The 56,819-nt window shown below is 72.6% G+C and carries 52 protein-coding genes (1 of these 52 running past the window's edge); 27 read left to right on the forward strand and 25 right to left on the reverse strand.

The genetic code is table 11. The features are described from left to right. Positions 1-313: 313 nt before the first annotated feature. Positions 314-1,636, reverse strand: a complete 1,323-nt coding sequence (locus ACWCPW_RS20635) for a nitrate/nitrite transporter (protein ID WP_449763029.1) — start codon at positions 1,634-1,636, stop codon at positions 314-316. Between the two features lie 299 nt (positions 1,637-1,935). Between ACWCPW_RS20635 and ACWCPW_RS20640 the strand changes: the two genes are divergently transcribed. Next, the gene (locus ACWCPW_RS20640) at positions 1,936-3,375 is read left to right on the forward strand and encodes an FAD-binding oxidoreductase (protein WP_449763030.1); all 1,440 of its coding nucleotides are present in this window, start codon (positions 1,936-1,938) and stop codon (positions 3,373-3,375) included. A gap of 58 nt (positions 3,376-3,433) precedes the next feature. On the opposite strand, the gene nirD is transcribed toward ACWCPW_RS20640, so the two are convergent. Further along, complete coding sequence (gene nirD / locus ACWCPW_RS20645; protein WP_449763031.1) at positions 3,434-3,853, reverse strand: nitrite reductase small subunit NirD; 420 nt, start codon at positions 3,851-3,853, stop codon at positions 3,434-3,436. Continuing rightward, on the reverse strand, positions 3,850-6,405 hold the full coding sequence (gene nirB, locus ACWCPW_RS20650; RefSeq protein WP_449763032.1) for a nitrite reductase large subunit NirB: 2,556 nt from the start codon (positions 6,403-6,405) through the stop codon (positions 3,850-3,852). The genes nirD and nirB overlap by 4 nt, the downstream gene beginning before the upstream one ends. 271 nt (positions 6,406-6,676) lie before the next feature. On the opposite strand from nirB, the gene ACWCPW_RS20655 reads away from it, so the two are divergent. The 3 genes from ACWCPW_RS20655 (at position 6,677) to ACWCPW_RS20665 (ending at position 9,242) form a co-directional block, all read left to right on the forward strand. Next, on the forward strand, positions 6,677-7,804 hold the full coding sequence (locus ACWCPW_RS20655; RefSeq protein WP_449763033.1) for a uroporphyrinogen-III synthase: 1,128 nt from the start codon (positions 6,677-6,679) through the stop codon (positions 7,802-7,804). 246 nt (positions 7,805-8,050) lie between these two features. Continuing rightward, positions 8,051-8,599: a hypothetical protein gene (locus ACWCPW_RS20660; protein ID WP_449763034.1), complete on the forward strand. Its 549-nt coding sequence runs from the start codon at positions 8,051-8,053 to the stop codon at positions 8,597-8,599. A 418-nt stretch (positions 8,600-9,017) separates the two neighbouring features. After that, positions 9,018-9,242, forward strand: a complete 225-nt coding sequence (locus ACWCPW_RS20665) for a hypothetical protein (RefSeq protein ID WP_078974137.1) — start codon at positions 9,018-9,020, stop codon at positions 9,240-9,242. Positions 9,243-9,482: 240 nt separating this feature from the next. Here the strand turns inward: ACWCPW_RS20665 and ACWCPW_RS20670 are convergent, their stop codons facing one another. From ACWCPW_RS20670 to murJ, 3 genes are all read right to left on the reverse strand, one after another. After that, positions 9,483-11,033 (reverse strand): PucR family transcriptional regulator, encoded by a 1,551-nt coding sequence (locus tag ACWCPW_RS20670; protein ID WP_449763035.1) that lies wholly within the window; start codon positions 11,031-11,033, stop codon positions 9,483-9,485. 231 nt (positions 11,034-11,264) lie between these two features. Then, a complete protein-coding gene (locus ACWCPW_RS20675; protein WP_449763036.1) occupies positions 11,265-12,218 on the reverse strand; it encodes a helix-turn-helix transcriptional regulator in 954 nt (317 codons plus the stop codon). Between the two features lie 312 nt (positions 12,219-12,530). After that, complete coding sequence (murJ, locus tag ACWCPW_RS20680) at positions 12,531-13,862, reverse strand: murein biosynthesis integral membrane protein MurJ (RefSeq protein ID WP_449763037.1); 1,332 nt, start codon at positions 13,860-13,862, stop codon at positions 12,531-12,533. A gap of 12 nt (positions 13,863-13,874) precedes the next feature. Between murJ and ACWCPW_RS20685 the strand changes: the two genes are divergently transcribed. Beyond that, a complete protein-coding gene (locus tag ACWCPW_RS20685; RefSeq protein ID WP_449763038.1) occupies positions 13,875-14,723 on the forward strand; it encodes a helix-turn-helix domain-containing protein in 849 nt (282 codons plus the stop codon). A 71-nt stretch (positions 14,724-14,794) separates the two neighbouring features. Here the strand turns inward: ACWCPW_RS20685 and ACWCPW_RS20690 are convergent, their stop codons facing one another. The 3 genes from ACWCPW_RS20690 to ACWCPW_RS20700 all read right to left on the reverse strand — a co-directional run bounded on the left by ACWCPW_RS20690 (position 14,795) and on the right by ACWCPW_RS20700 (position 17,855). Further along, complete coding sequence (locus tag ACWCPW_RS20690) at positions 14,795-15,478, reverse strand: L,D-transpeptidase (protein ID WP_449763039.1); 684 nt, start codon at positions 15,476-15,478, stop codon at positions 14,795-14,797. Between the two features lie 533 nt (positions 15,479-16,011). Next, positions 16,012-17,460 (reverse strand): MFS transporter, encoded by a 1,449-nt coding sequence (locus ACWCPW_RS20695; RefSeq protein WP_449763040.1) that lies wholly within the window; start codon positions 17,458-17,460, stop codon positions 16,012-16,014. Beyond that, positions 17,457-17,855 carry a cupin domain-containing protein gene (locus ACWCPW_RS20700; protein WP_449763041.1) on the reverse strand — a complete coding sequence of 133 codons (399 nt, stop codon included), beginning with the start codon at positions 17,853-17,855 and terminating at the stop codon, positions 17,457-17,459. The genes ACWCPW_RS20695 and ACWCPW_RS20700 overlap by 4 nt, the downstream gene beginning before the upstream one ends. A gap of 147 nt (positions 17,856-18,002) precedes the next feature. Here ACWCPW_RS20700 and ACWCPW_RS20705 point away from each other — a divergent pair, with 147 nt between their 5' ends. From ACWCPW_RS20705 to ACWCPW_RS20715, 3 genes are all read left to right on the forward strand, one after another. Further along, positions 18,003-18,695 (forward strand): TetR/AcrR family transcriptional regulator C-terminal domain-containing protein, encoded by a 693-nt coding sequence (locus ACWCPW_RS20705; protein WP_449763042.1) that lies wholly within the window; start codon positions 18,003-18,005, stop codon positions 18,693-18,695. Positions 18,696-19,191: 496 nt separating this feature from the next. After that, on the forward strand, positions 19,192-20,973 hold the full coding sequence (locus tag ACWCPW_RS20710) for an LCP family protein (protein ID WP_449763043.1): 1,782 nt from the start codon (positions 19,192-19,194) through the stop codon (positions 20,971-20,973). A gap of 616 nt (positions 20,974-21,589) precedes the next feature. Then, complete coding sequence (locus tag ACWCPW_RS20715; protein ID WP_449763044.1) at positions 21,590-22,027, forward strand: CBS domain-containing protein; 438 nt, start codon at positions 21,590-21,592, stop codon at positions 22,025-22,027. 11 nt (positions 22,028-22,038) lie between these two features. Here the strand turns inward: ACWCPW_RS20715 and ACWCPW_RS20720 are convergent, their stop codons facing one another. Together ACWCPW_RS20720 and ACWCPW_RS20725 are read right to left on the reverse strand one after the other, a co-directional pair. After that, on the reverse strand, positions 22,039-23,139 hold the full coding sequence (locus ACWCPW_RS20720) for an alkene reductase (RefSeq protein WP_449763045.1): 1,101 nt from the start codon (positions 23,137-23,139) through the stop codon (positions 22,039-22,041). A gap of 64 nt (positions 23,140-23,203) precedes the next feature. Further along, positions 23,204-23,620, reverse strand: coding sequence for a RidA family protein (locus ACWCPW_RS20725; RefSeq protein ID WP_449763046.1), 417 nt, complete (start codon positions 23,618-23,620; stop codon positions 23,204-23,206). Between the two features lie 205 nt (positions 23,621-23,825). On the opposite strand from ACWCPW_RS20725, the gene ACWCPW_RS20730 reads away from it, so the two are divergent. The 3 genes from ACWCPW_RS20730 to ACWCPW_RS20740 all read left to right on the forward strand — a co-directional run bounded on the left by ACWCPW_RS20730 (position 23,826) and on the right by ACWCPW_RS20740 (position 26,054). Next, on the forward strand, positions 23,826-24,248 hold the full coding sequence (locus ACWCPW_RS20730; protein WP_449763047.1) for a MarR family winged helix-turn-helix transcriptional regulator: 423 nt from the start codon (positions 23,826-23,828) through the stop codon (positions 24,246-24,248). A 232-nt stretch (positions 24,249-24,480) separates the two neighbouring features. Next, a complete protein-coding gene (locus ACWCPW_RS20735; protein WP_449763048.1) occupies positions 24,481-25,143 on the forward strand; it encodes a GNAT family N-acetyltransferase in 663 nt (220 codons plus the stop codon). A gap of 38 nt (positions 25,144-25,181) precedes the next feature. After that, positions 25,182-26,054 carry a PaaX family transcriptional regulator C-terminal domain-containing protein gene (locus ACWCPW_RS20740; protein ID WP_449763049.1) on the forward strand — a complete coding sequence of 291 codons (873 nt, stop codon included), beginning with the start codon at positions 25,182-25,184 and terminating at the stop codon, positions 26,052-26,054. Positions 26,055-26,244: 190 nt separating this feature from the next. On the opposite strand, the gene ACWCPW_RS20745 is transcribed toward ACWCPW_RS20740, so the two are convergent. Continuing rightward, positions 26,245-27,117, reverse strand: coding sequence for a LysR family transcriptional regulator (locus tag ACWCPW_RS20745; protein ID WP_449763050.1), 873 nt, complete (start codon positions 27,115-27,117; stop codon positions 26,245-26,247). A gap of 105 nt (positions 27,118-27,222) precedes the next feature. Here ACWCPW_RS20745 and ACWCPW_RS20750 point away from each other — a divergent pair, with 105 nt between their 5' ends. From ACWCPW_RS20750 to ACWCPW_RS20780, 7 genes are all read left to right on the forward strand, one after another. Next, entirely contained in the window at positions 27,223-28,242 is a 1,020-nt protein-coding gene (locus ACWCPW_RS20750) for an aldo/keto reductase (RefSeq protein ID WP_449763051.1), read from the forward strand. A 4-nt stretch (positions 28,243-28,246) separates the two neighbouring features. Continuing rightward, the gene (locus ACWCPW_RS20755) at positions 28,247-28,987 is read left to right on the forward strand and encodes an SDR family oxidoreductase (protein WP_449763052.1); all 741 of its coding nucleotides are present in this window, start codon (positions 28,247-28,249) and stop codon (positions 28,985-28,987) included. Positions 28,988-29,033: 46 nt separating this feature from the next. Further along, positions 29,034-30,452: an aminotransferase-like domain-containing protein gene (locus ACWCPW_RS20760; protein ID WP_449763053.1), complete on the forward strand. Its 1,419-nt coding sequence runs from the start codon at positions 29,034-29,036 to the stop codon at positions 30,450-30,452. Positions 30,453-30,756: 304 nt separating this feature from the next. Continuing rightward, the gene (locus tag ACWCPW_RS20765; protein WP_449763054.1) at positions 30,757-31,674 is read left to right on the forward strand and encodes a branched-chain amino acid transaminase; all 918 of its coding nucleotides are present in this window, start codon (positions 30,757-30,759) and stop codon (positions 31,672-31,674) included. A 126-nt stretch (positions 31,675-31,800) separates the two neighbouring features. Further along, positions 31,801-32,010 carry a hypothetical protein gene (locus tag ACWCPW_RS20770; RefSeq protein ID WP_449763055.1) on the forward strand — a complete coding sequence of 70 codons (210 nt, stop codon included), beginning with the start codon at positions 31,801-31,803 and terminating at the stop codon, positions 32,008-32,010. A 457-nt stretch (positions 32,011-32,467) separates the two neighbouring features. Next, complete coding sequence (locus tag ACWCPW_RS20775; protein ID WP_449763056.1) at positions 32,468-34,201, forward strand: ABC transporter ATP-binding protein; 1,734 nt, start codon at positions 32,468-32,470, stop codon at positions 34,199-34,201. Further along, entirely contained in the window at positions 34,198-36,093 is a 1,896-nt protein-coding gene (locus ACWCPW_RS20780) for an ABC transporter ATP-binding protein (protein ID WP_449763057.1), read from the forward strand. The genes ACWCPW_RS20775 and ACWCPW_RS20780 overlap by 4 nt, the downstream gene beginning before the upstream one ends. A 77-nt stretch (positions 36,094-36,170) precedes the next feature. On the opposite strand, the gene ACWCPW_RS20785 is transcribed toward ACWCPW_RS20780, so the two are convergent. After that, positions 36,171-37,439, reverse strand: coding sequence for an MFS transporter (locus ACWCPW_RS20785; protein WP_449763058.1), 1,269 nt, complete (start codon positions 37,437-37,439; stop codon positions 36,171-36,173). A 145-nt stretch (positions 37,440-37,584) separates the two neighbouring features. Between ACWCPW_RS20785 and ACWCPW_RS20790 the strand changes: the two genes are divergently transcribed. After that, the gene (locus ACWCPW_RS20790) at positions 37,585-38,292 is read left to right on the forward strand and encodes a FadR/GntR family transcriptional regulator (RefSeq protein WP_449763059.1); all 708 of its coding nucleotides are present in this window, start codon (positions 37,585-37,587) and stop codon (positions 38,290-38,292) included. A 619-nt stretch (positions 38,293-38,911) separates the two neighbouring features. Here the strand turns inward: ACWCPW_RS20790 and ACWCPW_RS20795 are convergent. The 5 genes from ACWCPW_RS20795 to ACWCPW_RS20815 form a co-directional block, all read right to left on the reverse strand. Continuing rightward, the gene (locus ACWCPW_RS20795; protein ID WP_449763199.1) at positions 38,912-40,132 is read right to left on the reverse strand and encodes an adenosylmethionine--8-amino-7-oxononanoate transaminase; all 1,221 of its coding nucleotides are present in this window, start codon (positions 40,130-40,132) and stop codon (positions 38,912-38,914) included. Positions 40,133-40,299: 167 nt separating this feature from the next. Next, the gene (gene bioB, locus ACWCPW_RS20800; protein WP_449763060.1) at positions 40,300-41,361 is read right to left on the reverse strand and encodes a biotin synthase BioB; all 1,062 of its coding nucleotides are present in this window, start codon (positions 41,359-41,361) and stop codon (positions 40,300-40,302) included. Between the two features lie 508 nt (positions 41,362-41,869). Then, complete coding sequence (locus ACWCPW_RS20805; RefSeq protein ID WP_449763061.1) at positions 41,870-42,484, reverse strand: DJ-1/PfpI family protein; 615 nt, start codon at positions 42,482-42,484, stop codon at positions 41,870-41,872. Positions 42,485-42,566: 82 nt separating this feature from the next. Further along, a complete protein-coding gene (locus ACWCPW_RS20810) occupies positions 42,567-42,968 on the reverse strand; it encodes a pyridoxamine 5'-phosphate oxidase family protein (RefSeq protein ID WP_449763200.1) in 402 nt (133 codons plus the stop codon). Positions 42,969-43,098: 130 nt separating this feature from the next. Next, positions 43,099-43,926 carry an isocitrate lyase/PEP mutase family protein gene (locus tag ACWCPW_RS20815; protein ID WP_449763062.1) on the reverse strand — a complete coding sequence of 276 codons (828 nt, stop codon included), beginning with the start codon at positions 43,924-43,926 and terminating at the stop codon, positions 43,099-43,101. Between the two features lie 182 nt (positions 43,927-44,108). Between ACWCPW_RS20815 and ACWCPW_RS20820 the strand changes: the two genes are divergently transcribed. Continuing rightward, positions 44,109-45,659: a class I adenylate-forming enzyme family protein gene (locus ACWCPW_RS20820; RefSeq protein WP_449763063.1), complete on the forward strand. Its 1,551-nt coding sequence runs from the start codon at positions 44,109-44,111 to the stop codon at positions 45,657-45,659. A 19-nt stretch (positions 45,660-45,678) separates the two neighbouring features. On the opposite strand, the gene ACWCPW_RS20825 is transcribed toward ACWCPW_RS20820, so the two are convergent. The 3 genes from ACWCPW_RS20825 to ACWCPW_RS20835 all read right to left on the reverse strand — a co-directional run bounded on the left by ACWCPW_RS20825 (position 45,679) and on the right by ACWCPW_RS20835 (position 48,280). After that, positions 45,679-46,647 (reverse strand): NADP-dependent oxidoreductase, encoded by a 969-nt coding sequence (locus ACWCPW_RS20825; RefSeq protein WP_449763064.1) that lies wholly within the window; start codon positions 46,645-46,647, stop codon positions 45,679-45,681. A 243-nt stretch (positions 46,648-46,890) separates the two neighbouring features. Continuing rightward, positions 46,891-47,538: a helix-turn-helix transcriptional regulator gene (locus tag ACWCPW_RS20830; RefSeq protein WP_449763065.1), complete on the reverse strand. Its 648-nt coding sequence runs from the start codon at positions 47,536-47,538 to the stop codon at positions 46,891-46,893. A gap of 133 nt (positions 47,539-47,671) precedes the next feature. Next, entirely contained in the window at positions 47,672-48,280 is a 609-nt protein-coding gene (locus ACWCPW_RS20835; protein ID WP_020549884.1) for a superoxide dismutase, read from the reverse strand. Positions 48,281-48,419: 139 nt separating this feature from the next. Between ACWCPW_RS20835 and ACWCPW_RS20840 the strand changes: the two genes are divergently transcribed. The 4 genes from ACWCPW_RS20840 (at position 48,420) to ACWCPW_RS20855 (ending at position 51,106) form a co-directional block, all read left to right on the forward strand. Then, the gene (locus tag ACWCPW_RS20840; RefSeq protein ID WP_449763066.1) at positions 48,420-49,472 is read left to right on the forward strand and encodes a questin oxidase family protein; all 1,053 of its coding nucleotides are present in this window, start codon (positions 48,420-48,422) and stop codon (positions 49,470-49,472) included. Positions 49,473-49,596: 124 nt separating this feature from the next. Next, positions 49,597-49,887, forward strand: coding sequence for a hypothetical protein (locus ACWCPW_RS20845; RefSeq protein ID WP_449763067.1), 291 nt, complete (start codon positions 49,597-49,599; stop codon positions 49,885-49,887). A gap of 53 nt (positions 49,888-49,940) precedes the next feature. After that, positions 49,941-50,396, forward strand: coding sequence for a nuclear transport factor 2 family protein (locus ACWCPW_RS20850; protein ID WP_449763068.1), 456 nt, complete (start codon positions 49,941-49,943; stop codon positions 50,394-50,396). Between the two features lie 68 nt (positions 50,397-50,464). Further along, positions 50,465-51,106, forward strand: a complete 642-nt coding sequence (locus ACWCPW_RS20855; protein WP_449763069.1) for a uridine kinase — start codon at positions 50,465-50,467, stop codon at positions 51,104-51,106. A gap of 8 nt (positions 51,107-51,114) precedes the next feature. Here the strand turns inward: ACWCPW_RS20855 and ACWCPW_RS20860 are convergent, their stop codons facing one another. After that, positions 51,115-51,948 carry an aldo/keto reductase gene (locus ACWCPW_RS20860; RefSeq protein WP_449763070.1) on the reverse strand — a complete coding sequence of 278 codons (834 nt, stop codon included), beginning with the start codon at positions 51,946-51,948 and terminating at the stop codon, positions 51,115-51,117. Between the two features lie 94 nt (positions 51,949-52,042). After that, on the reverse strand, positions 52,043-53,314 hold the full coding sequence (locus ACWCPW_RS20865) for an MFS transporter (RefSeq protein ID WP_449763071.1): 1,272 nt from the start codon (positions 53,312-53,314) through the stop codon (positions 52,043-52,045). 159 nt (positions 53,315-53,473) lie between these two features. Between ACWCPW_RS20865 and ACWCPW_RS20870 the strand changes: the two genes are divergently transcribed. Next, complete coding sequence (locus ACWCPW_RS20870) at positions 53,474-53,920, forward strand: MarR family winged helix-turn-helix transcriptional regulator (protein ID WP_449763072.1); 447 nt, start codon at positions 53,474-53,476, stop codon at positions 53,918-53,920. 66 nt (positions 53,921-53,986) lie between these two features. On the opposite strand, the gene ACWCPW_RS20875 is transcribed toward ACWCPW_RS20870, so the two are convergent. Both ACWCPW_RS20875 and ACWCPW_RS20880 read right to left on the reverse strand, forming a co-directional pair. Continuing rightward, positions 53,987-55,147, reverse strand: coding sequence for a lactonase family protein (locus ACWCPW_RS20875; protein ID WP_449763073.1), 1,161 nt, complete (start codon positions 55,145-55,147; stop codon positions 53,987-53,989). Next, positions 55,110-55,856: a TetR/AcrR family transcriptional regulator gene (locus tag ACWCPW_RS20880; RefSeq protein ID WP_449763074.1), complete on the reverse strand. Its 747-nt coding sequence runs from the start codon at positions 55,854-55,856 to the stop codon at positions 55,110-55,112. Before ACWCPW_RS20880 ends, ACWCPW_RS20875 begins: the two co-directional genes overlap by 38 nt. Positions 55,857-55,935: 79 nt before the next feature. Here ACWCPW_RS20880 and ACWCPW_RS20885 point away from each other — a divergent pair, with 79 nt between their 5' ends. Continuing rightward, positions 55,936-56,721, forward strand: coding sequence for an ABC transporter ATP-binding protein (locus ACWCPW_RS20885; RefSeq protein ID WP_449763075.1), 786 nt, complete (start codon positions 55,936-55,938; stop codon positions 56,719-56,721). Between the two features lie 16 nt (positions 56,722-56,737). After that, a protein-coding gene (locus ACWCPW_RS20890; RefSeq protein WP_449763076.1) for an ABC transporter permease crosses the window boundary here: on the forward strand, positions 56,738-56,819 show its 5' end (the start). Its footprint extends 761 nt past the window's final position; the window shows 82 of its 843 coding nt (coding positions 1-82); it begins with the start codon at positions 56,738-56,740; the stop codon falls past the right edge of the window.

Consider the following 56,819-nt stretch of genomic DNA (forward strand, 5'->3'; position numbering starts at 1 on the left):
CCGCTTTTTCTTTCCCCCGCAAGCTCCTCCAAGAAAAAGCGGCGCCTCGCTCGGGGCTTCGTGTCCCTCCGCTTCGCTCCGGGCCACGAAGCCCAAGTTCTGCGGCTCCGCCGCTCTCCGCGCTTCGCGCGTCGATCACTGGGGTGGGCCGGGTCGGGGGCGCTGACGCGCCGGGGGGTGGCCCGGGACGCGCTGCTGATGAGTCGGGGTGGGCAAGGAGGTGGGTCGGGAGAGCCCCGCCCGGCTCAGGGCTGATGCCAGGGCCGAGCGGGGCTTGGGGCAAGTGTGGGAGGAGGTGGCGTGGGCGGGCGCGTTACACCCCGGTCAGGCGCCGGGGCGACGGGCGCAGGTAGACCGCCCAGGTGACCACCAGGCACAGGCCGTAGAAGGCGAGGAAGGCGAGGTAGGCGGCGTCTCCGCGGCCCGAGTTCAGGAAGGACTCGCGGAACGCGATGTTGACCAGGACTCCGCCCAGCGCGCCGATCGCGCCCGCGATGCCCATCAGCGCGCCGGACTTGCGCCGCGCGGCCGGGCCCGGGCCGAGTTTGGCCGCGAAGATCGCCGGGATCATCTTGTACGCCGAGCCGTTGCCCACGCCGCTGAACACGAACAGCAGCACGAAGCCGGTCAGGAACAGGCCGAGCGACTCCTGCCGCGACGCCAGGTAGACCACGAGCGCGGCGCCCGCCATCGCGACGAAGTTCCAGAAGGTGACCCGCGCGCCGCCCCAGCGGTCCGCGAGCAGGCCGCCGATCGGGCGTACCAGCGAGCCGAGCAGCGGTCCCAGGAAGGTCAGATAGGCGGCCTTGACCGGCGTGGCGAACTCCGCGTGGAACTGCACCTGGAGCACCTGACCGAAGGCGAACCCGAAGCCGATGAACGACCCGAACGTGCCGATGTACAGCAGCGACATCACCCACGTGTGCGGCTCCCGGGAGACCTCGCGCATCGCGCCCTTGTCGTTGCGCAACCCGGGGAGGTTGTCCATGTACCGCGCGGACAGCAGCGCGGCGATCACGATCAGCGGGATGTACACCGCGATCAGCAGCCGAGGATGCGCCGCGCCGGCGGTCGCGAGCACCGCGAGGCCGACCAGTTGCACGGCCGGTACGCCCAGGTTTCCGCCGCCCGCGTTGATGCCCAGCGCCCAGCCCTTGAGCCGCTGCGGGTAGAAGGCGTTGATGTTGGCCATCGACGAGGCGAAGTTCCCGCCGCCGACGCCTGCGACCGCCGCGACGATCAGCAGCGTGTTGTAGGAGACGCCCGGCTCCAGCACGATCGCGATCAGCGCCGTGGGCAGCAGGAGCAGCAGCGCGCTGACCACGGTCCAGTTCCGGCCGCCGAAGCGGGCCACGGCGAACGTGTAGGGGATCCGCATCGCGGCGCCGACCAGGGTCGGCACGGCGGTCAGGGTGAACTTCTGCGCCGGGTCGAACCCGTACGCCGGGCCGAGGAAGAGCACGATGACCGACCACAGGCTCCATACCGAGAAGCCGATGTGCTCGGAGAGCACGGAGAAGATCAGATTGCGTCGGGCGATCCTGGCGCCCGCCTGCTCCCAGAAGATCTCGTCCTCGGGCTGCCAGTCGTCGAGGGGGCGCGTGGCCTGGGTCGGTGCGCTGACGGTTGTCGTCACGGGGACCTGCCTGTCCGGGAGGGCGTGCTTGCTGACGTTCCGTCACGCTAGGAAGGCCAGATTTCCGCCCGGTGCGTCGTCCCGGTCGGTCGGGCTACATCTCGCTCAATCCGGCGATCGGGTGCTGTGAGGAATCCGGCGTCAGGTGCCCGCCGGGCGGCCCGAGGCCCTCGCGAACCGGCCGGAAAACTTGACGGCGGATGTCAAGTTATCGAGCGAGAGTGGGTCCCGCGGAACACGGAAGACGAAAGAGCGAACACGGGACGCACACGTGGCGTCCCCGAGGATGGGAGACACCGATGACCGCGAACAACGCCGCCGGGAAGCCGGAAGACGGCCACGCGTCCCGGGCCGACGCGATCGCCGAGCTGGGCACGCGGGTGCGGGGGGTCGTGTACGTGCCGGGCGACCCCGGCTACGACGACGAGCGGTCCGGGTTCCAGACCGCGTTTCGACCGAGTCCGGACGTGATCGTGGGCGCGGCGGACGCCGAGGACGTCCGGCTCGCGGTCGGGTTCGCCCGCGCGCACGGCCTGTCGGTGTCGGTCCGGGCCACCGGACACGCCCCGGCGGACGCCTCCCCCGGCGGCGTGCTGATCTCCACCCGGCGGATGGCCGAGGTCCGGGTCGACCCCACGGCGCGCACCGCGTGGGCCCAGGCCGGTGCCCGCTGGGAGCGGGTGGTCGCCGAGAGCACGCCGCACGGCCTGGCCCCGCTCAACGGCTCGGCTCCGCACGTGGGCGTGGTCGCGTACACGCTCGGTGGCGGACTGGGGCTGCTGGCCCGTGAGTTCGGCTACGCGGCCGACCACGTCCGGGCCATCGAGGTGGTCACCGCCGACGCGACCCTGCGGCGGGTCACCGCAGACGATGACGCCGACCTGTTCTGGGCGTTGCGCGGCGGCCGGGACAACTTCGGCATCGTCACCTCGATCGAGTTCGACCTGATGCCGGTGGCCCGGGTCTACGGCGGCTCACTGGTCTTCGACACCGACCTGGCCGAGGCCGCCGGCGCCGCCTACCTGGCCTGGACCGAGACGGTGCCGGAGCAGGTCACCTCGTCGATCTCGTTCATCGGCCTGCCCGACATCGAGCAGGTGCCGGCGCCGCTGCGCGGGCGGTACACCGCGAGCATCAAGATCGTGTACACCGGCGATGCCGCCGACGGCGAGCGCCTGGTGGCCCCGCTGCGCGCGGTCGGACCGCGCCTGGTCGACGACCTGACCGATCTGCCGTACGCCCGCTCGCACACCATCCACAACGACCCGGCCCACCCGCACGCCTACCTCGGCGACAACGTCCTGGTCCGCGACCTGGATCCGGAGGCGTTGCGCGCGGTGTACGAACTCGCCGGTCCGAGCGCGCCGATGACGGTCATGCACGAGGTGCGCCACCTCGGCGGCGCGCTGTCCCGGCAGCCGGCGGTGCCCAACGCGGTCGGCGGGCGCGACGCGCGCTACATCGTCCGGGTCGTGGCGATGATCGACGGCGCCGACCTCGACGCGGCCCGCGCGCTCCAGGCCGACGTCCAGGCCGTCCTGAAGCCGCTGTCCGTCGGCCGCAACCTCAACTTCGTCTACGGCGACGGCGTCGCGCCCACCCCGGACCGGGTCGCCGAGGTGTACGACCCGCCGACCCGGGCGCGCCTGACCGAACTCAAGGCGGCGCACGACCCGGGCAACCTGTTCGCCGGCAACCACAACCTCGGCGGCGTCGACCCCGGCCCCGCCTCGCGCTGAACCTCCGACGCCGGTCGGATCGCGGCCGATGCCCGGCCCCGATCCGACCGGCCGTCGGTCACGCGTGTGCGCGGACGGGCCACGTGCGCAGCGCCGCGGGGGTGCCGTCCGGAGCGGTGCTCTCGTCCAGGCACTCCCCCGTGCGCAGGTCGAAGACCTGCTTGTACATCGGCGACGCCACGGTCGGCACCTCGCCCCGACGGCCGACGATGCCGCGCGACATCACGTACGCGCCGCTGAAGGGGTCCCGGTTGGCGAGCGCGTACAGCGTGCCGGTGCGGTCCCGGAAGATCGCCACCTGCTCGCCGTCGATCAGCGCCGCGACGCCCCGGCCCGGGATCAGCCGGTCGTACGGGCAGACCGCGACCCAGCCGGTGCCGCCGGCGATCTCCACCATGGTCCGCGTGCCCGTTCGGGTGGTGCCGGGCTCGATGCCGGGCTCGGTGATGGTCTCGGTGATGGTCTCGGTGATGGTCATCGGCCGCGTACCTCCAAGGGCCCGAGCAGCACGGGCTTGATCTGGTCCCGCTCGGCGGTGAACCGCACGGTCGGGTCTGGGGTGCCGGGCGCGTTGGCGAACGACACGAAGCGGCGCACCCGGTCGGGATCGGCCAGCGTCGCGGCCCACTCGTCCGCGTAGGTCTCCACATGCCGACCCATCAACTCGTCCAGCTCGGCGCAGATCCCCAGCGAGTCGTCCATGATCACCGCGCGCACGTGGTCCAGTCCGCCCTCGATCCGCTCCAGCCAGGGCGCGGTGCGCTCCAGGCGGTCGGCGGTGCGGATGTAGAACATCAGGAAGCGGTCGATCGTGCGGATCAGCGTGTCGTGGTCCAGGTCGCTCGCGAGCAGGTCCGCGTGCCGCGGGGTCATCCCACCGTTGCCGCCGACGTACAGGTTCCAGCCCTCGGAGGTGGCGATCACCCCGAAGTCCTTGCTCTGCGCCTCGGCGCATTCGCGGGCGCAGCCGCTCACCGCGGACTTGAGCTTGTGCGGCGAACGCAGGCCCCGGTAGCGCAGTTCGAGCTCGATCGCCAGGGCGACCGAGTCCTGCACGCCGTAGCGGCACCAGGTCTGCCCGACACACGACTTCACGGTGCGCAGCGCCTTGCCGTACGCGTGCCCGGACTCGAAGCCGGCCGCCACCAACCGCTGCCAGATGAGCGGGAGTTGGTCGACGGTGGCGCCGAACATGTCGATCCGCTGGCCACCGGTGATCTTGGTGTAGAGGCCGAAGTCGCGGGCGATCTCGCCGATGGTGATCAGGCCGTCCGGGGTGATCTCGCCGCCCGGGACGCGCGGGACCACCGAATACGAGCCGTTGCGCTGGATGTTGGCCAGGAAGTGGTCGTTGGTGTCCTGGAGCGCGGCCTGTTCGCCGTCCAGGATGTGGCCGCCGGACAGGCTCGCCAGGATCGAGCCGACGGTGGGCTTGCACACGTCGCAGCCGTCCGCGTCCGGCCCTCGGCTGCTGCCGTGTTCGTCGATCAGGCGGGCGAACGTGGTGATGCCCTTGACCCGGACGATCTCGTACAACTCGGCGCGGGTGTACCGGTCGAAGTGCTCGCACAGGCCGCGCGCGGTCTCGATGCCGGCGGCGGCCAGTTCCTCGGTGACGATCGCGCCCACCAGCTTGACGCAACTGCCGCAGCCGGTACCGGCCTTGGTGTGTCGGCGCACGGCGGCCGGGTCGAGCCGGTCCGGCGCGCACACCGCGGCCCGGATGGTGCCCTTGGTGACCGCGTGGCACGAGCACACCACGGCCGTGTCCGGCAGCGCGAACTTCACCGGTGCGCCGACCGCGGCGGGCATCAGCAGTTGCTCGGGCGGTACCGGCAGCGGGGCGCCGGTGAGCGGGCGCAGCACGCCGTACGCGTCCGGGTCGCCGACCAGGACGCCGCCCAGCAGGCTGCCGTCGGCGCCGATCACCAGCTTCTTGTACACGCCCGCCCGCGCGTCGGAGTAGAGCACCTCCACGCAGTCCTCGGCGGTGCCGTGCGCGTCGCCGAAGCCGGCCACGTCCACGCCGAGCAGTTTGAGGCTGGTGGACAGGTCGGCGCCGGTGAAGCACACGGTCGGGTCGGGCACCTCGTCCAGGATCCCGCGCGCGGCCACCTCGGCCATCGCGTAGCCGGGCGCGACCAGCCCGTACACCCGGCCGTCCACCGTGCGCGCGCATTCGCCGATGGCCAGCACGTGCGGGTCGCCGGTGCGGCAGTACTCGTCCACCACGATCCCGCCGCGCTCGCCGATCTCCAGCCCGGCCGCGCGGGCGAGTTCGTCGCGCGGGCGCACCCCCGCGGAGAAGACCACCAGGTCGGCGGCCAGCTCGGTGCCGTCCGACAGCACCATGCCCGCGACCCGGCCGTCCCGGTCGAGGATCTCCCGGGTGCCCGCGCCGGTGTGCACCGTCACGCCCAGGTCCTGGATCTTGCGGCGGAGCACCTTGCCGCCGCCCTCGTCGATCTGCAGCGCCATCAGGCGCGGCGCGAACTCGACCACGTGGGTGTCCAGACCCATCGCGACGAGCGCGCCGGCGGCCTCCAGGCCGAGCAGCCCGCCGCCGACCACCACACCGATCCGGGCGGTCTCGGCGGCGGCCTTGATCGCCTCCAGGTCCTCGATCGTGCGGTACACGAAACAGCCCGGCGTGTCGTGGCCCGGCACCGGCGGCACGAACGGATAGGACCCGGTGGCGAGCACGAGTGTGTCGTAGTCGACGGTGTTGCCGGCCCGGGTGGTCACGGTGCGCGCGGCGCGGTCGAGGGTCTCCACCGGGTCGCCGAGCCGGATGTCGATCCCGTGCTCGGCGGCGAACTCCGCACTGCACATGGACAGGTCCTCCGCGCTGGTCCCGGAGAACCACGAGGTCAGGTGCACCCGGTCGTAGGCCCGCCGCGGTTCCTCCGCCAGCACCGTGATCCGCGGTCCCGGTGGTCCGGATCCGGTCGTGGTGAGCGCCTCCAGGAAGCGCTGCCCGACCATCCCGTGGCCGACCAGGACCACGTGCGTCTGCTTGGCGTCGGTCACGAGGGACTCCTTCGGGGTGGGGCGAGAGTGCGGGCACGGTCGGCGGGCCGCCGTGCCCGACGCGCCGGCCGGCGACCGCGTCACCGAAGCCTCCCGAGCCGCTGTTACGCAGCCTGGTCCCCGATGTTGCGCGAGCGGTACGGCCGGCTCACTCGGCGCCGCGGGCGCGGTGAGCAATGCGACACGATCGGGCCCCATCCGGGTTCGAGGCCTTACCCCGAGGTGATCGCCCGGCAACATCGCCGTAACGCCGACCCGGCAACCTCACGACATGGTTACTCGTACAGGCGCGGCCGAACCCCTCGTCGGGCTCACGGTCGGCGTCACGGCCGCCCGGCGTCGCGACGAACTCGTCGCGCTGCTGGAACGTCGGGGCGCGAAGGTCGTGGGCACTCCGACGATGAGCATCGTCCCGTTGCGCGAGGACCAGGCGTTGCGCCGGGCCACCGAGCGCTGTCTGGTCGAGCCGCTGGACTATGTGGTGGCCACCACCGGCCTGGGCTGGCGCGGTTGGATGAACGCGGCCGAGGGGTGGGGGCGGGCGGACGCGGTGGGGCGGGCGTGCGCGGCGGCGACGGTGATCAGCCGGGGGCCCAAGGCCACCGGGGCGGTCCGCGCGTCCGGACTGCGCGAGATGTACTCGCCGGGTTCGGAGGCCAACGACGAGCTGCTGCACTGGCTGCTGGCCCGGGACCTGCGCGGGCGGCGGATCGCGATCCAGGAGCACGGCGCGCCGCTGGAGGGTTTCGCCTCGGCGCTGCGCGAGCGCGGCGCCGAGGTGATCGAGTTGCCGGTGTACCGGTGGGGTCCGCCGGAGGACCCGGCCGCGGTCCGGCGCCTGGTCGAGCAGGTGATCCGCGGCGATCTGCACGCGCTGACCTTCACCAGCGCGCCGGCGATCGGCGCGTTCCTGGAGACGGCCGGCGAACTCGGGCGGCGTGAGGAGGTGTTGGCGGCGCTGCAGACCGACGTGTTGCCGGTGTGCATCGGTTCGATCTGCGCGAAGCCGCTGCTGGACGAGGGTGTGTCCGCGGTCTGGCCGGAACGCGGGCGGCTGGGCTCGCTGGTGCGCACGGTCACCGAGACGCTGCCCGCGCGGGTCCGGTGCGAGTTGGACACCGGCACCGAGCGGCTGATCATCCAGGGCAACGCGGTGCTGGTGCGCGGCGGCGTGATCTCGCTGTCCCCGGTTCCCGCCGCGGTGCTGCGCGCGCTGGCCGAGAAGCCCGGCTGGGTGTTGAGCCGCGCGGAGCTGCTGCGTCGCGTCTGGCGCGGGGCCGGCGCCGACGAGCACGCGGTCGAGGCCGCCGTGGCCCGCCTGCGTACCGCACTGGGCCCGCACAAGGGCCTGATCAAGACGGTCACCAAGCGCGGCTACCGGCTCAGCGTCGCCGGCTGAGCGCCTCGCACCCGGGTCGGCGCGCCGCAACGTTCGCGCCACCCATCGCCATCCATCGCCATCCGCGCGGCCGTCCACGGCCATCTGCGGCCATCTGCGGCCATCCGCAGCCATCTGCGGCGCCACCGATCGCACCGCGAATTCGGGCGGTGTCCGAGCCGCGGTACGAAGCCTCCGGGTTGCGTGATGTCACGAATGGAGTCAACCAGGCTTGCCATGGCGTAATCATGGCGCCATGATGGCGTCATGGACATGACGCCATACGTCGACAGGCTCTGCCGCGAGCCGGCGATCGCCGTCGAGGCGAGCGGCGAGGGGGCTCGCACGAACGCCGAGCGGCCGGCCGGGTCGCTCGGATCGCTCGGGTCGGCGGCCGGACTCGCCCACTCCGGCACACCGTCCACCGCCGACGAGATCAACCGCGAACTCGCTCCGGGCCGGGTCGACATGCGGCCGCGCGGGCTCGACCCGCACTGCGTGACGACCTCGGCGCCGACCGCCGACGCGTTCGAGATCCCGGGCGCGAACGGCCGCGCGGCCGCGGCGTGCGCGCGATCCGGACCCCCGCCCGCCGCCGCGACCACGCCCGAACCGCACGCGGGCGGCGCTTCGCCGATCACGCCACGCCCGTCCCGACACCACGAGCCCGGGTTCGAACGGGCCGCGGGCCGCCGAGGCCCGTCGACCGACGCCCGGCTCGGCCGCACGGCCACCGCCCTCGAACCCGCGAATCCCGCGCACCGGCACCGCGGTACGTCATGGAGCGCCCGGCGGCGCGTCGGACACGCGCGCTAGCGGGACCGGCGAACCCGGCCTCGGCCGACAGGCGTCCTCCACAGGCCGAGGACACCGTCGCGACGTGCCCCCTCCCGCGCGCGACACGCGCGATCCGCGGCTCCCGACCCGACCCCGCCCAGCCGACCCGCGCCGACGCGTGTACCGGAAAGGACCAACCATGTGGGCCGCACCCGAAATGTCCGGCGGCATCTGGCCGTTGCCGCATCCGGTACCGCTGCCGCTGCTGTGCGCGGTGCTGATCCTGGCCGCGCTCGCGCCCCTGGAGCGCCGGCTCCGACGCCGGACCGTCGAGCGTCGACGCATCCCGAGGCGGGCGACACGCGCAACGCGGCAAATGTCGGAATTCATGACAACCCCGACGCAGCATGGGTGCCGAACGCGGATGTCAGCCGCCTCGATCCCGCAGGGAGCCCCCATGCCCGTGACCGCCGATCTCGACAAGCTGCTCGACAAGGCCTACGAGAACAAGACCCTGAGCGAAGTCCTCGCCGCCCCCGTCGCCGGGCTGGCCGGGATCACCGACGCGCACGCGGAGCACCTGGCTTCGCTGAAGATCACCACCATCGGCGACCTGGGCCGCAACAAGTACTTCCGCTGGGCCGCGTCGCTCGCCGACCTCCAGGACAGCGGCGCGAAGTAGCCACCGCCGCCGCATCCACCGCCGCATCCACGCGGACCCGCGCCCGGCCGAACGGGGTCGCCGCCCGGGTCCGCACCCAAGCCCCGCGCGGGTCCGCACCCAAGCCCCGCCCGCGCCCACCGCACCCGGCCCGCTCCCGGCGGTCCCACCACGCCCGCCCCGCGCTCGCCCCGCTCCCCGCCGCGCAGCCGCACTCGCCCCGGGCCCGGTCGGGCCGGCGCCCTCCGCCCCGGGCCGGATTCAGCAGCCGGGGTCGCTCTCCAAGGCCAGCAGCAGATCCACCCGGTCCCGGGCGGAGAACAGGTCACGGCCGGTCAGATCCCGGACCCGGCCCATCCGTTGGTGCAGCGCGCTGACATGCACGCCCAGCATCGCCGCGCAGCGCTGCCAGGCCCCGTTGGCGGCCAGGAAGGCGGCGAGCGTACCGATCAGGTCCGTGCCGTGTTCGGCGTCGTACGCCCGCAGGCCGCCCAGAACCCGATCGGCGAACGCGCTGCGCACGGGTCCCGGTACGGCCGCCAACAGCGCCGGGTACGCGTCGATCCCCGGTCCCGCGGCCACCGTGAGCCGGCCGGGGCGCGCCCACGCGAGATCCCGCGCACCCCTGGCCTCGGCCAAGGCCGTCGCCCACGTGGGTGACGTCCCGGCGATGCCGATCGCGACCCGCTCGGACCCGAGCAGCGGTTCCCACCAGTGCGCCGCCCGCTCCAACGCCTCGGCGATCCGGGTCGCCGCGCCGGCCCCGGTCCCGGCCGACGCGAAGACGACCGCCTCGGCCTTGCCGCAGGCCACCACCCACCGCGTCGCCGGATCCGCCGCGAACACCCGCTCGATCAGGTCCACGACCAGCCGCCCGGTCGCCGGGTCGGCCCCGTCGCCCGCGGCACAACACACGATCGGCGCCGCGTCCGGTCCGATGCCCGCCGCGCCCAGTCGGGCCCGGACCGCGTCCGGGGCCGTGTCCGACTCGACCAGGTCGACGAGTTCCCACGCGTGCGCGCGCTCCACGGCGAGCCGCTCCGCGCGCCGGGCGCCGCCGAGCAGCAGCAGGTCGGCGGCCTGCGCGAGGGCCTCGTCGTCGGTACGGTCCCCGGCACACACCAGGTAGCCCGCGAACGCCGGCCCCCGACCGAGCGCGAACACCGTCTCGCCGTCGATCACCGCCGGCAGCCGCTCCGCCGCGAGCGCGCCGCGCACCGTCTCGACCGCGTCCACCGCGTCGCCCGCCGCGGCCGGCCCCCGCGCCGGCCCATGCCCCGTCGAGCTCGCCAGGACGCGGCCGGCCGGCGTCGACACCCGGCAGGGTGCGCCGAGTTCGCGGGCCAGCAGGTCCAGCAGGTCCTGGGTGTCCGCGCCCTCGGCCAGCGCCGTGATCAGCCGGCGCTGCCGACCGGGCAGGTGTCCCGCGGCCGGCCCGCGTTCGACCGCGACCCGGTGCGCGACGACCTCGGCGATCCGCACCGCCGTGACCCCGCTCGGGGCCAGGAACAACGGGAGGCCGGCTCGCCCACAGGCCTCGACCAGCGCGTACGGCACCTCGTCCGGAGCCGGTTCGACCCGGTCGACCCCGTCCCGCGGCTCCGGCAACACCACGACCGCCGCCGCGCCGCCCGCCACGAGCGCCCGCACCAATCCCGCGCCGTCGACCCCGTACCCGTCCACGCGCAGCACCACGAGTTCGCCGCCGATCGAGCCCCCGCCGGGGTCGACCGGATCGGCGGCCGACACCCGAAGCACCTCGCGAGCGAGCCCCTCCGTACCCGCCAACAGGGCCAATCGCAGCTCGGGCATGCCCAACAGATCCTCGACCCGCACCGCCGTGCCCCCAAGCCTTCGCCCATCGTGTTCCGATGATCGTATGAACACGGAGCGATGCGGACATGGCGCTTCCGCCGGTTTCCCATTCCTCCGCCGCCGGAAAGGCACCTGTCCGGAGGGCCCGCGCCCCTGCCGGCCGAGGCGAGCGACGCGCACCCGGGCCTTCTCCGAGGTCGACCCCCGCCCGGGACGACCGCGCGGATCTCACCCGTACGCGCCGACGATCGCCGCCGCCGTCTCGGCCATCGCCGTGCGCGCCGACGGCGGCTCCAGCACCTCCACGTCGGTGCCGAACTGGAGCAGTTGGCGAACCGCGCCCAGCGCGGGAAAACCCAGCTCGACCGTCACCCACTCGTCGTCGTGAACCGCCGGCGGCCCGGTCAGCCAGGCCCCGACGATCCGGACGAACATGTCCACCCGGGTCCGCCGCACCCGGGCCCGGATCCGCACCGCCACCGGCTGCTCGTCGATGCCCCGGCGCAACGCGTGCCACACCTCGGCCAGTTCGACCCCCGGCCGACGGCGCACCGGGTCCCCGGTGACGGTCAGTCCGGTGAGCCGATCGGTGTGGAACAGCCGGGGCGTGCCACCGCGATCCGCGACCAGGTACCACGTACCCGCCTTGGCGACCAGCCCGTAGGGGTCGACGGTGTACGTGCGCGGCGTGGTCGAGCCGCTGCGCCGATAGCGGATCCGCAGCCGCCGGTCCGCGAACACCGCGTCCTGCAACGCGGCCACGTCCACCGCCGGACGCGGCCCGGCCATCCACCGCTGCGGATCGATCAGCACCCGGCGGGTCATCTCCTCGGCGGCGGGCCGATGCGGCGCGGGCAGCGCGACCATCACCTTGCGCAGCGCCGAGCCGAGCGCGCCGTCCAGGCCCAGTGCCGCGTGCGTGCCCTGCTCGGCGAGCACGAACAGGGCGCGCGCCTCGTCCGAGGTCAGCCCGGTGACGTCGGTCCGGAACCCGGGCAGCAGCGAGATCCCGCCGTGCCGACCGCGCTCGGCGTAGACCGGCACACCGGCCGTCGACAGCGCCTCGACGTCGCGGTAGATGGTCCGCGTCGACACCTCCAACCGCTCGGCCAACTCGGCCGCCGGCACCCGGCCACGAGTCTGCAGGAGCAACAGGATGGAGAGCAGTCGATCGGATTTCACACCCCCAGGATGCTCCCTCGCCCGCTCGATCGCGGCCGGCGCGTCCCACGAGGCACGGGCCGCACACCCGCGAGGCGCGGGTCTCCCACCCCACGAAGCGCGGGTCTCCCACCCCACGAAGCACGGGCCGCACACCCGCGAGGCGCGGGTCTCTCACCCACGAAGCACGGGCCGCACACCCGCGAGGCGCGCGTCTCTCACCCCGCGAGGCGCGCGCCGTTCACCCCTCGAACCGGGTCCGCAGCGTGCCCACCGCCGCCGTCACCTCGTGGATCCGCAACAACCGGCCCAGTCCGACGAACGCGGCGACCGTCACCGCGCCGCCGCCAGTTGCAGCGCGGCGAGGCCCGTGCCCTCGCCCACCGCCGCCAGCGGCTTGGTGACCGCCAGTCCCGCGCCGCCGGCCACCGCGCCGGCCGCGATCAGCCGGCCGTACGTCCGCGCCGTGATCCGCCCGGTGGCTCCGTTCAGCCGTCGGCGCAGCCGCAGCGCGGTCACCGCGAGACCGACCGTGTAGGCCAGGGTGTAGGCCGGCGCCATGCCCACCACCGCCCACCGAGCCGGCAGCAGCAGGTAGGCCGCGCCGGACAGGCCCGCGTTCACCGCGGCGATCCACACGGCGGCCAGGAACGGCGTACGGGTGTCCTCCATCGCGTAGAAGCCGCGCAGCAGCACGTACTGCGCGGAGAACGGGATCAGCCCGAGCGAGAAGCCGGCCGGCACCCGGGCCATCACGCCCACGTCGGCGCTGCCGGTCTCGCCGTGCCGGAACATCAGTTCGGTCAGTTGCGGACCGAAACACAACAGCGCGAAGGCGGCCGGCACGATCACCACGCCGGACAACCGCAGGCTGCGCGAGAGTTGTTCGCGCAGGTCCTGGGGGCGGTGCTCGGCCACGGCCCGGCACATCCGCGGAAACAGCGCGGTCATCAGCGACACGGTGATCACCGACTGCGGCAGGATCCACAACGTCTGCGCGTTGCCGTACGGGGTGTACCCGGCGCCGCCCGCCGCCCCGGCCCGCTCCGCGGCGGCGCCGGCGGCCACCGTCAGGTTCACCACGACGGTGTAGCCGACCTGGTTGACCAGCGCGAACAGCAGCGTCCAGCGGGCCAGTCGGGCGTCCTGGCGCAGCCCGCTGCCGCGCCAGTCGAACCTGGGCCGGATCCGCAGACCGCTCGCGCGCAGGTACGGGAACAGGCAGGCCGCCTGGACCACGATGCCCAGCGTGGTACCGATCCCGAGCAGCCGGGTCTGCGCGGCGGACAACCCGTGCGGGCCGGCGTCGTGGGTGCAGGCGATGAACAGCGCGAAGGTGGCGATCACCACCACGTTCTTCAGCACCGGCGTCCACATCATCGAGCCGAACCGGCCCCACGCGTTGCGGATTTGGCCGACCACGGTGAACACGCCGTAGAAGAAGACCTGCGGCAGGCAGTAACGCGCGAAGGCTCGACGGTGGACAGGGCACCGACCACGAGACAGCCGATGAACACGGGACTCCTCGACGCCGCGGGACGGTTCGGGAGCGACCGGCCGGGATGCGGCCGGCGTTCCGCCCACCGTGCTCGGTCGGCCGAGGCCGAGGAAGGCCGTGCCGAGACGGGCAGCACCGGGGCCGCGAGCGGGGCTTGCCCGCGCCATAGACTGCGGGCCGTGAGCGAGAACGAACTTGGTACCTACCTCCGCAACCGCCGCGAGGCGGTCAAGCCCGCCGACGTCGGGCTTCCCGACGGTGCCCGGCGTCGCACCCCGGGCCTGCGCCGGTCGGAGCTGGCGACCCTCGCCGGGGTCAGCGCCGAGTACCTCGCGCGGCTGGAGCAGGGCCGCGACCGCCGCCCGTCCGGCCAGGTGCTGGCGGCGCTGGCCGACGCGTTGCGGCTGAGCGCGGACGAGCGCGTGCATGTGCGCCTGCTGGCCAAGGCCGCCACCGGCGAGATGTTCCCGTGCACGGGCGGCGAACCGCCCGCCCGGGCCGTGCGATCCACGGTGCTCGCGCTCCTGGATCGGCTCGAACCGGCCCCGGCGCTGCTGGTCAACCGGCTGGGCGACGTACTGGCCTTCACCAACGGGTACGAGCGGCTCGCCCGTCCGTTGGGCATCCTGGACGAGGACGAACCCAACCTCGCACGCTACGTGTTCACCGATCCGCGAGCGCGCGCCGCCTACCCGAACTGGGAGCGGATAGCCGATGAGCACGCCGCGATCCTGCGGTTGGCGTCCTCGTTCGGCGACCCCTACGTGCAGGACTTCCTGGACGGCATGGCCGTCACCGCGGGCACCGCGTTCACCGAGCGGTTGGCCGCGCCCTCCACGCCGCCGCGCCGAGTGGGCGTGGAACACCTGACCCACCCCGAGGCGGGCGAACTACGCCTGGAACGCGAGATCCTCGACCTCGCCGACGTCGACCAGACCCTGGTCGTCTACCTCCCGTTCGACGAGCCCACCTCCGCGGCCCTGGACCACCTCACCGGCCGGCACCCGGGCGCGTTGCGCGCGGTCTGACCACGCCCGCCGGGACCGGGCACATGCGCCCGGCCGACCGGCGACCGGGGCCGACGACCCGAACCGGCTTGTCAGGTACCGGGCTTGTTCCCGTACACGTACACCTCGTCGCCGGTGTGCAGCAGTCCCCAGTACGCCTGGGCGTCCGCAGGCCGCATGTTGACGCAGCCGTGCGAGCCGGGCGGCGAGGTGACCGAGCCGTCGATCGCGTGGAACGCGATGCCGCCGTCGAAGAACTGGCTGTACGGCATCGCCACGTCGTAGAGCGTCGACCAGTGGTTCATCGCGCGGTAGTAGACCTTGTGCAGACCGGTGCGGGTCTCGAAGCCGTCCCGCCCGGAGCGGATGGCGACCGGCCCGTAGACCCGCTTGGCGCCGTCCTGGATCCAACTGACCTGCCGGCCCAGGTCCACGCACGCGATCCGACCGACGTCGGTCGGGCAACCGCCCTCCCCGCCGGCGGCCTTGCGCTTGATCACGCCGTAGGTGACGGGCCCGGCGTAGCCGGCCGCCGGGCGGATGCCGTTCTGCGCCTGATAGGTACGGATGGCGCGGCAGTCGGCGGTGGACTGCCGGCCGTCCACCTTGAGCCCCAACGCCTTCTCCACCTGGCGCTGGTACGGCCCGGTCCGCGCGGTACACGCGGAAGGGGCCGCGCTCGCGGGCGCGGCCAGGAAGACGGTCAGCGGAACCACCACGGCGGTCGCGGCCGCGACCGCCCCCGCTCGCAGGCACGTCCGTGTGAATACACTCATCGGCTCTCCCTTCGCGCCGTACGCTCGTCCGCAGTTCTGGTGCGGCACGCCCGTACGCCGGCCATCGGCGGGTACGCGGGCTTCTACAGTCGGCCGGTCCGACACAGAGTCGACAACGGCGCACGCCTGTCGCCGTACCGGTTGGTCACGACCCGACGCTACCCAGTGAAAAGCAGCGATATACGCGGGATGGCAGTGGAGTTCGCGGCCCGACCTGCGTCGACGAGCATCGCACGGTCCGGCCGGGCCGGTCCCAAAGGCGTTATCCGGCGCGCGGGTTCGCCTGTGCGTGGCGCAACGAGCCGTTGTAGGCCGTCACTTGAGGCCTGAGGGCGGGAACGGGTCTCGGAGGCCGCTGAGACCCGAGCCGGGAAGCCGAACGCGAAGTGCACTCGTGGCCGGCCCGGGCCGAGCGCCGAGTGGACCCGACACCGGCATCGACACCGACTCGGCCCACCACCGGTCTCCCGGCTCCGCCCTGCCCGGCCCGGCCCCGGTCTCCCGGCCCCGGCCCCGGCCCCGGCCCCGGCCGACTATCCCCCCTCGCCGGCGGGCGCACCCCCGAGCTTCGCCGGCACCAAGACCAGCGCGACCAGTGCGGCCAACACCAGCAGTCCGCCCGCCGCCGCCAGCGCGACCGCGTACCCGTGGGCGAGTTCGTGCTTGGACCCGCCGCCGTCCGGTCCGATCACCGACGCGGCCAGCGTGACCAGCCCGGCCAGGCCGATCGAACCGCCGATCTGTCGCGAGCTGTTGATCAGTCCGCCGGCCATCCCGGCCTCGTGCGCGGCGACTCCCGCGGTCGCGGCGGTGCCCAGCGGCACGAAGCACAGCCCCGCGCCGATGCTCGCGACCAGCGACGGACCCAGGATCGAGCGCAAGAAGGTGCCGTCGACGTCGAACGCGAGCCCGAACCAGCCGAAGCCCACCGCCGCGAGCACGCCGCCCAGTCCGAGCAGTCGCCCCGGACCGATTCGCGCCATCGTCCGGGTGGCGAGCACCGAGCCGATCACGATCCCGCCGGAGAAGGGCACGAAGGCCGCGCCGGCGGCGGCCGGTCCGTAGTCGAGCACCTGCTGGAGGTAGAGCGACGTGAAGTAGAACGCGGCGAACTGGCCGGAGAACAACAGCATCATGAACAGGTTCGCGCCGAGCACCGGCCGATGGGCCAACAGTCCCATCCGCAACAGCGGGTCGGCGACCCGCAGTTCGACCAGCACGAAGGCCGCCAGCAAGACCGCGGCGGCGGCGAGCGTACCGATCGTCACGGCCGACCCCCAGCCCTGCCGCTCGGCCCGCACCACGCCCAGCACCAATGTGGTCGCACCCGCGGTGACCAGCAGCGCGCCGGCCGGGTCGAGCCGGGGCGCGGCGCCGGGCACGGGTCGATCCGCCGGCAGTCCCCGCGCGGCGAACACGGCGAACGCGACGATCGGCACGTTGATCAGCATGACCGCCTGCCAGCCCACCGACTCGGTGAGCAGCCCGCCGATCAGCACTCCGAACGCACCGCCCGCCGCGGCCGCCGCGCCCCACAACCCCAGCGCCCTGGACCGCGCGGGCCCGGCCGGGAAGGTCACCGTGATCAGCGCGAACGCCACCGGCGCGAGCGCGGCCGCGCCGATCCCCTGCACCGCGCGGGCGGCGATCAGCGCGGCGGGCGAGGTGGCCAGTCCGCCGCCCAGACCGGCCAGGCCGAACACGGTCAGGCCCGCGACCAGTGTGCGACGGCGGCCGACCAGGTCACCGATCCGACCGCCGAGCATCAGCAGCCCGCCGAAGCTCAGCGCGTACGCGTTCACCACCCACGGCAGCCCGTCCGCGCCGAAGCCCAGGTCGTCGCGGATGTCCGGCAGGGCCACGTTGACCACGGACATGTCCAGCGCGACGGTGAACTGCACGGTCAGCACCACGACCAGCAACATCCGGGTCGCGCGCGGCATCCGGACCGGAACGGCCGCCGATTCGATCGTCCCGGTCATGCCCGCTCCCCCGCCCACTCGGCCCGTCGCTCCAGACGGGTGCCGGAGCGTCGGGCGATCGACATCAGATCGGCGGGCTCCTCGAACTCGAGTCGATGCCAACGCCCGCGCGGCACCAGGAACGCGCTGCCGGCCCGCAGGGTCACCGGCGACTCCTCGCCGGTGCCCTCCTCGGCGCGCAGGACGATCCGCAGCGCGCCCGTCCACACGCACACCACCTCGTCCGACTCGGGATGCGTCTCCCAGTGGTCGGCATGCAGGTCGGCGTCGGTCTCGACACGGAAGGCGGCCACCTGCCACCCCTGGTCGGCGCCGCTCATCCGGCGCTCCCCGATGCTGATCCGGCCGCCTTCGGCCAACCGGAGGGCACGCTCGAACACATCGACGTGAGTCATCGAAACTCCTTGCCACAAAAGGGGATCGGGCGCATCCGGGCGCGCCCGTCCGGCTCGGCGAGAGCCGCCGGAGCCGCGTTGACGTACTCTGTACGTGAACAATGCCCATCGAACACGTACGCTGTACGTAAGTCAAGGAGGAGGATCGTGCCCGCACCCCGAAAGTTCAGCCGCGAGCAACTGCGCACGGCGGCCCTGACCCTGGTGGACGCACACGGCCTGGGTGCGCTGACCATGCGCAGCCTGGCCGCGGCGCTGGGCACCGGGGCGATGACGATCTACAACTACGTGGACGGCCGCGAGGGCCTGGAGGGGCTGCTCGTCGAGGCGGTGATGACGGACGCGCTGCCGGCTCTCGACGAGCAGTACGCCCAGGACGACGACTGGCGGGTCGACACCCGCCGGCTCGCCGAGGCGAACTGGCGTGCCGTACGCGCCCATCCGGACGTCATCCCGCTCATCCTCACCCGCCGGATCACCGACGGGTCCACGCTGGCGCACGGCGAGGCGTTGCTGCGCGCGCTCGCCCGCAGCGGCCGGCGCGGGGCCGACCTGCTGTACGCGTTCCGCGCCGTGACCGGCTTCGTCACCGGCTTCGCCCAGGCCGAACTGGCCGGCCCGCTCTCGATCGCGCCGGACGAGGACGTCCGGGCGATCACCGACCGGGCCCGCGCGCTGCCGGCCGACCGTTTCCCGTACCTGATCGAGATCGCCGGGGCCGCCGCCCAGAGCACGCCCGAGACCGAGTTCCACGCCGGCCTCGACCTGCTGATCGCCGGCCTGGACGCGCGCCCGGCCGGAGCGCGGCCGGACCCGCCGTCCGGGCCGCACGGGACGTGATCGGAGGATCAACCACGGAACGCGATCCGAAGATCAACCGCTATGTCCGGGAATGGTCGCCGAGGTTCGCTCGTTGTACGGAGCAGTCGGTGAACGGGTGTCCCCGGGCCCAACCTTTGCCGCCGCGAATTACCGTTCGGCTGGAGTCGCGGCGTGCCCCCCGCCGAGAGGTGATCCCGCTCACCGACGCCTGAACGACGGCGCCGCCCCCTCCCCCCGAGGGCGGCGCCGTCCTTTGTCGTGCACGGCCGCTTCCCGTCACGGCCGCTTCCCGTCTTCGGGCGGCACGCGCGCCGCGGCGTGACCCATGCCATACCCGGACCGATCGTCCGCGCCGCAACCAACATGTGCGTGAAGCCGTCCGTTTCCGAGGAGGCCGCCGTCACGACGACGGGCGGCCGGCACCTGTTCGGTCCGTTCCGGCCGCCCGGTACGGTGTCGAGCCAGTCCGCGGCAACGCGGCATCGGTTCGACGACATCTTTCTCGGGGGTCGTTTTGAGTTCCGCACCGGAGTTTGGTGGTCGCCGTCGGCGCGCGAACGCGTCGCGACCACCCTCCTCCGACGCGGCCCCGACCACTCCCGCGACGGACGGCGAGGAAGCCGGCGCCGAGCCCGCCGCCGACGCGCCCGCCGTACCGCGCGCCCGCCGAGGCGACGACACGTCGGGCGGTCGGGCCGCCCGACGGTCCAAGCGCACCGGGCACGGCAAGCCGCGCCGCTTCCGCAAGCTCAAGATCACCGCGCTGGTGATGTCGCTGGTGCTGGTCGCGCTCGGGATCACCGGCTACGTGATCTATCAAAAGCTCAACGCCAACATCAAGCACAGCAAGCTCAACACCAGCGACGTGGACGTGCCCAAGGAGGCGCCCGACGAGTTCGGCCGCACCCCGATGAACATCCTGATGATCGGCTCGGACGGCCGGAACGACCCGACCGACTGCAAGCTCGGCGGCGCCTGCGACGGCGGCGCGCCGAGGGCGGACGTGCAGATGTTGCTGCACGTCTCGGCGGACCGCAGCAACGCGTCGGTGATCAGCATCCCGCGTGACACACGCGTGGCGATACCGGCCTGCACCGACCCGAAGACCAAGCAGAGGTTCCCGCCGATCAACGCCACGATCAACGAGAGCCTCGGTCGCGGCGGGCCCGGTTGTGTGGTCGGCACGTGGCAGTTGCTCACGAAGATCCACATCGATCACTTCATGATGGTCACCTTCTCCGGTGTGGTCTCGATGGCCGACGCGGTCGGCGGGGTCGAGGTGTGCGTGCAGTCGAACATCCAGGACGAGGCGGTCGAGTACGTCAACGGCGAGCGGCACGTGGTCGGTTCGCACCTGCGGCTGACCGCCGGCAAGCACAAGATCCAGGGCGAGGACGCGCTCAAGTGGCTGCGTACGCGGCACGCCTTCGAGGACGGCAGCGACGTCGGGCGCACCCACGCGCAGCACATGTACCTCAACTCGATGGTGCGCACGCTCAAATCGAACAGCACGATCACCAACCCGATCAAGCTGTTCAAGGTCGCCGACGCCGCGACCAGGTCGCTGACCGTCGACGACGGCCTCAACGGGATCCAGAAGCTCACCTCGTTGGCGACCACGCTGAACAAGGTGAACACCAACCGGATCACCATGACCACGATGCCGCACGACGCCGATCCGCAGGCCCCGGATCAGCACCTGGTCCCGGCGGCGAGCGCGGAGACCCTGTTCAAGATGGTCCGCTCGGACGTCGCGTTCGACAAGAACGGCCCATCGCCGGGCACCGAGACCACCACGCCGCCCTCGACACCACAACCGCCCCCGCCGCCCGCGGTGGACAAGGCCGCGATCCGGATCACCGTGGTCAACGGCTCGACCAGGACGAGCCTGCCCGGCACCGTCACCGAGGGCCTGATCGCACAGGGCTTCACGAAGACCACGAAGGACCCGAACCCGATCAGGCGGCAGACCAGCGCGGTGATCTTCCCCGCCAAGGACCAGGTCCAGGCGCAGGCCGTGGCCGACGCGCTCGGCCTGCCCGCCACAGCGTTGTCCCCCCAGCCGAACGCGACCCACGTGACGGTGCAGATCGGCGCGGACTGGGGCTCCGGAGCCACCTTCAAGGGCACCGGCAAGAGCAGCACCCCCTCGGCGCCGCCGTCCGCCCCGCCGCCCCCGCCGGCCGGTGAACTCCCCAAGGGCTCCTCCGCCCTGAACGCTTCCGAAGAGGGCGCGTGCATGAAGGTGTACACCGAGGCCAAGGACCGCAACGGCAAACCGATCTACACCTGGTAGCCGGCGCCGGGGAACACCGGCCCAGGCCGAGCGATTCGGGGCCTCGGTCGGCGCCGGTGCACGTCTCGACGGCGCGACCGAGCCTGAAATGTGGTGCGAATAAAGCCGGTTCACCCCCAATCGTCCCGACGCCGAGTCGGCCGCCTGTCGGAAAGACGTCAAGAAGACGGTAAGGTGGCCCTACCGAAGACACGTCGTACGTCGGCCTCCGCGCCGACGCCGTCCTCGGTGGGCGAGGACTTCGGCCATTGCGGCCGGATCCGCAGGGCTGGTGAACCGGGGTTCCGGTGACCGCAGTTCGCCCGCCGACCGAGCGCACAGCGCCATCGCGACTCTCGCGTCGCCATCCACCGCAGGCGGTCACGCTCGCGTCGAGCCCCGGCACGCCGGTACCCGCCGGCCCACTCCCGGTGGGATCGACGTCGCGCGCCGGCCGCGCCCCGGGTGGCTTCAGCGCCGAACTTCCGCCGCCCCGCCGGGGCGTGTCGTCCGAAGACGGTGCGCGCACGGTCCGACCCGCGACCGGTTCCCACCGGCCGCGGTCTCCCATGACCCGAACCACCGGCGACCCGGGTGCGAACCCCGGATCCGGACGACTGGAAACCAGGTGCCCCCGATGACCGCCATCCCCCACCATCGCCCCGTCGGTCCGCTCACCGTCGCGCAGGCCATGCGGCCCGCCGAGCTGCGGATCGACGTGAACACCATGGTCGACAAGGCCGTCGACATCATCCGCGTGGCCGACGCGGACCACGTGATCCTGCACGCCGAGGACGGCCGCTGCCTCGGCGTCGTACGCCGGGCGCAGCTCGCGCCGTACCAAACCCGCTCGTGGTACACCGCGCGCACACCGATCGGGAACATCAGGCACGACGGCGGCCCGTTCGCCCGGCCGGAGATGCCCGCTGGCGAGGCGCTGGCCACCATGCGCGCCCGGGGCATGCGGGTGTGGGCGGTGACCGACGAGGCCGGTCGAGCCGTCGGCCTGCTCACCCCGGACGCGCTGCGCACCGCGCTCACCGGCGAGCCCGGCCCGCTCGACGCGGCGGCCTGAAGTCCGGACGCCTAACCGGCCGCGCCCGAGGCCGCCGGATAGTCCACGTATCCGCGCGCGCCCCCGCCGTACACGTCCGCCACCGGCGGCGCGGCCAACGGCAGTCCCTCGGCGATCCGCGCGGGCAGGTCCGGATTGCTGATGAACAGCCGGCAGAAGGCCACCACGTCGGCCGGTTCGGCGGCCGGCAGCCGCTCGGCCGTCGTCGGGTCGACCGGCGTCGGCCCGTTGTGGTTCGCGATCAGCGTGCCGGTCCGGCGCGGACGCAGATCCGCGAGCGCGGCGTAGTCGCCACGCTCCAGCACGTGCAGGTAGGCCAGGCCGACCGGGTCGAGCGCGTCGACCAGGGCCGGGTAGGTCCCGCGCGCGTCCGCCTCGCGGATCTGGTTCTCCGGGTTGTCCGGCGAGATGCGCAGGCCCACCCGGTCCGCGCCGATCTCGGCGGTGACCGCGGCCACCACCTCCAGCACGAAGCGCAGCCGGTTCTCCCTCGATCCGCCGTAGCGGTCGGTGCGCAGGTTGGTGTTCTCGGCCAGGAACTGCTGGAACAGGTAGCCGTTGGCGCCGTGGATCTCGATGCCGTCGAACCCGGCCTCGATCGCCCGCCGCGCACCGCGCGCGAACGCGGCGACCACCTCCTCGATCTCGGCGAGGGTCAGCGCGCGGGGGGTCACGTGCGGCGGCAGGCCATCGCGCGTGAAGATCGGCGCCTCGGTGATCGGCACGGGCGAGGGCGCGGTCGGCGTCGTGCCGTCCAGGGTCACCGGGTGCGTCATCCGGCCCACGTGCCACAACCGGGCGAAGATCCGGCCGCCCGCGTCGTGCACGGCGGTGGTGATCTCACGCCGGCGTGCGACCTGTTCGTCGGTGCGCAGTCCCGGGATGCCGGGGCCGGACTTGCCGAGCGGGTGGATCGAGATGCCCTCGGTGATCAGCAGGCCGGCTCCGGCGCGCTGGGTGTAGTGGGCGGAGGCGTGCTCGCTCGGCACACCGGTGGTGTCGTCGGCGCGACCCCGGGTCATCGGGGCCGTCGCGATCCGGTTGGGCAGGTCCAGGGGGCCGCGCCGGTACGGGGTCAACAGCGGGTTCGCGGTGGTGGCGGGAGAGGTCAACGCGTCATCCGTTTCATCGGGTCGATCGGTTGCCTTCGGGTCGATCGGATTCGGTGGGATCGGGTCAGCGGTCGAGCGCGGTGACCTCGACCTCGATCAGCCAGTCCGGCTGCGCGAGCGAGGAGACCTCCACGAGGGTGTCCGCCGGATACGGCAGGGACAGGAACTCCTCGCGTAGCACGATCAGCTTGTCCAGGTCCTCGGCCATATGGCGGACGTAGATGCCGACCTTGACCACGTCGGCGAAGGTCGCTCCGGCGGCGGCGAGCACGCGTTCCACGTTGCGGAAGGCCTGGCGGCCCTGTTCCAGGAAGCCGCCTTCGACGGTGCGCCCGTTCTCGTCGAAGCCGGCCTGGCCGGACACGTGGATCAGGCCGCCGGCGCGGATCGCCTGCGAGATCTTGTAAGGCTCGTACCAGTCCGGCGTGGTGGCGATCCGCTGGATCGGGGCTGCGGCGTCGACGGCGGTGGAGATCGTCATGAGGTGCTCCGGGAGTTCGGGAAGGCGTGCACCCAAGGAAGGTGCATGCACATACATTGTTTGCTTGTGCATGCATAATCTGGCACTACATGTAATCTGCTGTCAACAGCGGTCGTACGCTCCACCGGACCGGCCGCCGGGACTCCACCGAACCGGCGACCCGCCCGCCCGGGCGACTCGCCCGCACGGCGAAAGGGGACGGGCCATGGACGCGAAGCTCTGGGAACAGGTCGTCGTGCTGCACGCGCGCGTCGAACACGACCTCGGCAGGACCCTGCAACGGCGGCACGGGATCGGCCTGTCCGAGTACCGCGCGCTCTCCCGGCTCGCGGTCGCGCCCGACGGTGAGCTGCGCATGCAGGAACTCGCCGATTCGATCGGCCTGAACCAGAGTTCGGTCAGCCGCCTCGCGGTCCGCCTGGAAACCGACGGGCTCACCCGACGCGACCTGTGTCCCAAGGACCGCCGAGGCGTGTACACGGTGATCACCGACGACGGGCGCACCCGGCTGGCCCAGGCCGACGCCACCTACGCGGAGGCGCTGACCGCCGCACTGACCAAGGCCGCCGCCGATCCGCACCTGGCGGACGTGACGACGGCCCTGGGCGCGATCCCGGTCGCCCTCTGACCCGGAGCGGTGCTCGGCGCCCGGCCGGGAAGCACCGCCTGCCGCCGGGGCAGCCGGCGGCGAACAGGTGGCGCGGCGCGAAGAGCACCGTGAACCGGGTGCCTCCACGCACACTGACTATTGGTTCACAAACGCTCGTCCGATAAACGAACGTTCCAAGTACGCTGTTTCCGGATGCCCGGCATCGAGATCGACGACGACGCCGAGGACGACCCACCACCCGGAGGCAGCGATGGACCAGGCGAGCGAGCCGAACGATCGAGTCGGTTCGGATCACCGGCGGCCGGGCGCGCCGCTGATCCGGCGCGGCCTGCCGCCCGCCGCGCGCCGCCGGGCGGCCGAGCTGTACTGGGAGGCGTTCGGGCGCAAGCTGGGCACCGCGCTGGGCCCGGCCGAGGCCGGGACGGCGTTCATCGCCGAGCACCTGCACGCGGACCGCGCGATCGCCGCGACCCGGGACGGCGTACTGGTCGGCCTGGCCGGCTACACGCACGGTGGCCGCGGCCTCACCGGCGGCTCGGCGCGCGACGTGCTGCGCGCATACGGCCGACTCGGCGGCCTGTACCGCGTCGCCATCCTGGCCCTGCTCGAACGCAGGCCCGGGTCCTCGGAGTTGGTGATGGACGGGATCGCCGTCGACCCCTCGCAGCGCGGCACGGGCATCGGCAGCCTGCTGCTGGACGAGGTGGCCGTACTCGCCCGCGAACTCGGCTGCCGACGGATCCGGCTCGACGTGATCGACGTGAACCCGCGTGCCCGCGCGCTCTACGAACGACACGGCTTCGTCGCGACCAGAACCGAGCACACGCCCTACCTGCGCGAATTGCTGGGCTTCGGGGCCGTGACCACCATGATCCGCAGGATCGGGCCCGCCCCGACGGCCGCGCGCGGGTGAGCGCGATGGGCCGCCCCGCGCGCTCGTATGCTCGGCCCATGCCAGGAACGCCAGGAGTCGACCCGGTCGAGATCCCGACCCGCACCCTCGTGTACGCGCTGGTGCGGCCGGACGGCAGCGTGGACGCGGGCGAGCTGTACACCGTCGCGGGCGTGCTCGGGATGACCGACCAGCAGATCCGGCTGTGCGTCAAGCGCCTGGTCGCCGAGGGGCGGTTCACCCATCACGGTCGCGGCCGCAAGGCGGTGCTGCACGCGTCCGAGGACACCCTGCGCACCATCGAACCCAACGTCGGGTTCGTGCGCCACGCGTTCCGCCAGGATCGCGGCCTGGAACCGTGGGACGGCACGTGGCGACTGGTCGCGTTCGCGATCCCGGAGTCCGCGCGATCCGCGCGCGACGCGCTGCGCGACGCGATCCTGCGGCTGGGCGGCGCGGCGCTGCACGGCGGCCTGTACGTGTCCGCGAACGAGTGGACCGACCTGGTCTCGGCCGAGGCGCGGCGGCTGGGTGTACCGGACGCGGTAACCCTGCTCACCAGCCGGGACCTGCGCATCGGCCCGCTCGATCACCCGACGGCACTGGCCGCCCACCTGTGGCCGCTCACCGAATTGGCCGAGCGCTACGAGCGCCTGATCGAGATCACCCGCCCCAGACTGGCCCGCCTGGAATCGAACGCCGACATCGACGACGTCGAACTACTCACCATCGGCGTCGAGTTGACCGTCGAATTCGGCCGAGCAATGGAACCCGACCCCCTGCTCCCCCCGGAACTCCTCCCCACCCCCTGGCCCGGCCACCAGGCCCGATCCCTCCTCTCCCAAGCCTGGAAAGCGGTAACCACCCGAGACCACACCAACACAACCCACCGCCTATACCGCCTATACGAACCCACCCCCCACCCCCTCTAACCGACCCGCCCCTCAAAGCCCCAAAACCCCAGCCCATCCCACCGCAACCCATCCCACCAAGCCCACCCAAACCCAGCCCGTCCGGCGCTTGAGGACACCCCGAAACCCCAGGCCGTCCCCCCAAGCCCACCCACCCGACTCCAGCCCGTCCGGCGCTTGAGGACCACAAAGGAACCCGCCGCCCGCGCGGCTAAAGTGCCTCGACGAAATCCCGGACCGTCCCCCGGTGATCATCCACCCGCCAGGCAACCGCCAGTTCACTCGGCGAAAGCCCGTTCACCGGAATGGCCACCGTCCCCGACCGCTGATAGATCGCCGCGTTCCCGGCGGCAAGCAGCACGATCCCGCTCCCCTCCTCGACCGCCGCGAAGGTCTCGTCCGCGTTGCACACCTCCGTACCGACCCGGACCGGCCGCCCACCGCGATGATCGATCGCCAGCCAGTAGTCCCGCAGCGGCCCCGCCGAAGAAGGCAGGGCCAGGAACGGCTCGTCCAGCAGCTCCGCGAACTCCACACTCGGGCGCCCCGCGAGGGGATGGTCCTCGCGCACCAGCACGCACCGCGGCTCGGTCGCCACCACGCGCGTCGCGAACGCGTCCGGGTTCGGGAGCGGCAACCACACCAGCGCGACGTCCACTTCCCCCTCGGCCAGCCCCGCCGTCGCGTCGTCCCAGTCGATCTGCCGAATCCGCAGCCGCCCGTTCGGCCGCCGCAGGGCGTACCCCGCACGCGCGCGCCGCAACAGCCCGCGCCCGACACTCGTGGACAACCCCACCCGCAACAGCGCGGCCTCCGCGGCGACCGCGTCGCCCACCACCCGCTGCGCCTCGTCCCAGCAGCGGATCACCTCGCGCGCCGCCGGCAACAGCGCCGCGCCGGCCGCGGTGAGCGTGACGGCCCGCCGGTCCCGGTCGAACAGGCGGGTGCGCAGCCCGTCCTCCAACTGGCGTATCTGTTTGCTCAACGCGGGCTGCGACACGAACAATCGCTCCGCCGCGCGGGTGAAGTTGAGCTCCTCGGCGGTCGCCACGAAGTACCGAAGGTCTCGCAGGTGCGTGTCCATAGCCATTGGTTATCACAGCCGGTCTTGGACCCGGCGCCGCCGCGGATCCGACGATGGCCGCACCCCGATGCACCGCCAGGACGAGGACGAGGAAGAGGAACTCCCATGCGATACCGCCTGTTCGGCAATACCGGCCTGCGCGTCTCCGAACTGTTCCTGGGCGCGATGACCTTCGGCGGCGAGGGCGGTGTCGGCGCCGGGCTCGACGAGTGTCGCCGGATGCTCGACGTGTACGCGGACGCCGGCGGCAACGTCGTGGACACCGCGATCAACTACCGCGGCGGCGAAAGCGAGCAAATCGTCGGCGAGGTGCTGGAGGGCCGCCGGGACCGGTTCGTGCTCGCCACCAAGTACACCGTCACCCGCGATCCCGCCGACCCGAACGCCTCCGGCAATCACCGCAAGAACCTGGCCCTGTCGCTGGAGACCAGCCTGCGTCGCCTGCGCACCGACTACATCGACGTGTACTGGGTGCACCTGTGGGATCGGCACACCCCGATCGAGGAGACCATGCGCGCGCTGGACGACGCGGTGCGCTCCGGAAAGGTCCTCTACGTCGGCATGTCGGACGCTCCGGCGTGGGTGGTCAGCCGGGCCGACACGCTCGCCGAGTGGCGGGGTTGGACCCCGTTCGCCGGGCTCCAGGTCCCGTACAACCTGCTCAATCGTGACATCGAGCGCGAACTGCTGCCGATGGCCGAGTACTTCGGCCTCTCGGTGGCCGCGTGGGGGCCGCTCGCGAGCGGTGTGCTGTCCGGCAAGTTCACCCGTCCCGGCGGCGCCGAGGCCGGCACCCGCGTCTCGCCCGACTCGCTCGGCGAGCACGAGCACGCCGTCGCCCGGGTGGTCCGGGAGGTGGCCGACGAACTCGGCGCGAGCGCGTCGCAGGTGGCGATCGCCTGGACCCGGGCACACTCGCGCGCGGTGCACCCGATCATCGGCGCCCGCTCGGCCGAGCAGTTGCGCGACAACCTCGGCGCGGTGGACGTGCGGCTGCCCGAGGAGGCGCTGCGCCGGTTGGCGGCGGTGACCGGATACACCGCCGGGTTCCCGACCGACTTCATCGCCTCCACCAGTCCGTGGGTGTTCGGCGACACGTTCGACCGGCTCGACGGGCGGCGCTGACCCGATGGCCCGCACCACCGATTCACTCGCCGCCCGCCCGGGTCGTCGGGTCGGCCCGATCTCGCTGGTGACCGGCGCCAATCGCGGCATCGGCCACGAGGTGGCCCGTCGACTGGGCGCGCTCGGGCACACCGTGCTGCTCGGCGCCCGTTCGGCCGACGCCGCCGAGTCCGCCGCGCGCGAGTTGCGCGCGGCGGGCCTGCACGCCCATCCGGTGCTCCTGGACGTGCGCGACCCGGCCGGTGTACGGCGCGCCGCCACCGAGGTCGAGAAGCGCTTCGGCGGCCTGGACACCCTGGTCAACAACGCCGCGATCACCTACGACACCTGGCAGCGCGCGACCGACGCCGACCTGGACGTGGTGGCCGAGGCCGGCGAGACCAACCTGTACGGGCCCTGGCGCACGGTGCAGGCGTTCCTGCCGCTGCTGCGCCGCTCGGCCCATCCCAGGGTGGTCAACGTGAGCAGCGAGGCCGCGTCGCTGACCAACATGGGCGGCGGCACGCCCGCGTACACGATCTCCAAGGTCGGTCTCAACGCGCTCACCCGGATGCTCGCGGCCGAACTGCGCCCGGACCGCGTCCTGGTCAACGCGGTCTGCCCGGGCTGGGTGGCCACCGAGCCGGGCGGCCCGGGCGGTCGCCCGGTCGCGGCGGGCGCGGCCGGCATCGTCTGGGCGGCGACCCTTCCGGACCGCGGGCCCACCGGCGGCTTCTTCCGGGACACCCACCCGCTGCCGTGGTAGCCGGACGGCCTGCCGGGCCGGCGCGACCCCATATCGTCGAGCCATCGTGGGATCCGACGGAACGCGGGGCGAGGGAGTGGTCGTGGAGGTCGAGCAGTTCGCGGTCGTGGTCGCCGAGCGCATGGGGCGGCCCCGGCGCAACGAGCGCCGCTCGCGCGGCGAGCGGCTGTTCGACGCGCTGCGCGAGTTGGTGGAGGGCGGCGACCTGCTCGCCGAGACCCGGCTGCCGTCCGAGCGCGCGCTCGCCGAGGCGCTCGGGCTCAGTCGCGGCACGGTCGCCTCGGCCTACCTCTCGCTGAACCGGATCGGCCTGGTCGAACGGCGACACGGCAGCGGCTCGTACGTGCGTCCCGGCGGTCGGCCGACCTTCTCCCGCTGGCTGCGCGAGGGCGCCATCGTGGTCGACCTGGCCAAGGCGGTCGTACCCGACGCCTCGCTGTTGCCGGACACCGCGCTGCGCGTGGAGGACCTGCTCGACGCCCGACCGCAGGACGGGTACGCGCCCGCCGGCGATCCGCGACTGCGCGCGCTGGTCGCGGCGCACGCGTTGCCCGCCGGGTTCGGCGCCGACGACATCGTGGTGACCTCGGGTGCGCAGCAGGCGATCCACCTGGTCGCCGACGCGCTGCTCGGGCCCGGCGACCGGATCCTGGTCGAGCCGACCACCTACCCCGGAATGCTCGCCGCGGCGTACCGCTTCGGCGCCGAGGCGATCCCGGTGCCGGGCGATCGGCACGGCTTCGACCCGGACGAACTGCGGGCGGCGATCCGCCGGCATCGACCCGCGTACGCGTTCTCGCTGCCCGTGCACAACCCGACGGGGGCGGTGGTCTCGGCCCGGCGGGCGAAGGCGGTCGCGCGGGTGGCCGCCGAGGAGGGCACGCTGCTCGTGGAGGACCGCACCCTCGCCGATCTCGCCGACGGGCCGGTCGCCTCGGCGGCCGAGCATCTGCCCGAGCGCACGGTGTGCCTGGGCTCGCTGTCCAAGACCACGTGGGGCGGTCTGCGGCTGGGTTGGGTGGCCGCGCCGACCTCCGTGCGGGCCCTGCTGATCGAGGCCAAGCAGCGTACCGACCTGGCCTGTTCCACGCTGGACCAGCAAGTCGCGATCCACCTGCTGCGCGACCCCGACCGGCCGAGGCGCGTCCGCGCGTGGGCCGACACGCTCGCCGCCCGTCGGGACCACTTCGCCGCCGAACTCGCCCGGCACCTGCCCGAGTGGGAGTGGACCCTGCCACGCGGCGGCCTGTCCCTGTGGGCCCGGCTGCCCGGTGTGGACGGCGAGGAATTCGTCGCCGGCGCGCTTCGCCACGGCGTCGCGGTCTCCCCCGGCGCCGTCTTCGCGCCGGACCCGGACACCGCCGCCGAGCACATCCGCCTGAGCTTCGCGTGGCCCGAACCGGTGCTCTCCCAGGCCGTCGAACTCCTGACCGCGGCCTGGCGCGAGGCCCGTCGGGTCCGTTAGGCCCGTCGGGTCCGTTAAGCCCGTCGGGCCGTCGGGTGCGTTAAGCCCGTTCCGGGTGATGAACTCCCGTGCCCGGTAAGCCGACCGCCCGCGCTCCCGGCCCGCGCCGAGGAGCGGCTCGGGCGTGTCCGGATGTCGGATCGGCACTAGTGGACCAATAGCGATAGAGCTAATGTGCCATTCATCAAGTGGCCCATCGAAGTGTCTCTCGGTGATCCACTTGTCGAGCACGCCCGACGGCGGCGCCGCCAGGCGCTCGCGGCCGGAGGCGACCACGCACGAGCGCACGAGGGCGGGAGCAGCGATGGCACTGACCGAAGCGGACCGGATCTGGATGGGCGGCACGCTCGTGCCGTGGGCGGACGCGAAGGTGCACGTCCTCAGCCACGGACTGCACTACGGCACCGGCGTACTGGAGGGCACCCGGGCCCACCTCACCCCGCGCGGCCCCGCGGTGTTCCGGCTCGACGACCACCTGCGGCGGTTCCGCGAGAGCGCCCACATCGTGGGCTTCGAACTGCCCTACGACCTGCCCACGCTGCGCGCCGCGACGGTGGAACTGATCGCGGCCAACGGGCACTCCGAGTGCTACCTGCGCCATCTCGCGCACATCGGCTACGGCGAGATGGGTCCGGCCCTCCGGCCCGACATGTCGGTCGAGGTGAGCATCGCCGGGTGGGAGTGGCACGCCTACCTCGGCGACGCGTCGGAGCGCGGCATCCGCCTGGCCACCAGTTCGTGGCGACGCAACGACCCCAACGCGCTGCCACCCGCGGCCAAGGCCACCGCCGGCTACCTCAACGCGGCCCTGGCCAAGACCGCGGCGCTGCGGGCGGGCTACGACGAGGCGCTGCTGCTCAACGCGGACGGCTACGTCAGCGAGTGCAGCGCGGCCAACGTCTTCGCGGTGCGCGACGGCGTGCTGTTCACCCCGCCGCCGAGCGCCGGCGCGCTGCGCGGGATCACCCAGGACACCGTTCTGACGCTGGCCGCGGATCTGGGTCTGGCGGTCCGTACCGAGAACCTGCTCCGCTCGGATCTGTACACCGCCGAGGAGATCATGGTCTGCGGCACGGCCGCGGGCGTGGTCCCGGTGGCCTCGCTGGACGACCGCGAGGTGGGTACCGGGCCGATCACCCGGAAGATCCAGGACGCCTACACCGCGGCGATCACCGGTACGGACGAGCGATACGCGCACTGGCTCACCCTCGTGCACCAGTGACGACGGGCCGAACGGGTCGTAACGAGCGCGCGATACGCCCCTAATGGGCGAACCTACCCATATTGCTGTGATTTTGCGGATATCTGTATATACGTCCCGCTCACCCACACTTCATGGGAGATGACAATGCGCCTCCGTACCTCACTGATCGCCGTTGCCGGCGCCGCGCTCTTCGCCTTCGCCGGTGCCGGCACCGCTCAGGCGGGCGGCCACGACGACGGCCTCGTGGTCGGCCACCACACCAGCTCCGGCGTGAAGTTCTCGGACGGCTGCGGCCACCACGGCGGCGACTTCGCCGTATGGCACTCCACGGACTCGTTCGTCGCGATCCACTGACGTTTCGCGACCCGCACCGAAACGGCCCGTCCACCCCTCGGGGTGGACGGGCCGTTTCGCTGTGTACGGTTCCGAACGGGTCGTCGACGATCCGAGGGGCATCGACACGTCCGGATCGTCGACCTTGACCTCAAGTCAACTTGAAGTTCTAGGGTGTCCACATGCCGCCCGAGCCATCGCCGACGGGCCGTGTTCGCCACCTTGGATCGCACTCGGGGAGAACCACCATGCACACCTCTTCGACCGTCGCCGCCGACCGGGCGCGGCCTCGACCGACCGGTCGGCACAATCCGATCGACCACCCCATCGATGGGCACTACGGTCGAGGACAGAATGCGCCTCCGCGCCGCGCCCTCGACCCGCACCCGGATCCGGCGCACCGCACGGGGCCCACCCCGCGCCCGTGTACGGCTCGTGCCCCAGGTCGGCTGTACTCCTCCGACCCGAAGAGGACCTCGTGCTGATCCGACTGCTGCGCGCACATCTGCGCCCGTACGCCAAACCGATCGCTCTGGTGGTGCTGCTGCAACTCGTGCAGACGCTCGCCACCTTGTATCTGCCCACCCTCAACGCCGACGTCATCAACAACGGCGTGGTCAAGGGCGACACCGGCTACATCCTGCGGGTCGGCGCCGCGATGATCGGGGTGACCCTGGTCCAGATCGTCTGTGCGGCGATCGCGGTGTACTTCGGCGCGCGGATCGCGATGGGCGTGGGCCGCGACATCCGCGCGGCGGTGTTCAACCGGGTGCAGACCTTCTCCGCGCGCGAGGTGGGCCAGTTCGGCGCGCCGTCGTTGATCACCCGCACCACCAACGACGTGCAGCAGGTCCAGATGCTGGCCCTGCTCGCGCTGACCCTGATGGTGTCGGCGCCGATCATGTGCTTCGGCGGCATCCTGATGGCGGTCAACCAGGACGTCCCGATGTCCTTGTTGTTCCTGATCATCGTGCCCGCGCTGGTCCTGGCCGTGGGCTGGATCGTGCGCGCGATGCCGCCGCTGTTCCGCGTCCTGCAGGGCCGGATCGACAACGTGAACCGGATCATGCGCGAGCAGATCACCGGGATCCGGGTGATCCGCGCGTTCGGCCGCGACGGCCACGAACAGGCGCGGTACGCGGACGCCAACGCCGAGATCCGCGACGTGTCGCTCTCGCTCGGCCGGCTGATGGCCTTCATGTACCCGTCGGTCCTGCTGGTGTGGGAGACCTCGGCGATCGTGATCGTGTGGATCGGCGGCCACCGGATCGGCGCCGGATCGATGGACATCGGCGCGCTGGTCGCCTTCCTCAGCTACCTCGCGCAGATCCTGATGTCGGTGATGATGGCCACCTTCATGACCATGATGATCCCGCGCGCGTCGGTCTGCGCGGACCGGATCACCGAGGTATTGGACACCGAGACCAGCCTGACCGTGGCCCAGGCGCCGGTGACCGCGCTGCACGCGCACGGCCGGCTCGAACTGCGCGACGTGAGCTTTTGCTACCCCGGCGCCGAGGAGCCGGTGCTGCGCGGCATCGACCTGATCGCCCGCCCCGGCGAGACCACCGCGGTGATCGGCAGCACCGGCGCCGGCAAGACCACGCTGCTGAGCCTGATCCCGCGCCTGCTCGACGTGACCGGCGGCGCGGTGCTGGTCGGCGGCGTGGACACCCGCGAGGTGGACCCCGCGCTGTTGTCCCGCACGGTGGGGCTGGTGCCGCAGAAGCCGTACCTGTTCTCCGGCACCATCGCCTCCAACCTGCGCTACGGGAATCCGGACGCCACCGACGAGGACCTGTGGCGGGCCCTGGAGATCGCACAGGCCCGCGCGTTCGTCGAGGCGCTGCCCGAGAAGCTGGACGCGCCGATCGCCCAGGGCGGCGGCAACGTCTCCGGCGGCCAGCGGCAACGCCTGGCCATCGCCCGGCTGTTGGTGGTCAAGCCGGAGATCTACCTGTTCGACGACTCGTTCTCCGCACTCGACTACTCCACCGACGCGGCGTTGCGCGCGGCGCTGGTCGAGGAGACCGCCGAGGCCACCGTGGTGATCGTCGCGCAGCGCGTGGCCACCATCCGGCACGCGCACCGGATCGTGGTGCTCGACGAGGGCCGCGTGGTCGGCACCGGCACGCACCGCGAGTTGATGGCCGGCAACGACACCTACCGCGAGATCGTGCTGTCCCAGCTCACCGAGGAGGAGGCGGCGTGACCACCACCGAGGAAACCACCGAATCCGGCGACTCGACCGAGGCCGCCGTCCCGCAACGCCGCCCCGGCCCGCCCCCCGGCGGCGGACCCGCCGCGCGGATGATGGGCGGCGCGCCGACCGAGAAGTCGATGCACTTCAAGGCGTCCGGGCGCCGCCTGCTGGGCCTGATGGCCCCCGAGCGCACCCGGCTGTACGCGCTGCTCGTGTGCGGCATAGCGGGCGTCGGCCTCGCCGTGCTCACCCCGCGACTGCTCGGCAAGGCCACCGACGCGATCTTCACCGGCGTCGCCGGCGACGGTATCGACTTCGGGCACGTGCGGACCATCCTGCTGGCCACCTTCGCGGTCGTGGTCGGCTCGGTGCTGTTCGCCTTCGTGCAGGGCCGACTGACCGCGACGATCGTCCAGCGCACCACCTACCGGCTGCGCGAGGACGCCGAGACCAAACTGTCCCGGTTGCCGTTGAACTACTTCGACAAGCAGCCGCGCGGCGAGGTGCTCTCGCGCACCACCAACGACATCGACAACATCGCGCAGACCCTCCAGCAGGCGATGGGCCAGATCGTGCGCTCGGTGCTGACCATCGTCGGTGTACTGGTGATGATGTTCTGGATCTCGCCGCTGCTCGCGCTCGTCGCGCTGATCAGCGTGCCCACCTCGATCCTGGTCACGATGCTGATCGGCAAGCGCGCACAGCCGCAGTTCGTCAAGCAGTGGTCCAGTACCGGCAAGCTCAACGCGCACATCGAGGAGATGTACACCGGACACGCGCTGGTGAAGGTGTTCGGTCGGCAGAAGGAGTCCGCCGAGGTCTTCGACAAGCACAACGAGGCGCTGTACGCGGCCGGTTTCAAGGCGCAGTTCATCTCCGGCCTGATCCAGCCCGCGATGGCCTTCGTCGGCAACCTCAACTACGTGCTGATCGCGGTGATCGGCGGCCTGCGGGTGTCCTCGGGCGCGATGACGCTCGGCGACATCCAGGCGTTCATCCAGTACTCGTACGAGTTCAACGGGCCCGTCACGCAGGTCGCCTCGATGGCCAACCTGCTCCAGTCCGGCGTCGCCTCGGCCGAGCGGGTGTTCGCGCTGCTCGACGCCAAGGAGCAGTCCCCCGACCCGGAGCCACCCACGCGGATCGAGAAGGTCACCGGGCATGTCGCCTTCGAGGGCGTCTCGTTCCGGTACGACCCGGCCAAGCCGCTGATCGAGAACCTGGACCTGGAGGTGCACCCGGGCCAGACGGTGGCCATCGTCGGCCCCACCGGCGCGGGCAAGACCACCCTGGTCAACCTGCTGATGCGGTTCTACGAGGTGACCGGCGGTCGGATCACCGTGGACGGCGTGGACATCGCCACGATGGCCCGCGAGGACCTGCGCGCGCCGATCGGCATGGTGCTCCAGGACACCTGGCTGATCGGCGGCACGATCGCGGACAACATCGCGTACGGCGTCGGCGACGTCTCGCGCGAGCAGGTGGTCGCGGCGGCCCGGGCCACCCACGCCGACCGCTTCGTGCGCACGTTGCCGGACGGGTACGACACCGTGCTCGACGACGAGGCCGGCAACCTCAGCGCGGGCGAGAAGCAACTGCTCACCATCGCACGGGCGTTCCTGACCGAGCCGCAGATCCTGGTGCTGGACGAGGCGACCAGTTCGGTGGACACCCGCACCGAGGTGCTGATCCAGAAGGCGATGAACTCGCTGCGCCGGGGTCGGACCAGCTTCGTGATCGCCCACCGGTTGTCCACGATCCGCGACGCGGACGTGATCCTGGTGATGGAGTCCGGCTCGATCGTCGAACAGGGCACGCACGACGCGCTGTTGGCGGCCGAGGGTGCGTACGCGCGGCTGTACGCCTCGCAGTTCGCCCAGCCGGCGGCGGAGATCCTCTAGATCGGCCGAACCCACCACGCGGGTGCCCGAGGTCGCGTGCCTCGGGCACCCGCGCGCGTCCTGCGCCGGTTCCGCGGTCAGCCGGCGGATCGCACGGATCGTCGCGCCGGCTCGGGCGCGGAGTGCGCGCCTCGGTTGCCGGACAGGACCAGGCCGACCAGGAGTTGGCCGACGGCGGTGACCACGAGCGCGGCCATCGGCACCGTCCAGCCGCCGGTGGCGCCGTGCATCAGGCCCAGTGCGAACGGGCCGGTCGCGGCGACCGCGTAGCCCAGCGACTGGGCCAGCGTGGACAGCGCGGTCGTCTCGGCGGCGCCGGTACCGCTGCCGCCGATCACGGAGAGCACCAGCGGGAACGAGCAAAAGCCCAGGCCGACCGCAGCCGCCCAGACCACGGGCAGCGCGACGGGGGCCACGAGCAGACCGACGAAGCCGATCAGCATGCTCACCGACACCACCACGAACGCGGGGCGCAGCCGCCCGGTGGCCCGCACGAACGCGAGCAGCGCGAAGGTCGCCGGAATGCCCGCCCCCTGGGTGATCGCGAGCATCGCGCCCGCCTTGCCGCCGCTCATCCCCTCGTCGGAGAGCAGCGTCGGCAACCAGCCGACCAGCGCGTAGCAGTTCAGCGCCTGGAGCGCGAAGTAGGCCGTGACCAGTCGGCCCAGCCGGGTGCGCGCCACGGCCCACGGCGATACGTACGCGGCGGGGCCGGCCTTGGCGGTGAGCGCGTGCGGCGCCCGGACCAGCGACCACACCAGCAGCGCGGCCACGGCCGGCAGCGCCCACACCGCCAGCCCCCGCGACGGCGAGTCCAGGCCGTCCGCCACCGGCACCGCGATCGCGGCGGCCAGCGTCGCGCCCAGCGCCATCACCGTGGTGTACACCCCGGTCAGCACCGACACGCGGTGCGGGTAGTGCGCGCGCAGCAACGCGGGCAGCAGCACATTGCCCACGGCCAGGCCGGACATGCCCAGCACGGTGCCGGTCAGCAGTGCCCAGGTGGTCGGCACGACCCGCATGCCCAGCCCGGCGGCCAGTGCGAACAGCGCCACCAGGACCGCTCGTTCGGTGCCGAACCGGCGGGCCAGCGGCGACGCGGTCAGCCCGGCGGCGGCGAAGCACAGCGTCGGCAGGGTCGGCAACAGCGACGCGGTCACCGAGCCGAAGCCGAGCGTGTCGCGCAGCGCCTCCAGGAGCGCGGCGGCACTGCTGATGCCCAACCGCAGGTTGAACGCGATCAGCACGATGCCCACGCCGGCCAGCCACGCGGCACGGGTACGACCGGCCGGATCGGTGGTCGGCGCCAGGGGCGCGCCGGCGGCTACGGAGGCTGCGGATGTCATGGGTCAAAGGTAAGACGTCTGATGAATCCTGTCCAGGTGACGGAGGGTTGACATCGGGTGACATCCGATCATCGGATGTATCCTGGGTCCTGTTTCGGTTCGACGTCGCAGGTCGTGTCGACGTCCCAGGTCAGGAGCCCGCCCGATGAGCAGCCTCGAATCGGTGCGCCGGCCGGCGCTGTCCGCCGAGGTGATCGCCCGGCTGCGGGAGCGCATCACCTCCGGCGACTGGCCGGTGGGCAGCCGCATCCCGCCCGAGCCGGAGTTGATGAGCCGGCTCCAGGTGGCCCGGGGCACGGTCCGCGAGGCGGTCCGCGCGCTCGCGCACGCGGGCCTGCTCGACGTGCGCCAGGGCGACGGCACCTACGTGCGCGCGGTCAGCGAGCTTTCCGGCGCCGTCGAGCGGCTGTACGGCGGCAGCGACATCGGGCAGGTCCTGGAGGTGCGCCAGGCGCTCGATCTCCAGGCCGCCCGACTCGCCGCGATCCGTGCCGAGGAGGCCGACCTGACCGTGCTCGAAGGCGCGCTGCGCCGGCGCCGGGCCGCGTGGGACGAGCGCGACTTCGACGCGTGGCTGGCCGCCGACTGGGAGTTCCACCTCGGGGTCGCCGACGCGGCGCACAATCCCCTGCTGGCCGAGCTGTACCGGAACCTGTCCGGGCCGGTGCGCGAGTCGGTGGCCGGTTCCTGGACCGACCCCGACTACCAGGGCGCGAACCCGGGCGGCCACGAGGACCTGTTGCGGGCGCTGCGCGAGCGCGACCCGGTCGAGGCCGCCCGACAGGCGGACGCCAACCTGACCGACACCCACGACTGGCACGCGGTGCGCTCACCGAGGGAATCCGGGTCGTAGGCCCGAAGGGTGGGTCGCAGGCCCGTGGGGAACCGGGTCGTAGGCCCGAGGGCCGTGGCTGCGCCGCCTGGGCCTGACCGACCGCACCCCGCGGCTGTTCGCGTGCGAGCCGGCGGCGGGCGGGCCGGCGGCCGAGGCGATGCGCGTCGGGGCTCCGGCCGCACACGTCCCGGTCGGCCACACCACCGCCTACGCGATCGACTGCCCCGTCGGCGGCTACCGGGGCGCGCTCGCACTCCGCGACAGCGGCGGCCGGGCGCTGCTCGTCACCGATGCCGAACTTGACTCGGCACAGGCGGAGTTGAGCCGCCAGGGGCTGGGGGTGGAGAGTTCCGCCGCGGCCGGCCTCGCGGGCCTGCGCGGGCACGGCCCGATCGACGGCCCGGTGGTCTGCGTCGCGACGTCGAGCGGCTTCAAGGACCTGGGCACCGGCACCCACCGCTCGAATCCGGTCGAGCCCACCTGGCCCGCGGTCGAACGCCGTCTGCGGGCGGCGGGGTTGCTCGCCCAGACGACCGGACTTCCGCTCGGCGCCCACCGATCGCGCGGGGTGGGTCACACGTGCGGGGCGCCGCGGGGCCCGAGGCCCCGGGCGCCCCGCAACGCACGCGGGATCGGGTCAGGCCACCGCGGCAACGGCGCCGGCGGCCGCGGTGATCCGTCGCAGGTCGGCGTCCGAGGTGATGTACGGCGGCATCGTGTAGACGAGATCGCGGAACGGCCGGAGCCAGACGCCGTGTTCGACGGCCACCCGGGTGGCCGTCGCCATGTCGACCTCATGGTCGAGCTGGACGACGCCGATGGCACCCAGGACCCGCACGTCCGCGACCCTCGGGAGCGCGCGGGCCGGGGCCAGGCCCTCGACGAGGCCGGCTTCGATGCGGGCGACGTTCGCCCGCCAGTCCTGGTCGAGCAGCAGGCCCAACGCGGCGTTCGCGGCCGCGGCGGCCAGCGGGTTGCCCATGAAGGTGGGCCCGTGGGCCAGGACCGGGGACTCGCCGGCGGCGATGCCGGCCGCCACCTCCTCCGTACACAACGTCGCGGCCATGCTCAGGTAGCCGCCGGTCAACGCCTTGCCCAGGCACATCACATCGGGGCTGACGCCGGCGTGGTCGGCGGCGAACAGCTCGCCGGTGCGGCCGAAGCCGGTGGCGATCTCGTCGAAGATCAGCAGCACGTCGTGGGCGGTGCACAGGTCGCGCAGCGCGCGCAGGTACTCCGGGGGATGGAAGCGCATGCCACCCGCGTTCTGCACGATCGGCTCGACGATCACCGCCGCGACCTCGTCCCGGTGGCGGGTCAGCAGCGCGTCCAGGTGCTCGACGTAGGCCGGGTCGAACCCGCTCGGCGGCGCGTCCGCGAACACCTGCTCGGCCAGCCTCCCCTGCCACAACCGGTGCATCCCGCCCTCCGGGTCGCACACCGACATCGGATGCCACGTGTCGCCGTGGTACCCGCCGCGCCACGTGAGCAGTCGCCGCTTGTCGGCGCGGCCTCGGGCCCGCCAGTACTGGAGGCACATCTTCATCGCGACCTCCACCGAGATCGATCCGGAGTCGGCCAGGAAGACGTGCCGCAGCGGCTCCGGAGTGATCTCGACCAGGGTGCGCGCCAGCCGAATCGCGGGCTCGTGCGTGAGTCCGCCGAACATGACGTGACTCATCCGCCCCATCTGCTCGCGGATCGCCGCGTCGATCACCGGATGCGCGTAGCCGTGCACCGCGGCCCACCACGACGACATGCCGTCCACCAACTCGTCGACCCCGCCCACCGGTTCGGCCAACCGCAGGCGAACTCCCGCGGCCGACTCGATGAGCAGCGGGCGTCCGGTGCCGGGCATCGGCGCGTACGGGTGCCACACGTGTTCGCGGTCGAGGTCGAGCAGTCGGCCGGGGGTCAGGTCCGCCGGTCCGGCTCGGTTCGCAGCCGGGTCCGGGTACTCGGTCCGCGCTGCGGCCTGCCCGCCGACGCCCGCGATCGCATCGAGGCCGCCCCCGCCGGCGGCCCTCACGCGTTCGGGGGAAGGTCGCTGCCCGCGCCCCGGCGGCGGATCGCCACCAGGTCGTGCCGGGCGTCCGGCAGGGTCTGCTCGTCGGCCCCTTCGATCACGAAGCCCGCGTCGGCGATCATCTGCCGGTCGTCCGCGCCCGGTTGGCCCTCGCTGGTCAGGTAGTCGCCCAGGAACATCGAGTTGGCCAGATGCAGCGCGAGCGGCTGCATGCTCCGCAGGTGGATCTCGCGTCCACCCGCCAACCGCACCTCGACATCGGGGAAGAAGAAGCGGAACAACGCCAGGATGCGCAGGCAACGCTCGGGGGTCAGCTCCCAGTTCTCCGCCAGCGGCGTGCCCTTGAACGGGATGAGGAAGTTCACCGGAACCGAATCCGGATCCAACTCGCGCAGGGCGTAGGCCAGATCGACGATGTCGGAATCCGACTCGCCCATCCCGAAGATGGCCCCGGAACACGGCGACAGACCCGCCGTACCGGCGCGTCGCAGGGTATCCGTGCGATCGGTGAAGGTGTGCGTGGAGCAGATGTCGGAGTACCGCGCCTCGCTCGTGTTGAGGTTGTGGCTGTACGCGTGCGCCCCGGCGGCCGCGAGGCGTTCGGCCTGGCCGTCGGCGAGCAGACCCAGACAGACGCAGATCTCCACGTCCGGGCTGCCCTCCTTCACCGCGGCGATGGTGTCCTCGATCCGGGTGATGTCCCGGCTGCCGGGCCCTCGCCCGCTCGCCACCAGGCACACCCGCTTCGCCCCGGCCCGTACCGCCTGATCGGCCGTCTCGGCGGCCTCCTTCGGGGTGATCCACGAGTACTTGAGGATCTCCGCCGCCGACCCGAGTCGTTGTGAGCAGTACGAGCAATCCTCCGGGCACAGCCCGCTCTTCATGTTGATGATCGTGTTCAGCTTCACCCGCCGGCCGAAGAAGTGCCGCCGCACGCGTGCCCCGGCGGCCACCACGTCCAGTACCTCGTGCGCACCGCCCAGAACGGCCAACGCCTCTTCTCGGGACGGTACTTCCCGCCGCAATGCCTTCGCCGTCAACCCATCGAGATCCAAGTCCATACGCCCCACCCTCACCCGGCCCCGGCACCCACCCCAATCCCCCGACCCCACAAGATCACCCCCAAGCATTTGTCCCGGCTCCCCCAAACCCCACCCACCCACACCTGCTATGCCGGAAGGCGCGGGCGCGGGCGCGGGCGCGGGCGCGGGCGCGGGCGCGGGCGCGGGCGCGGGCGAGCACGGGCACGGGCACGGGTCGGGTCGGGTCGGGCCGGGCTGGCCGAGCACGGGTTGCGATCGGGGTCGGGTAATCGGAAACGCGCGGCCGGCGTCGAGTGGGGCGGGCGCGTACCGCGAGGACACGCAGCGGGGCCGCCCACGGCGAGGACGGGCGGCCGACCGCGCGCGGGCCGGGAAGGGGCGGCCGGGGACGGACGGGCCCGGGACAAGCTGCCGGAACAGGCGCGTCGGCAGGAGCACCCAGACGCACGGGCGCGGCCGCGCGGCTGAGCGCACGCGGGGCGCCGCTCGGCGGCCGGCTACGCGCGGATCGCGGACGCGGGGGTTGTCAGGTGGTTGGCAGGGGTTGGGCCGCGGTGAGGATGGTGAAGATGTGGTCGACCGTGGTCTGCTTTTCGCCGACGGGGGCCACGTAGTCGATTGCCGCGCGGGCGTGGGACTCGCCCAGGGTGCGGGTGATCGCCCAGGCGCCCAGGTATTGGGAGGCCAGGCAGCCGCCGGCCGTGGCGATGTTGCCGGACGCGTGGAACGGGGCGTCCAGGACCTCGACGCCGGCCGCCTCGACCCACGGGCGCGAGGTCGCGTCGGTGCACGCGGGGAGGTCGGTCAGCAGGCCGAGGCGGGCCAGGACCAGGGCGCCCGAGCACTGGGAGCCGATGAGCTGACGGGTCGGGTCCAGGGGCAGCGCCGCGAGGAGCGCGTCGTCGGCGACGACGTCACGCGTCCTGATGCCACTGCCGATCAGCACGACATCGGCTTCGGGGATGAAGTCGAGCGGGCGTTGCCCGGTGATCTGGACGCCGTTCATCGAGGTGACGGTCGGGGCGGGCGTGGTGATGTACGCCGTCAGGCCATCCTTGCGGCAGCGGTTGACGATGGCCGCCGCCACGAAGCTGTCCAACTCGTTGAAGCCGTCGAAGGTGACCACGGCAACCTGGATCATCGGAGCATCCCCATTCGGATCGGTGCGTCGACACTCCCCGGCAGGCTACGCCCCGACGGCCCGGCGCCCGAGCCGGTGCGCGCTACACCGTCCCCATCCGCTTCGTCACCGCGATCTCGATCACCACACGATTCGGGTTCACCCGCGGCTCGCGATAGCGCTCGGTGTACCGCCGGACCGCCTCGGCGACGGCCTCGGCGTCACCGGCGACGCGCGCGCCGCCCTCGAGCGTGGACCAGCGCCTCCCGTCCACCTGGGAGATCGCGACCCGGGCACCCGGACCCGCCGCCAGCACGTTGCGGACCTTCCTGCTCGCGCCGTCCGAGATGACCCGCGCGATCCCGGACACGTGGTCGTAGGTGGCGCCGACGGGAACCAGGTGCGGCGTGCCGTCGGGACGGTGGGTGACCAGCAGACACAGGTGTCGTTCCTGCCAGAAGGCCTGGAAATCCGGGGTGGTGGACGGCGGAACGTGCGGCGTCATCGAGATCAGGTCTTTCACGATCGGGCCTGCCGGGTCGAGCGGGACCGCTCCCGGCCCGCCGACCAGCAGTATGACGGCCACCGCCCGCGACCCACGCACCCCGGCCGCCCGGCCCGCTCCGGCCGAGCGCTCAGTCGGCCCGATAGACCTCCGACATCGCCTGCGCCTGCGCGTACGTCGGCGCACCGGCGGGTGCCGCCTCCTCGTCGTGCGCGACCGCCCAGGCCAGATCCACCGCGCTTCGCACCGCGACCCGGAACAGCAGCGAACCCGTGCTGATCCGCCGTACCCCCAGCTTCGCGAGCCGGGCCCGGGACAGGCCGGTCGGGCTGTACAGGATGTTCAGCGGCGCGTCGGTCGCGCCCACCAGGGTCTCGATCGCGGCCTCGTCCTGGAGCCCGGGTACGAACACGCCGTCCGCGCCCGCCGCCCGGTACGCCCGGATCCGCCGCGTCGTCTCGTCGAGCGAGGCGCCCGGACCGCCCGCCCAGTACGTATCGGCGCGCGCGTTGACGAACAGCGTCGGTGCGGCCTCCTTGAGTGCGGCGATCACCGCGACCTGGTGGTCCGCGTCGGTCAGCGACCCGTCGGCCCGCCCGTCCTCGATGTTGACGCCGGCCACTCCGGCCCGTACCAGCTCGACGCCCAACGCCGCGACGTCCTCCGGGCGCTCGGCGAAGCCGCCCTCGATGTCGACGCTGACCGGCACCGGCAGCCGCGCGATGCCGACCCCGAGGCGTACCGTCTCCTCCCGCGTCCCGCCCACCCCGTCCGGCTTGCCGGCCGCGATCGCCACCCCCAGGCTCGTCGTCCCGATCGCCGCGAACCCGCGCTCGACCAGCGCGGCCGCGGTGGCGTGGTCCCAAGCGTTGGGCAACAGCAGCGGTGTCTCGGCCCGATGCAGCGCCGAGAACTCCGCGAAGCGATCGGCGTTGGCGGCCTGGTTCGTAGTGCTCATCGAGTGTGCCCCTCCGAATCGACGGCGACCGCGCCGAACGCGGCCGAACCCCACCGATCCTGCCGCACTCCCGACGTCCGGGCGGGCGACATCCACGATCGGCGCGCCCGTCCGCCCGGTCACCCGTTCGAGCTCCGGTCCCACGCCTGCGATAGCGTCCCCGCGAGAACGAGGGAGGCCCGATGCTGCTGCACGAGATCCTGGTCGACGCGGCGCGGGAGGTACCCGACCGCACCGCCCTGATCGTCCCCGCGCACACCCCCCGCGCGCCCGGCGCGTCCGGCGGACCCGCCGCCCAAGCGCCCGCCGGCGCGCCCGCCCACGCGCACACCGTGTGGACCTTCGCCGAGCTGGCCGACCGCTCCCGCGCGCTCGCCGCCCGCGTCGCACGGCAGACCTCGCCCGGCGCCCGGGTCGCGATCCTCGCGCACAACCGGGCCGAGTACGTGGCCGCCTACTACGGCGTCCCGTGGGCCGGCCGGGTGCTGGTCCCGCTCAATCCCCGGCTGCATCCGCGCGAGTGGGCCGACCAGTTGACCCGCTCGGGCGCGGAGCTGCTGCTCGGCGACGCCGACCTGACCACCAGGCTCGACTGGACCGAGGGCCCGACCCTGGATCCGGGCGAAGCCGTCGCGGACACCGCCGCGCACGGGGCCGAGTTCACCGCCGCCGGCGACGAGAGCGCACTCACGTGGCTGCTGTTCACCTCGGGCACCACCGGCCGACCCAAGGGTGTGCGGCTCACCCACCGCAGCCTGATCGCGGCGATGCGCGGCTCGCTCGCCTGCCGACCGGTCGAGTCCGACACCGTCGTACTGACCCCCTTCCCGCTCGCCCACGTGGCCGGCTACCAGGTACCCGCCCACCACATCGCGCGCCGCCCGGTGGTCGTCCTGCACCGCTGGGACCCGGCCGAACTGGCCTCGGTGGTCCGCGAGTTCGACGTCACCAACCTGTCGCTCGCGCCGACCATGATCGACGCCCTGCTGGACCACGTCCGCGCCGGCGACGGGCTGCGCGAGCGGATCCGCGCGATCAGCTACGGCGCCTCGCCGATCACCCCCGAGCTGATCCGCCGGGTGGACCGGCTGCTCGGCTGCGCCCTGGGCCAGGGATACGGCATGACCGAACTCTCCGGCAACGCGGTGTTCCTGAGCGCCGCCGACCACCGGCCCGAGCTGTTCGCCGCCGCGGGTCGACCCGGCCCCGGCGTCGAGATCCGGATCGTCGACGACGCCGGCCGGGCACTGCCGACCGGTGCCACCGGCGAGATCTCGGTCCGGTCCGAACAGGTGGCGGACGGCTACTGGCAGGTGGACACCGGCGAGTTCGCGGCCGGCTGGTTCCGCACCGGTGACCTGGGCCGGCTCGACGCCGACGGCTACCTGTACGTCCTGGACCGCAAGAAGGACGTGATCATCACCGGCGGCGAGAACGTCAGCGCGCGCGAGGTGGAGGCGGTACTGCGCGCGCACCCGGACGTCCGCGACGTCGCGGTGGTCGGCGAACCGGACACCCGGTGGGGCGAGCGCGTGGTCGCGGTCGTCGTCCCGGTGTCGGGACGCTCGGTCGACCCCGACGCACTCGTCGACCTGTGCCGCGCACACCTGGCGGGCTTCAAGATCCCGCGCCGCGTCGTGTTCACCGACGCCCTCCCGGTCACCGGCACCGGCAAGGTCAGCAAGCCCACCCTGCGCGCACGACTCGCCGAGGACACCCCGGCGGGCCGCTGACCCGACCTCGGCGCGCGGATCAGTCGGCGACCGTCAGCACGATCTTCCCGGCCGTGCGCCCTCGCTCGCCGAGTTCGTGCGCCTTCGCCGCGTCGGCCAGCGGCAATGTCGCGGCGACCTCGACCCGCAGCCGGCCCGCGACCACCAGCGCGGCGATCTCGCGCAGCCCCGCGAGGTCCGGTTCGACCAGCATGAACACCGCCCGCACACCGGCCTCCCGGGCCCGCGCGAGCGGGAACGTGTCGTCCGGCGGCACGATCGAGACCAGCGTGCCGCCCGTGCGCAGCGTCGCCAGCGAACGTGCCGCGTACGCGCCGCCGATCGGATCCAGCACCACGTCCACGTCCCGCACCGTCTCGGCGAAGTCCACCCGGGTGTAGTCGATCGGCTCGTCCACGCCCAGCCCGCGCAGGAACTCGTGCTTGGCCGCGCTCGCGGTACCCAGCACATACGCGCCGCGCGCCTTGGCGATCTGCGCGGCCAGGTGCCCGACGCCGCCGGCCGCCGCGTGGATCAGCACCCGCTGTCCGGACCGCAGGTTCGCGGTGTCCACCAGCGCCTGCCACGCGGTCAGCGCCGCGAGCGGCAACGCGGCGGCCCGCACCGGGTCCAGACCGGCCGGACGGAGTGCGAAGTGCCGGGCGGGCGCGGTGACGTACTCGGCGTACGCGCCGGCCGGGTGCGGGAAGCGCGGCATACCGAACACCTCGTCGCCCGGGGCGAGTACGGTCACCCCCGCGCCGACCGCCTCGACCACCCCGGCGACGTCGAAGCCGAGGGTGAACGGCGGCTCGGTGCCGTCGCGGAACACACCCCGCTCGCGGGTCTTCCAGTCGGCCGGATTCACGCTCGTGGCCTGCACCCGCACGAGCACCTCGGTCGCCCCCGGCTCCGGCCGAGCCACCTCGACCAGCCGCAACACCTCCGGCCCACCGGCGGCGTCCTGGCTGATCGCCCGCATCCGCGGCGCGTCGGTGGTCTCGGTCATGGCCGTCTCCTCACCCTCTCGACGGGTGGGCCCCGCCTGGGCCGCCGGCGATCGGCGACGCGCTCCCAGCGTGCCGATCCCACGACCGCCCACCTACCGGCCGGACAGCCAATCACCGCAAGGATCGGGCCAACCGAGGGGCAACCGAGATGGGCAACCGAGAGAGGCAACCGAGAGCCGACCGAAAGGCACGACCGAAGCCCGATCCAGAGCACACCCGCCCCGATCGACCGAACCCGCCCGCTATTCGACCGGACGGATCTCATACGCGCAATGCGGCGCGCCCGCCACCATGTGGCTGACCCGCCGCACCTCGGTGTCCGGCAACGCCTCCCGCAGGAAGGCCAGTTCCGAGGAGCACGCGGTGCCGCACCGCACCGCCACGTCGAAGATCGCGCAGTTCTGCTCGACGATCAGCCATCCGCCGCCGTCCGGCAACGGCTCGGCGGCGGCCAGGTAGCCGTCCTCGTCCAGGATCGCGGCTATCGCGGCCACCCGGTCGGCCAGCTCCGGGGCGGTCGTCCGGGCCCGGGCCCGCTCCAGCCGCCGCTCGCGTCGACGGTCGAACAGCCGGTCCACGAAACCCGGCTCCTCGGCCTGCGCGGTCTCCAGGAGGTCTCCCACCAGGTCGCCGTAGCGCCGGGGGAACAGATTCTCACCGGCCGCGGTCAGCCGGTACACGTGCTTGGGCCGGCCCGGTCCGAGTCGGACCTGCCGGTGCGTCACGTAGCCCTCGGCGACCAGTCCGGCCAGTTGCTGGCGCATGCCGCTCGCGGTCATCCCGACCGCGTCGGCCAATTCCTCCGCGCGCAGTTCGCCCGCGCCCTTGAGGCGCCGCAATATCTCGCGCCGGGTCTCGGGCAACAGTGCGAACGCGTCCTGCTCGGTCACCGCTCGCCCCTCTCCTCCACCCCGAGTCCCCGAGTGCGTACTCCTGCGCGTGCCGGCGGTGCCGACACGCTCACCGACGTCGGACAGGGCCGCACGGGGAGCACCCGCGCGACCCTGGACCGAACGCCGTTCCTCAGGCGCCCTTGGCGGCGGCGAGGCGGGTCGCGACGTCGTCCCAGTTGAAGACGTTCCACACGGCCTTGAAGAAGTCCGCCTTCACGTTCTTGTACTGGAGGTAGAAGGCGTGCTCCCACGCGTCGATCGCCAGCAGCGGCACGGTGCCCTGCGGGATGTTGCCCTGGTGGTCGTAGACCTGGGTGACCACGATGCGCTGCGAGAGCGGCTCCCACGCGGCGACGGACCAGCCCGAGCCCTGCACGGTCATCGCGGTCTGCGTCATGTGCGCGCGGAACTGCTCGAAGCCGCCGAAGTCGACACCGATCTGCTCGGCGAGGTCACCGGTGGGCTCGCCGTTGCCGGTCGGGCCGAGGTTGGTCCAGAACAGGCTGTGCAGCACGTGACCCGAGACGTGGAAGGCCAGGTCCTTCTCCAGCTTGGAGATGGTGCCGTAGGCCTCCTTGTCGCGCGCCTCCGCGATCTGCTCGAGGGCGGTGTTGGCGCCGGTCACATACGCAGCGTGGTGCTTGTCGTGGTGCAGCTCCATGATGGCGCCGCTGATGTGCGGCTCCAGGGCGGCGTAGTCGTAGGTGAGGTCGGGGAGCGTGTAGACCGTGTCGGCCACGGGAGTTCCTCCTGCGCAGTGGTTGCGGTGACGTACTCGACCCTATGCTTCTCGTCGGAGGTCGGGCAAGTTAGGCAAGACTTAACTGTCCTAACCGGAGCCCCCCCGGTCCACTCGAAACACACCGAAGGAGTCGACGATGCATCAGCAGGCCGCCGAAACCTTGGACGAAGCGTTCGAACGTCTGCATCGCACCGGTTCCGAGTTCGACGACAAGTTGTCCAATCACGGACCGATGGCCGTCGAGGCGCTCGTGCACTCGGGCCAGTGGGAAGCCGTGCCCGCTTGGCTGGACGTTTACACCCGTCGACTGGAACCGCCGACCCGCCCGACCGAGCGGATCGCCAGGGACGCGTGGCGCGAGGCACTGGGCGACCACGCCCGCGACGGGGACTGGATCGCGCTGTTCATCGACGAGATCGCCGAACGGCCGTGGCGCGAGGTGCTCGCGCTGTGGTGGCCGCGGCTGCTCCCGGGGCTGCCCGGCGGCGCCACGCACGGTGTGATCCGGGTCGGCCACGCGGTCCGCGCGCTGCTGGACGCGGGCGAGAGCCCGGTCCGGCTCGCCGAGTTCGCGCACGCGATGGCGTACTTCGCCTCGAGCAACCTGGCGCTGCCCGAACTGCCGCGGCTCGCGGGGGGCCGCACGCCGTTCGAGGCACTGGACGCGGTGCCGCCGCTGCCGGTGGGCGAGAAGGACCACATCAGCCGGCGACTGACCTTCCTGGCCGGCTGGGACGAGTGGCTGACCGCGACCCTGTCGGTGCGCCCGGCCGGCACCCCGGAGGAGGCCCGAGCGCTGCTCGCCGACACGGTGCACGCGGCCACCCTGCGCTACCTGCGTCGAGGACACGGCAACGCGGTGATGAACGTGCACGGGGTGACCGCCCCCGGCGCGGTGCTGCGCGTGTTGCCCGCGCTGCCGCCCGAGTTGTGGATCCCCTCGTACCGGGTCGCGTGGGCCACCGCCGGCGCGGTCTTCGCGGTCTACATGGCCCGCGAGGACGCGCCCGCAACACCCGCGCCGGCCGGCGATCCGGCCGAGGCGATGGACCGCGCGCACGCGCACGGCGACGAGCACGTGATCAAGCTCGCGGACGCCGCGGTGGACGTGTACGCGCGCTCCGGCGACTCGCGCGCGTTGTCCGCCGGCGTGCTCGCCGCCGGGCTCGTGAAGCCGCTGCGCGGGTGACCGGGCGGGCCGCTGCCCGCGACACGCCCTCGTTCGAGTGAGGTTCCCCCACTTGGAGCATCGGGTTCCGTTCGCTGGTGCCCGTACGCACACCGCGTACGGGCACCGACCAACGGGAGATCCCATGCGCTTCACCACACTCCTCGCCGGCGCCGCGATCGCCGGCCTGCTCGCGCTCGCGTTCGCCGCACCCGCACTCGCGGACGGCCGCGCGGACACCCTGACCAGCGACACCAGCCGAATCGGGCAGGTCGACGAGGACGACGTCCTGAGCGAACTGCGACCCGCCGTGGTCGGCGTGCACCAGGGCATCTCCGGCGGCTTCATCGAGGTCCCGCCGCCGAACGTGCAGGCGCCCGACGTACCGGCGCCGCAGATGCCGGCGTTGCCCCTCGGGTGGCCCACTTCGTACTGACGGACCGTCAGATATCTCTGGATCTCGATCACGACCCGCACTACCGTCCGCCCATGACCGAGAAACAGCACGACCTGGAAGCCCGCAGGCGCACCGTCGAGAACTTCTGGCAGGGCGTGGACACCCACGACTGGGACCTGGTGGCGTCCACGCTCGCCGACGACTTCGTGCGCGTGGGGATGCGCGACAACGCCGAGGACACCTGTGAGGGCAAGGAGGCCTACCTGCGCTTCGTCTCCACCGTCACCGGCCGCATGGCGCAGCACGAACTGCGTTCGCGCTTCACCTTCCTCAGCGAGGACGGCCGGTACGCGTTCAACGAGGCGGTCGAGTCGATCCGCCCGACCCCCGAGGACGACCTGCTGGTGATGCGATTCGCGAACTACCTCGAACTCGACGACGAGGGCCTGATCGTACGACTGGACATCTTCTGGAAGACGCCCCCGTACATGCCGCCGGACTGGATCACCGTCGACGCGACGCTCGAGCGCGAGCCGCGGGGCGACTGAGGGCCCGTACCGGGGTCGGCCGAGAATGTGGCCATGATCGAACCGAACGGGCCGCGGCGGGCCCGCCGATGGTGAGCGCGCGACCGGTCACTCCGGCCGGCCTGGTGGACGAACTCGTGGACGCGATCACCCGCCGCGCGGGCGACCGCCCGTGGACGCGGGTCGCCGTCGACGGCGCGGACGCGGCCGAACCCGGCGTCCTGGCCGACGCGCTGGTCGACCCGCTGCGGCTGCTCGGGCGGCCGGTGTTGCGGGTGCGGGCGCGCGACTTCCTGCGCCCCGCGTCGGTGCGCCTGGAATACGGGCACACCGACGCGGAGTCCTACCTGTGGGGCTGGCTGGACGACGCCGGGTTGCGCCGGGAGGTGCTGGACCCGCTGGGCGCGGGCGGTACCGGTCGGGTCCTGCCGAGTCTGTGGGACGCGGCCCGGGACCGGGCCACCCGGGCCGCGTACACCACACTGCCGGAGGGCGGGGTGTTGCTCCTGGACGGGCCGCTGCTGCTGGGCAAGGGGCTGCCGTTGGACCTGAGTGTGCACCTGTGGTTGTCCCCGGGCGCGCTGCGCCGGCGCACTCCCGACGAGCAGGCGTGGACGCTGCCGGCGCTGGCCCGCTACGTCGAGGAGATCGCGCCCGCGACCGAGGCCGACCTGCTGGTGCGGTACGACCATCCCGCGCATCCGGCGCTGGTGGAGCCGGAAGGCGGCTGAGCCGCGGCTCAGTTGAGGGTGTCCGGGTCCGGTCCCATCCGCCCGCCCCGGTCCAGGGCGTTGATCGCGGTCAGCTCGTCCGCGGTCAGCTCGAAGTCGAACACCTCGAAGTTCTCCCGGATCCGCGCGGGAGTGACCGACTTGGGGATCACGATGTTGCCCAGGTGCAGGTGCCAGCGCAGCACCACCTGGGCGGTCGACCTGCCGTGCGCGCCGGCCACCTCGGCGATCACCGGGTCTTGGAGCAGGTCGCCGCCCTGGCCCAGCGGGCTCCACGCCTCGGTCGCGATCCCGTGCGCCCGGTCGTAGCCGCGCACCTTGCCCTGCTGGAGGTAGGGGTGCAGCTCGACCTGGTTGACCGCGGGCAACACCGCGGTGTGTTCGAGCAGTCGGGTCAGGTGGTCGGGCTGGAAGTTGGACACGCCGATCGCGCGCACCCGGCCGTCGGAGAGCAGCTTCTCGAACGCCCGCCACGTGTCCAGGTAGCGGTCCCGGTTCGGGGTCGGCCAGTGGATCAGGTACAGGTCCACGTAGTCCAGGCCGAGCTTGCCCACGCTCTCGTCGAACGCGGCCAGGGTCGAGTCGTATCCCTGGGCGGTGTTCCACAACTTCGTCGTCACGAACACCTCCTCGCGCGGCACCGAGGAGGCGGCCAGGGCCCGCCCGACGCCCGCCTCGTTGCCGTAGGCCGCGGCCGTGTCGATGCTCCGGTAGCCCACCTCCAGTGCGGTCGCCACGGCAGCGGTGGCCTCGTCGTTCTCGACCTGGAAGACCCCGAAGCCGAGCTGCGGGATGGTGACGCCGTTGTTCAGGGTGATGTCGGGCACGGGGGTGGTGCTCATGGTTCGAATCGTCCTTCGTCGGAGGTGCCGGGGGGGGCGGAGTGCGGGGGTTGCGGAGGTGCGGGTGCAGGGGTTACGGGTGCGCGGTGCCCCGTCAGCCGGGGAGTCGAGCGGGCCGCTCGGCCGCTCGATCCGCGACGACGAAGTCGCCCTGCCCGCTCTGCCCGCTGAGCGCGGTCCGCACACCGGGGACGTGCGCGGCCACCACGCGCGAGCGCTTCAGCGCACGCCGTTCCAGGCCGTGTGCCAGTACCGCCAGGGCCAGCGCGCCCAGCGCCAGACCGGCGCCGACCCAGTTCGCCGACTCGTAGCCGTGGCCCGCGTCGATCACCAGGCCGCCCAGCCACGCGGCGATCGCGTTGCCGAGGTTGAACGCGCCGATGTTGACCGCGGCGGCCAGCGTCGGCGCGCCGGCGGCGTTGTCCATCACCCGCTTCTGCAGCGGCGGCACGGTGGCGAAGCCGAGCGCGCCGATCAGGAACAGCGTGATCACCGACGCGCTCTTGTCGTGCGCGGTCACGGTGAACAGCGCCAGGACGCCCGCGAGCGCGAGCAGCGAGCCGTACAGCAGCGGCATCAGGTGCCGGTCGGCCAGCCGGCCGCCGACCCAGTTGCCGACCAGCATGCCCAGGCCGACCACCGCGAGCAGCCAGGTGACCGCGCCCTCGGAGAAGCCCGCGACGTCGGTCATCATCGGCTTGACGTAGGTCAGCGCGGCGAACACGCCGCCGAAGCCGAGCACCGTCATGCCCATCGCGAGCAGCACCTGCGCGTTGCGGAACACCGCGAGTTCGTGCCGCAGGCGCACACCCTCGGGCTTGGGCTGTTCGGGGACCAGCCGGGCGATGCCCACCGCGCCCAGTACGCCGAGCGCGGCGACCAGCAGGAAGGTCAGCCGCCAGCTCGCCGACTGGCCGATCAGCGTGCCCAGCGGCACACCGAGCACGTTGGCCAGGGTCAGGCCGGCGAACATGGTGGAGATCGCGGCGGCCTTCTTCTCCGGTGCGACCAGGTCGGCGGCCACCACCGAGCCGATCCCGAAGAACGCGCCGTGGGTGAAGGAGGCGACCACGCGCCCGAGCATGATCACCCCGAACGCGGGGGCCAGCGCGGTCAGCGCGTTGCCCAGTACGAACAGCGCCATCAGCAGGATCAGCATGCGCTTGCGGGAGACCCGGGTGCCCAGGACGGTCATCAGCGGGGCGCCCACGAGCACACCCACCGCGTAGCCGCTGACCAGGAGCCCGGCGGTGGTGATCGAGACGTCGAAGGTGCCCGCGACCTCGGGCAGCAGGCCGAGGATGACGAATTCGGTGGTCCCGATGCCGAAGGCGCCGATGGCGAGGGCCAGCAGTGCGAGAGGCACGGATTACCCCTTTCGAGGAGTGGTGCGAGTGGTGGGGGACGAGCCGGCGTGGACGGCGTGCGCGAACGCCGCGCCCCGATGACTACAAGCGTCGACAATATTTGCAGACGCCGATCAATGCAAACGCGGGCTATTTCGCTTCGGGGGTATCCTGAGCGCATGGGACAACAAAGGCAGGCCGTCGAACCGCCGCTCGCGCAGGGCTGGTGCGCGCTCGCGGCGCTGCACAATCGGATCGAGGCGCACATCGAGCGCGCACTCCAGGCCGAACACGACCTGAGCGTGCGCGAGTTCTCGGTCCTGGACGTGTTGAGCCGGCAGGACGGCTACCACCTGCGGATGAACGAACTCTCCGACGCGGTGGTGCTGAGCCAGAGCGCCACCACGCGCCTGGTCACCCGCCTGGAGGAGCGCGGCCTGCTCTCGCGCTACCTGTGTGACACCGACCGTCGGGGCATCTACACCGAGGTCACCACGACCGGCCGCGACCTGCTCGGCGCCGCGCGCCCCACCCACGACAAGGCCCTGCGCGAGTCCCTCGCGGACGCCGAACAGCGCTCCGACCTGGCCCCCCTGGTCGCGGCGGTCAAGTCCCTGGGCCTGTAGCCGGGGCCCGCGCGCCGGACGGGCCGAGTTCGGCCCGTCCGGCGCGCGGAACCGCTTCGTGCGCGGCTAGGCCAGCACGCTCGTCGGGCTCCCGGTCTCGAGCGCGACACCCAGCGCCGTGAGCCGTCCCGATTCCGGGTCGCGGCGGAACCCGGTGACCGTGTCGCCGCGCTGGTTCGCCACGTAGAGCACGTCGCCCACCAGGGCCAGGTCCCGCGGCCAGGCGCCGCCCCCCGGCACCTCCTCGACCAGGGTCAATTCCGCGCCGTTCACGGCGAGCACCGACACGGTGTCCGGCCCCCGGTTCGCCACGTACACGAAGCGCCCGTCCGCCGCCGCGACGATCCCGGAAGGCGCGCCCTCGCCCGCGGAGAGCTCGAACGGCTTGCCCGCGACGGTGAGCGCGCCCGTGCGCGGGTCGCTGCGCAGCGGCGTGACCGTCGCGTTCAACTCCCCCGCCAGCCACGCGAGATCGTTGGGCCCGTAGGCGATGTTGCGGGGCCCGGTGCCGGGCGGCAGGGTCACCTTCGGCCCCTCGGCGATGGTGCCCGCCTCGGCGTCGAAGCTCAGGTGGTACACGGTGTCCGAGCCCAGATCGCAGACCACGAGCCACTCGCCGCCGCCCGCGAACGTCACCTGGTGCGCGTGCGAGGAGGCCTGCCGCTCGCGCACCGGCCCGGATCCGGTCAGCCGCACGTGCGTCGCCGCCTCGCCCAGCGTGCCGTCGTCGGCGATCGGGTGCACGGTGACACTGCCGCCGCCGTAGTTGGCCACCATCACGAATCGCCCGGTGGGATCGGCCGCGAGGTGACACGGCCCCGCGCCGAGCGTGGACACCTCGCCCAACGGCACCAGCCGTTCGTCCTGCACCGAGTACGCGCCGACCGCGCCCTCGCCGCCGCGCTCGCTCACCGCGTACAGGAAGCGCCCCGAGGGGTGCCGGGCCAGATACGACGGCGAGATCGCGGGGATCACCGCGGACGGCGTGCCGAGCAGCCCGGTCCCCGGGTCCTGTCGGCACACCGTGATGCCGGTGCCGTGACCCTCCATGTCGGGGGTGTACGCACCCACGTACACGAGCGGTCCGCGTCGGTCGGAAGCATTTGGTGAGGTCACACGGTTCTCCTGTTGTCTGGCCTGTGACGGCCGAGCATCCGTCGGCCGAGCCCGGCGGCGCCGACCACGCAGATCATCGCGGATCGATCGCCCCGTCGCCGCCGATGTCATGCTCCTCCCCGACGCCGCCGCCGGCACACCCCGTCGCCGGGCCCGGCCCGGCCGGATTCCCCGCACGGACCGCGTAGCCCAACACCTGGGCACCGAGCAGCGATTCGACCGCGTCCAGTTGCGCCAGCGCGTACTCCACCGCCGCGTCCGGGCCGCCCCCGTCGGCGATCCGGCGACCGATGTCGCGGAAGACCGCCTGCTGGATCCCGGCCAGTTGGCCCGCGATCAGCGCCGGCACCGGGTCGTCCGGCGCTGCGCCCGCCTCCTCGGCGAGGGTCAGCGCGAGCGCGTCCGCGCCCAGTTGCTGCATCCGCCACAGCCGGGCCATCAGCGCCGGCGACTCGTGCATGACCCGGGTGAACCGCTCGTAGCCCTCGACCAGTCCCGCGTACGGCGAGCGCGCCTCGATGTCGCGGCGCAGCGCGCCGAGCACCGCGCGCGTGGCCGATTCGCCCGTCTCCCGCTCGCGCACGATGCGGGCCAATCGGTCCACCGCCTCGGCCTCGCGGTCGAAGAACAGGTCCTCCTTGGCCGGGAAGTAGTTGTAGACGGTGTTCACCGACACCTCGGCCAGCTCGGCGATCTGCGCGATGGTCACCGCGTCGAACCCGCGCTCCAGGAACAGGCCCGTCGCGACGTCCGAGATGTGCGTGCGGGTCCGGCGCTTCTTGCGTTCCCGCAGGCCCTCGGCGGGTTCCGACTCCGTCATGCCGCCATCCTAGCCTTCATGGTGACACTGGAATTTTGGGGTCATTGCAAAATTGGATCGACTATGTTTCGGTAGTGCCATGACACCGGTCATCCACACCACCGGGCTCACCCGGACCTTCAGTACCAAGCGCGGCACCGTCGAGGCGGTCCGCGGCATCGACCTGACCGTCCCGGCGGGCGAGATCCTCGGCTTCCTCGGCCCCAACGGCGCCGGCAAGACCACCACCCTGCGGATGCTGACCACGCTGCTCACGCCCACCGGCGGCAGTGCCGTCGTGGCCGGCCACGACCTCCTGCGCGACCCGGCGGGCGTACGCCGACGGATCGGCTACGTCGCCCAGTCCGGCGGCGTCGACCCGGCCGTGTCGGTGCGCGAGGAACTGACCACCCAGGCCCGGCTGTACCGCCTGGACAGGGCGAACGCCCGGGCCCGGGCCGCCGACCTGGCCGCCGACCTGGACCTGCTCGATCTGCTCGACCGCCCGTGCGCGGCGCTCTCCGGCGGCCAGCGGCGCCGGCTCGACCTGGCGATGGGCCTGCTGCACCGCCCCGACGTGCTCTTCCTGGACGAGCCGACCACCGGTCTGGATCCGGGCAGCCGGGTCGACCTGTGGAACCTGGTCCGCCGCGTCCGCGACGAGTGGGGCACCACGATCTTCCTGACCACGCACTACCTGGACGAGGCCGACGCGCTCGCGGACCGACTCGTGGTGGTCGACCGGGGCCGGATCGTCGCCCAGGGCACCGCGCACGCGCTCAAGACCGAGTACGCGGGTTCCCCGAACGCCTCGCTCCAGGACGCGTTCATCGCCATCACCGGTCGGCGCACCCCCGCGCCGAGCGAGACTCCGATCGCCGTCTGACCCGGCCGAGGTAGCCATGACCACACCGTCCGCACCGTCGACCTCCGCCGCACCCGCCGGCCCGACCACGTCGACCGGCCGGGTCGCGCCGCCCGCAC

Source organism: Embleya sp. NPDC001921 (assembly GCF_053594475.1).

Coding starts and splice junctions, on each gene's coding strand:
- ACWCPW_RS20640 (WP_449763030.1), top strand. CDS start 1,936: ATGACCGCGAACAACGCCGCCGGGAAGCCGGAAGACGGCCACGCGTCC.
- nirD (WP_449763031.1), bottom strand. CDS start 3,853: ATGACCATCACCGAGACCATCACCGAGACCATCACCGAGCCCGGCATC.
- ACWCPW_RS20655 (WP_449763033.1), top strand. CDS start 6,677: ATGGTTACTCGTACAGGCGCGGCCGAACCCCTCGTCGGGCTCACGGTC.
- ACWCPW_RS20660 (WP_449763034.1), top strand. CDS start 8,051: ATGGACATGACGCCATACGTCGACAGGCTCTGCCGCGAGCCGGCGATC.
- ACWCPW_RS20665 (WP_078974137.1), top strand. CDS start 9,018: ATGCCCGTGACCGCCGATCTCGACAAGCTGCTCGACAAGGCCTACGAG.
- ACWCPW_RS20670 (WP_449763035.1), bottom strand. CDS start 11,033: ATGCCCGAGCTGCGATTGGCCCTGTTGGCGGGTACGGAGGGGCTCGCT.
- murJ (WP_449763037.1), bottom strand. CDS start 13,862: ATGGCGCGGGCAAGCCCCGCTCGCGGCCCCGGTGCTGCCCGTCTCGGC.
- ACWCPW_RS20690 (WP_449763039.1), bottom strand. CDS start 15,478: ATGAGTGTATTCACACGGACGTGCCTGCGAGCGGGGGCGGTCGCGGCC.
- ACWCPW_RS20695 (WP_449763040.1), bottom strand. CDS start 17,460: ATGACCGGGACGATCGAATCGGCGGCCGTTCCGGTCCGGATGCCGCGC.
- ACWCPW_RS20700 (WP_449763041.1), bottom strand. CDS start 17,855: ATGACTCACGTCGATGTGTTCGAGCGTGCCCTCCGGTTGGCCGAAGGC.
- ACWCPW_RS20715 (WP_449763044.1), top strand. CDS start 21,590: ATGACCGCCATCCCCCACCATCGCCCCGTCGGTCCGCTCACCGTCGCG.
- ACWCPW_RS20725 (WP_449763046.1), bottom strand. CDS start 23,620: ATGACGATCTCCACCGCCGTCGACGCCGCAGCCCCGATCCAGCGGATC.
- ACWCPW_RS20730 (WP_449763047.1), top strand. CDS start 23,826: ATGGACGCGAAGCTCTGGGAACAGGTCGTCGTGCTGCACGCGCGCGTC.
- ACWCPW_RS20735 (WP_449763048.1), top strand. CDS start 24,481: ATGGACCAGGCGAGCGAGCCGAACGATCGAGTCGGTTCGGATCACCGG.
- ACWCPW_RS20740 (WP_449763049.1), top strand. CDS start 25,182: ATGCCAGGAACGCCAGGAGTCGACCCGGTCGAGATCCCGACCCGCACC.
- ACWCPW_RS20745 (WP_449763050.1), bottom strand. CDS start 27,117: ATGGACACGCACCTGCGAGACCTTCGGTACTTCGTGGCGACCGCCGAG.
- ACWCPW_RS20750 (WP_449763051.1), top strand. CDS start 27,223: ATGCGATACCGCCTGTTCGGCAATACCGGCCTGCGCGTCTCCGAACTG.
- ACWCPW_RS20755 (WP_449763052.1), top strand. CDS start 28,247: ATGGCCCGCACCACCGATTCACTCGCCGCCCGCCCGGGTCGTCGGGTC.
- ACWCPW_RS20765 (WP_449763054.1), top strand. CDS start 30,757: ATGGCACTGACCGAAGCGGACCGGATCTGGATGGGCGGCACGCTCGTG.
- ACWCPW_RS20770 (WP_449763055.1), top strand. CDS start 31,801: ATGCGCCTCCGTACCTCACTGATCGCCGTTGCCGGCGCCGCGCTCTTC.
- ACWCPW_RS20785 (WP_449763058.1), bottom strand. CDS start 37,439: ATGACATCCGCAGCCTCCGTAGCCGCCGGCGCGCCCCTGGCGCCGACC.
- ACWCPW_RS20790 (WP_449763059.1), top strand. CDS start 37,585: ATGAGCAGCCTCGAATCGGTGCGCCGGCCGGCGCTGTCCGCCGAGGTG.
- ACWCPW_RS20795 (WP_449763199.1), bottom strand. CDS start 40,132: ATGCCCGGCACCGGACGCCCGCTGCTCATCGAGTCGGCCGCGGGAGTT.
- bioB (WP_449763060.1), bottom strand. CDS start 41,361: ATGGACTTGGATCTCGATGGGTTGACGGCGAAGGCATTGCGGCGGGAA.
- ACWCPW_RS20805 (WP_449763061.1), bottom strand. CDS start 42,484: ATGATCCAGGTTGCCGTGGTCACCTTCGACGGCTTCAACGAGTTGGAC.
- ACWCPW_RS20810 (WP_449763200.1), bottom strand. CDS start 42,968: ATGACGCCGCACGTTCCGCCGTCCACCACCCCGGATTTCCAGGCCTTC.
- ACWCPW_RS20815 (WP_449763062.1), bottom strand. CDS start 43,926: ATGAGCACTACGAACCAGGCCGCCAACGCCGATCGCTTCGCGGAGTTC.
- ACWCPW_RS20820 (WP_449763063.1), top strand. CDS start 44,109: ATGCTGCTGCACGAGATCCTGGTCGACGCGGCGCGGGAGGTACCCGAC.
- ACWCPW_RS20825 (WP_449763064.1), bottom strand. CDS start 46,647: ATGACCGAGACCACCGACGCGCCGCGGATGCGGGCGATCAGCCAGGAC.
- ACWCPW_RS20840 (WP_449763066.1), top strand. CDS start 48,420: ATGCATCAGCAGGCCGCCGAAACCTTGGACGAAGCGTTCGAACGTCTG.
- ACWCPW_RS20845 (WP_449763067.1), top strand. CDS start 49,597: ATGCGCTTCACCACACTCCTCGCCGGCGCCGCGATCGCCGGCCTGCTC.
- ACWCPW_RS20850 (WP_449763068.1), top strand. CDS start 49,941: ATGACCGAGAAACAGCACGACCTGGAAGCCCGCAGGCGCACCGTCGAG.
- ACWCPW_RS20855 (WP_449763069.1), top strand. CDS start 50,465: ATGGTGAGCGCGCGACCGGTCACTCCGGCCGGCCTGGTGGACGAACTC.
- ACWCPW_RS20860 (WP_449763070.1), bottom strand. CDS start 51,948: ATGAGCACCACCCCCGTGCCCGACATCACCCTGAACAACGGCGTCACC.
- ACWCPW_RS20870 (WP_449763072.1), top strand. CDS start 53,474: ATGGGACAACAAAGGCAGGCCGTCGAACCGCCGCTCGCGCAGGGCTGG.
- ACWCPW_RS20875 (WP_449763073.1), bottom strand. CDS start 55,147: ATGACATCGGCGGCGACGGGGCGATCGATCCGCGATGATCTGCGTGGT.
- ACWCPW_RS20880 (WP_449763074.1), bottom strand. CDS start 55,856: ATGACGGAGTCGGAACCCGCCGAGGGCCTGCGGGAACGCAAGAAGCGC.
- ACWCPW_RS20885 (WP_449763075.1), top strand. CDS start 55,936: ATGACACCGGTCATCCACACCACCGGGCTCACCCGGACCTTCAGTACC.